This window comes from Paenibacillus sp. JCM 10914 (assembly GCF_001315105.1).
In the GTDB taxonomy this organism is placed as follows: Bacteria; Bacillota; Bacilli; order Paenibacillales; family Paenibacillaceae; genus Paenibacillus_AQ.
Genome location: NZ_BAZR01000007.1, coordinates 1 through 57,671, shown reverse-complemented (window position 1 = coordinate 57,671; position 57,671 = coordinate 1). Strand labels below are relative to the sequence as shown.

Here is a 57,671-nt window from a genome sequence, read left to right as displayed (position 1 = left end):
TAACAATCTCAGACGGGTAGAACCGATACTCTACAACACCATCCTCGACATGATCTGTAGCCTGCTTCAGTAGTTGTTTCATCTTAGCGGATGCCATTTCCTGCGATATCTCCAGTGCTTCCATTAATATCGAAGTCGAGCTACGAAAGCCGTCGCTTTCATATAATGCTCTCAAAGCGGTTTGGTCTGCAGCTTCCATATGCTTTATCCCATCCATTGAAATCACGGGCAGAATGGCCCCGATGATATCGGTTTTATCCATATCCGCAAAACAGGTTACCTTGGTGTAAGGAAGCTTGAAGTTCGCTGACAATGCTTTAGCGAGTTGTGTCTTTCCGGAGCCTGCATCCCCTTCCAGCAAAACGTTGGCAATTTTCAATTCCCCGCGGTCCCAATTTCGCTTGATTTCTTGACTGATTCTCGTTTCTGCTTCGCTTGATGCGTGTGTTACAGGTTTTTTCCAGATAAGGTCGATCTCATCGTCCGTCAACGCTCTGGCAGGAGAAAGCACATATTGTTCATGGTCGTTCTGGTGTTTCACGACCTCTCACCTCCAAATTTTCTATAACTTCCAAGGTAGTCGGCTTCGTTTAATACCCCATTTCCGTTAACATCCTGGTTAAGGTACGCAGACGTTCGCCAATCACCTCACCGTCATCATTCAAGGCTGCGTTGAAATGCTTAATATCCTCATTAATCTCGTCATGATCCGTACACACGGCCACCGTCATCGCACTCCCTTGCAGTCCAATCCGGTCGATCACCGGATTCTGCGGGTCATATAAATGATCGAATCTATAGGCTTCACTAAAATGAGTCAGCGCACTGCATATGAGAATGGACAAATCCAGAATGCGATGGAGAGGCATCTCTGCCTCCCCGGAACAAGATCCCTCTTCCCCACTCCATATTTTGGCGGAGACACGGGCCTTCTCTTCAACGTTGCCGCGTGTCAGCCCCAATGACAGTGCTGTTGTATCTGCGTTGCCGGCGAATCGTCCGTCTACTTCCTCATAGTTGTTCGAGACAATAACGGGTTTATGATGGGTGGAAGCAGGTGTTTTCATTGCTAATCCTCTTTTCGTTTGTGATTTATTCAAAAACAATTTATTATAGATAAATATAAATTTAATCTATTTATATAATAGACAACATCAATATTGTTGTAAAGTGTCGCGTGTGCGTGATGTTTGCAGACCGAAAACGATGATGATTGCCTTAAACCTAATCATGCCTAATTATGCTTGGGAATAGGCGGGTATACGAGTACTCTGAGCTTCATCTGCATATATTGGAAAAACTTGAGTTTTGGGGTGATGTTGTGTCCAAACCCAGAAAAAATGTCTCATTGCTAGAGGATTTATCTTCACTGGAATTAGCTAAAATCGGTCTGACATTTGCCGTCATCGGAGACATCATCGGCTATATTGCCATTTTAAAAGCAGAAGAGGAAGAAAGACTCCGCGCACCCGAGAATCAAACCCTATAGAACCGACTGATAACAAACACTAGAAGTCACAAATGTCGCAAGCTTCGAGGATTCTATACATGATCCAAAAATGGGACGATAGCGCTTAAAGTAGCCGCCATCGTCCCACTCTTTTATTTACCAGCCAAAAACTCGTCTAGCTGACGCTGAATCTCGGTTACATATTCATCAATACCTGCTGCCTTTAGTTTCTGAATAGCCTTCGGATATTCGGTTTCAAAATCGACAAAACCGGAACGGATCGCCGCCAAATCCTTGCCAGCGATCTCTTTCAGTGCCGTTTCAATTAATTTGACGTTCTCATTGTTGAATCGAAACCCGAGTGAAGCCGATCGGATAGCCTGGTCATCCCAGCTTTGATACATATCGATAGATTCTTGGGCTACGCTTGGACCGAACAATTGATAATTTTGGTTTCTAAACATCCATTCATAGAAAAATTCATTTGCGGTCAGCTTGTTGATTCTTCCATCTACGATCTCGTAATCCTTGCCTTCGACGCCATAAAGGGCAAATAAATAATTTTCTTGGGATTTGAATATCCAGTTTATAAACTTCATTGCACCTTCAGGATTTGGAGCATTAACCGGTATGCCTAGAACTTCACCGCCTGCTGCGGTAATGTAACGTGGTTTATCCTCTGCTAACAGATATGTTTTCACCTCAGCGTCAGGTGCATTGGCACGAATTGCATCAATAATCTCCATTTCCTTGCCCAGTGATCCTTCAACCCATAAATACAAACCGGTCTGCATACGGGAGTCTCTTTCATTATATTTAATGGTCAGATCCTCCGTGTACAACCCTGCGTCGTACATTCCACGGTTAAATTTCGCTACTTCCTGGAAAGCGTCCGTTTCAAAGTAGCTATATGCTTTTTTACTATCTTCTCCGAATACGACCAAATCTTCTACAGCGATCCAGTTATATTGCTCATCCGTGTAATATCGGGTTAACGGTTTAAATATGATATCCGCAGGTCCTTTCATTTCAGGGAACTTCTCTTTCGCCTTTGTTGCAAACTCTTTTAAATCCTCTGCTGTCTTCACTTCCGTCATCCCTACCGCTTCGAGTATATCTTGACGAACAGCGACTAACTGATACATCGCGGAGGATGGTGCATATGCTGAGGGAATGCCGTGAATCTTTCCGTCGATCGTTGCCCCTTGAAGCTGTTCCATCGGCAAGACTTTCAGCATGTCCTGACCATATTCCTGAATCAAGTCATCCAAGACCATGGCTTGTTTCTTGTTCACGATCGTTGAGAGGTCCGGGAGACCGTCCCAATATAAATCGATTGGTTCGTTGGCAGCCAGCATGATGTCTTTTTGTTCCCAATACTGGGCCCACGGCACAAATACGACCTCCACCTTCAAGCCAAGTTCGTCAGCCATCTTCTCGGCGAACTCGTTGTCAAGAAATTCGCTCATTCGATCACTTCGATCCCCCGGGTACAGAATCGTAACCTTTTCCAGCGCGGCTTTCCCCCCTTCTTGTTTGTCGCTGCAGCCTGCCATAACGACAACGGCGGCGATCAGTAAAACCAATAAGATCAGCATTTTCTTTGCTTTCATGAAAGACCCTCCCTAATCAAATGGTTAATCTATGTTAAAAGCCTGTATAGGCCAGTAACCACCCAGGTGTCTATTCTTTAACGGCACCGGCCATTATTCCATGCACGAAGTATTTTTGAATGTAAGGGTACAGGAATATGATCGGACCGATCGTAATGACCGTAATGGCCATCTTCACAGTCTCCGCAGGCAAAGTGATGTTGCCTGATGCGCCTGATGGAATGCGACCGGAGCTTATCGCATTAACGTTGGACAGAATGTTGTATAGGTAATATTGCAGTGGAAACAAATCACGTTCATTGATAAAGATCAGGCATGCCACCAGTCATTCCAATATTGAAGCGCATACATTAAACCAACCGTCAACAGCGCGGTCTTGCTTAACGGGAGGGCTATTCTCACGTAGATCGTAAAATAATTGGCCCCATCCATCTCGGCGGCTTCGTATAAGGATGAAGAAATGCTTGCGAAATACGTGCGCATGAGAAACATGTTCCACACGCTGAAAATGGAGGGCAGGATCAAGGCCAGAATGCTGTTCTTCAAGCCATAATAGTTGACGCTGACCATGTACCACGGAATTAAGCCGGCTGAGAAGATAATTGTAAAATTGCTGATAAAGGCGAGGACGTTGCGATACTTCAGCTTTTTTAAGGATAGAGAAAAGGCAATCATGCTGGTAATCAGCAAGGCACCTACCGTACCCACGGTGGTAACAAAAATGGTCACGCCGTAGGATGTGAGTATTTTCGTTCCACTATTAACAAAAATATATTTGTATGTATCCAAGCTGGGACTCAAGGGGAGAATCGAATATCCGTTTCTCGCGACGGCCTGCTCGGAAGAAAAGGACACGCTCAAGGTTAAAACCAGTGGATACAGGCAGACGAGTGCGAATAAGCCAATGAAAACATACGCAATGCCGATCACCAATTTATCGCCTAGCAATCTATTCTTTTGCTTCATTAAAATAGACCCTCTCCGTCATTTATTTTCTTAGCGGATTTGTTAGCAGCCGTGATCAGGATCAATCCCATCACCGATTGGAATAGACCAATGGCCGTTGCATATGAGAAGCCAAGCGTGCGCATTGATTGATACACATAGGTATCGATGACCGTTACTTCTTCAGCCAAGACCGGATTATTGCCCACGATACCGTAAATCATCCCAAAATCCCCATAGAAGATCCGTCCTACGCTGAGCAAGCTTAAGACGATAATCGTCGGTTTCAGCATGGGCACGGTTAGGAACAGAATGCGCTGAAATTTATTCGCGCCATCGACCTTGGCTGCTTCATACAAGCTCCCATCGAAATTGGCCATCGCCGCCATATAGATGATGGAACTGTACCCGCTCCATTTCCAGACGCTCGACAGAATAATGATCCATTTCCAATACTTCGGCTCCGAGTACCATCGAATCGGTTCTGCGCCAAAGAACTCCAATATGTTATTGGCAACGCCACATCCGTGGAGAAAATTCCGTACAGAATCGCCCCAACGACGACCCAGGATATGAAATAAGGAAAAAACATCATGCTTTGCGCTATTTTTTTGTAGCTTTATGCCGGATTTCGTTGATCATAATGGCAATACTGACAGGAATAATAATGCCTAAAATCAGACCAAAAAAGTTGATGTACAGTGTATTATAAGTAACCTTCCACCCCATACTGTTTTCCGAGAAAAAGTATTTAAAATTGTCCAGGCCTACAAACTTGCTGCCAAAAATGCCATCAACTACATTAAAATCGGTAAACGCCATCCATACTCCCGCAAACGGGATATAAGAGAACATGATCAGCACGATCAGGGCAGGCACACACATGAGATACAGTATTCTGTTCTTCTTTATTTCATATAGGAAGCCCTTGACGACTGAGCTCATTTACATCACTACCTTTGCATTGTGATTAAACGACTATGCTGTAATGCTATGTAACAGCTTCTCTTTCAGTTGATCCAGGTCAATGACGGTTCCAGTGAGTCTGGCCTCTTCTGCTGCATAAGCCATCATGTGACTTTCGACGGACATGTCAATGGAGGACCGGCTGCTAAAATCAGCGTCACCTAAGTTACCCAGGAAGTCGATCATCAGTCCAGTATCACCGCCATTGTGTCCGCCGCTCATCGTTGCCGGCCGAATGACAGTTTGCTGAATGGGTTCTGCCATGTTGGAATTAAAGCGGGTGACTTCAATAATATTTAGATGATCGTCTCCACGAATTTCTCCATGCTCGCACATGATTTTGATCGTGCGGTACATCTTGTTGGTAAACGCACTTAGATTAAATGTGGCCGTAACTCCATTCTTAAACTCGATAACGGTAACTTGATGATCACACACATCATTGTCCATCCGATAAACGCAGCGTCCATACGGACTTGTCTGCAGAGCCTGCAAAAGCCCCTCTGCTGACTGATCCACGGAAATGACTGAAGCCGGCCACTGCCCTCTCACGGGTAGATAGGTTTTTCTTGCATCAAACCGGCAATCCGCAGCTGCCTTACAGTCCAGACAACGTTCCGAACTATCAGCTGGTGCATTCTCTTCTTTGAAATAAGTCAAGTTGCCATAAGATGAGATGCGTTTCGCCCCGCTGTCCACGAGCCAGGACAGAATATCCATGTCATGGCAGGACTTCTGCATGATGATCGGACTCGCCAGATCGCTTCTTCTCCAATTGCCTCTGACAAAGGAATGCGCCATATGGAAATTACCGACGTTTTCGTTATGCTGAATGGTGATAATCTTGCCCAGCTCTTGGCTATCAATGATTTTTTTGAGCTCCGCAAAGAAATTCGTATACCTGAGCACATGGCATACAATCACTTTGCGCCCTTTCTCATTAGCTTTTCGTTGAATTTTCAAACATTCCTCTGGACTTGGGGAAATCGGTTTTTCAAGCAAAATGTCATAACCGAGATCAAGCGCCTGCATCGTTTGCTTGTAATGGTCTCTATCCATCGAAGAGATAATGAGCGCATCACAAATTTTCCCGAGCCGGTAAAATGCATCCACGGATTTGAATTGTCTCTCTGCAGGGATCTGAAACTCATCCGCTGCCACCTTCCTTCTGTCATCGTTCGGTTCCACCACCGCAACTATCTCTTCGCTTTGATTCGCATGCTTTGAGTAGATCATGCCTCTTTGTCCTGCGCCGATTAATGCTAACTTCAAATCTATGACCTCCAGCGTTCTCGTATTTGTGCCAAACTATCTATTCCTGTTCCGGAACGGCAGGGTCTTCCAAGGGATAATATCCTTCCGGGTAATACGTATCCCATACATTCATAAATGGATCTTCATCGGTTATTTCGACGTGTATCGTACCAGCCTCATAATATCCGTCCTGTTGTTGATTTTGTATATTTAGACGGGCATAAGAGCGGTCTTCGAAATAGAGGCTACACTCAGCGTATAGGTTCCCGGCGACATATCCGGCAAGGCTATAATCTCGTTATGGACAAGGTCCCCGGTTAACCATGAATCGGTTGCCGCGCGTAGCGGAAGTTCATAGGAAACATCCGCTTGCTTGAGCTGCACCCATAACTGCCATTCCCGATAAATTCTCGAACTGCCCGTATTCACAAACCAGAAACGCAGCGGCAAGCTCCCATGGCTGGACACCGTTTCAGGATAAGTCAGCCTGCGCAAAGCAAGGTCATATCCGAGGCCTGCATCCACATTCGAGAGGCTCGCATGCCAGCGGTATGCTTCCCGTCTAATATGGGGACCACTCGCTTGATCAGTCACATGAAGGACAACCGGGTAGTTCTTCCATACATGCTGCAACTGTTGAACGGCAAACGCCTCACAGCATTCGATCCAATTCGCTTCGCTGCACATCACCAGCAGACCAAATCCACGACTGCGTTCCTTTAAATATTGGATTAAGCGATCATCCTGCAGCTCAGCCAGCACTGTCTGTGATTCAAACGAATCTATATAGGCACTCCATTCCTCCTTGCTGTCAGACAAGGTCGATATCAGAACGGCTGTCAGGCGTCTGTCCGAGCCGATATTACTCCCGACTTTTCGAATCAAAGCCGCAAAGCAATCGTCGGCATAATCCTTAACCCACAGCGGCAAATCCGGCGTCAGAACTAAAATCGGATTGTGGGCGGTGCGCAGTTCTTCCTCTATCTGCTCGAGCCTGAATTCCCCTCTTGCTGGCTCCAGTTCCTTCCATGAGAATCGGACATATTCGAATTGTCCATGGTTTGAAGCATGATCCTTTTTCGCTGAAGGCTTCGGTCGCACTTTAATGGTTTTATATTGTTCGTATCTTTCAAGCGAATATCGGCTCATCCGATTAACTCCCCTTCAAATGGCTGTCAACGGTTCTGCGGAATGCTTCAATGTCGGAATCGGTTATGTAGGGCATCATCCCAATCTTTTGGATTTCTTCTCTTAGAACAATCATGCTTAATGTATTAAATCGAGCCCCTGTCTTCATGTACGCCGCGGCTGCTTTTTGCAGCGATGTCGTCCATTCGCCGGAGCTAAGAGCCGGATCGGCCTTCCAATCCCCGAAGGCTTCATAACGCAGCATACCGTCTCCTTCCATGGTCGGATAATTATAGAATTGCCGCTGAACGTGCACAATGTTGCTTTTTTCGTTATCCAAAACAAGCGATAACCGGGTATCATACAGCCAACTTGCACTCCAGAAGCCTCGGATAGATAATTCCGGGAAATATTGGTCATAGAACTTAATCGCCATCGCCATTGAATTCTTCACCCTGTCGGGCGTGTATCCGGGTCCGGATGGGATGTGAAATCCTAAGAGCGTATCTCCTTGTTGCAGAACAGGCGTCCATTCCGCCTTTAAGATTGGCGTCGCTTCTTTTTCCACGAATCCCATGGGATTGATCCGGTTGGCAATCACGAAAATATCATTTTCCTGCCATTCCGAAGTGAAGCTGCCTTGAGCGTCGTAAACATCATTGATTCCATTCCTTTGTCCATCACTGCGGAACTCTTCCCCGGCGTGCCGAAGGGCAATCACCTCATGCGTGTTCGCATGACGAAACATCGTGAAGGAATCTTCAAATCGATATGGAATAAAGTAAAACCGGTCGAACAGAAAGATCGAACAAGTATAGAAATTCATCACCCACGGGAAATCATGCACCTTAGAATCGCCGTGCAACACCATTTTTTCCAACTGAACCTTCAACGGTTGATGAGGAATCGGCACGTAGTACGCTTTAGGTACGGAGCGCTCCTGCAGCATTTCCAAGGAAGGGGATACGCAAGCCAGCAGCAGGAGAAACGAATATAAGTCCCCATATTCCTTCATGCATCCGGGAGTCATATTCGTATAATAGGTTTCATCACAACGATTCCGCACCGTGCACATGTCATGCACTAGAAATTGGGTGAAGTGAAGCAACACGGCATCTGCCTCTATCGCTTCTATCCCATGAAGAATCCACTGCTGTGTATGCTCAGGAAGTTGATATGGCTCAAAGAGTTCTCCCAGAAACTCACGTGGAATGAGATGCGGCTGATTATCCGGTTCATAGCGGTTATACTTTGCTTCCAATCCATCCGGCAGATAATCAAAATTGCAGATGGCCGTACATTCGTTAAAATTCAACTGATTCACCATTTCGTTCCCTTCCCCCGTTCAACAAACAGCTTACCCATCGGATAGTAGCCGTCCCGAATTCCATCAATCGCAAGCTGGATATTCCCGATTTCTGTCACGCCGGTTTCTATGCCAACCTCAAGCCCGTACTCTCCTTCCGGCATATCGGCCGGTAATGAGAAGCTTTCTTCCCACGCAATGTCCACCTGGGGCAGCCATTCCCGAATGTCTTCTTTACTATGGAGCGTGTAAGTCTGATCATGGCCGATTAGCCTCACTACAAGTAGATAACGGTTATAGATCGGAGCGACTCCTACATTAGCCCACAGAGCAGTAATACCCAGCTCACCGCCCGCTTTCACTCCCGAATCGTACGTGAATTTCCTCAATTCAAAGCGGTATCCCATCTGGTTCAGCCACGCCTTGACATTCTCTTTCCATGGCTCCGGGACCACCGTTGCTTTATTGTTAAATGAAGAGATGTGCCACTTCAGCGTTTCTTGGATGATATAATCGATATCCCATCCCTGGACATACCAGTCATTCATGTGCCAACAGGCTTCAAATAAAATCGGAGCTTTCTCCCAGGCATCGGCCATATGAAAATTCTGAATATTCTGAGGATAGAAATCCGTCATATGCGACCACTGGTCGCCATGAAACCCGCCCATATCACCCAGGCAATCGACACGAAATCCGACTTTGGCTTTACGGTCTTTTATAATCCCGATCGACAACGGGTCATGCAGGAGAGCCTGGAGAGGCGTTATTTTAAATCCATCCAGATAAGCGTCGGTAATGGGCCGAATGGCCTCCGGCTTTAAAAACTCCGTTCCTCCGCCTTCTCCCCAAGCCCCGACAATCGTCATATCCACCGAACTGATGACCGGGTGTCCGTCAAACCGTGCGGCAAATGCTTTGATAAACTCAGTCCAATACGCCACGTATGGGGTTGTTTGTGGATCCACTCTCCAAAATGGAAATTCGGGCTCCTCTGGACATTCCGCCCGGAACCATGCAGGAATATCATCCTCTTCATTTAACGCATACGGCGAGCAACGAACGACGGCCGTGCAGCCTAACGATTTTGCGTAGTCCAGCTTTTCCTCCAGCACTTCCCACTTGAAAACCCCTTTGCTTACTTCCAGGTCCCGCCAGCGAGCGCTGCAGAAATACACTTTGCTGTCAGGATGATTGAACGTCTTGCTGCTGTCCGTGAACTTGTATTTGTTCTGTTCTTTTCCTCGATTGTCGTAAATATGGTCTGGTTCTCCCATTAACCCAGGCGCTGCAGTAAAACCGATGCCTGGATTGCTCAGGATGTCATCTGATATCGTTGGGTAGACCGTCACGGCCTTGTTCATAATCCCATCAACCCCTCGTCATGTGCTCCACACACCTTGCTTTTTGTTACGTTATTTGTTACGTTAATTCGATCATTTATGTCATTTTGTTTAGTAACCTCATGTTATATCACCTGCGCCTATTCATGCAATATAAATTTGCAGAAATTTAAAATTTCATGTAACATAGCGCGACATAAATATGTTATGATAGACTTTAAATAATCAATTTCTATAAAATTCGTTCAACGCAACAAACAACGCAACAAATTCAATGAATTGAGTAATCATTGTCGAGCATGTAACATTACTATAAACTCTAAATGGTGATGATTAGTAAACTTAAAAGGAGAAATGTTTATATATGAGTACGATTCGGGATGTTGCTAAATTAGCCAATGTATCCACCGCAACCGTATCCAGAGTTTTGAACAATGATACGAAATATAAAATCACGGATGAAACCCGCGAGAGGGTATGGCAAGCCGTAACCCAGCTTAACTATAAAATCAGTTCAAGTCCCAAGCGGAAAATTGCAATCAAGGATCATGTCGAGAGCAAGTCCCATATCAAAATCGGATGTGTACTAAGCGTTACAAAGGATAAATATAACGATCCTTATTTCATGTCAATCTTATCCGGTGTGGAAGAGCGCTTGCTCAGTGCAGGCTATAACATCGCTTTTATCCGGACTGGAATTGAACTGAATGACAACAAGATTCTATTCAACACCTTCAGTGAACCGATTACCGGTCTAATCCTGATGGAGTCTTTGAATAGCGAGACCTATGAGTATATACGTAAGCAGGTCCCTTATATCGTGGGCATTGATACGGAACGAGGGGATATCGACAACGTCGGCTATGACCATTACAATGTTGCATCCATGGCCGTTAACCATCTCATTGATAAAGGCCATACCCATATCGGATATATCGGGGGTAGCGGATTAACAAGCAACTTGAAGGACAGCCGCCGCTATCGCGGCTACTATTCCACCATGCATGCTGCCGGATTGTCCGTGAACCCCGATTGGGTGATTGATTGCATGTGGGATGAGGCAGTCTGTATCGAGAAAGTCAATCAATTATGTAAAACCAAGAATTACCCGACCGCCTTCTTTGCCGCAAGCGATCTGATGGCCATGGCCGCCCTCAATGGCTTATATAACAACGGCATCTCTGTTCCACAAGAGGTGGCTGTCATTGGTTTATCCAATATCGAGGTTTCCAAGTACTCCAATCCTCCGCTATCCACGATTGATATACCTACCAAAGAGATCGGCATGGTCGCTGTCGATAATTTAATAGACCGCATTAACGGAAACGTTCTGCTGCCCAAGAAAGTGATATTGCCCAACCGCTTAGTTGTACGCAGCTCAACTTAGTAGGCATAGCCAAGGCAAACAGAATAGCTTTATCTACCCACAACAAATCAAGCACCCTGACAAGGTGCTCTTTTTTCTTAGCAAATGAATAATAACAAGAGTCTGGTTCTCGGAATGATAATGACGTGTTCGACGATCAGCCGAGCTTCGATTCAATAATGAGAGTGCTGTGTAATGAAAAAAACAGCAGGCCTGCCACGTTACGGCAGATCTGCTGCTCTCGAATCTATTCTATTTCCGCCAAAACGTTGAACAATCTGCTTTATCTGCGATATTGAATTCGATCATGCTCTCAAGCAAGGAATAATTCACAGGAACATTCCAACCGATACGGACCAGTTCCTTCGTGTGATCATAACCAGCCTGCGCTATATCATCCGCGAAACGAGCAATCCCAGCCTTCTCTGGGGCAAACGCCATATGATGCTTGGATACGCTGAAGCCAATGATAAATGTATCATGATCGGTGAACATCGGTTGATTCCACGCGAATTTTGGCTTTAAATTTGGAAACTTCTCAGTAATCCAAGCGAAGACCTCTTCCATTCGAGCCCGATGGTCCGGGTTATCAATGCCTTTCAAAAAATCTGCAAAAAGCTCCATGTGGGGTTCCCTCCTCCAATATAACGATGACTTCTCCAATTTCATCCATTATACTATAATCCTCTCTCCTGCTAATTCAAAGACCGAAGCCCTTATATTAGGTTGAGCACGAGGTCATAATATATGGAAAGACTTAAACTGTACAATACAAAAAAAGGCATTACAATAAGTCTATTAGATCGTTGATCCCGAATTTGAAAATGAGGTGCGCTTGATGACCAACACTAACCCTAAAGTTGATGAATATCTACGTAAGACTAAAAAGTGGAAAACAGAATCCGAAAAGCTGAGAGAGATTATTCTTGACTGTGAACTGATCGAAGACTTTAAATGGATGCATCCTTGTTATACATTTCAGAATAAGAACGTTGTATTAATCCACGGCTTTAAAGACTATTGTGCGGTTTTGTTTATCAAAGGATCTTTATTAAAGGATACGCACGGCATACTGATTCAACAAACGGAAAATGTTCAGGCAGGACGCCAAATCCGGTTTACTCATGTTGAACAAATCACAGAAATGGAAAACATCTTGAAAGCCTACATCCATGAAGCCATCGAAATTGAAAAAGCCGGTCTGCAAGTGGATTTCAAAGGGAATGAAGAGCTCGCCATCCCTGACGAACTTCAACATAAGTTCAAAGAGATTTCTGGATTGCAGACGGCTTTTGAAGCTTTAACTCCAGGTCGTCAGCGAGCATACATTCATTACGTTAATCAGGCTAAACAGTCCAAGACCCGGACGTCGAGGGTCGAAAAATATGTGCAGCAGATTCTTGATGGGAAGGGATTAAACGATTAGGTGTTTTATACTAACACCTTACATATTTGCGTTTAAAACCGAGCTTCCCTCTATCCACTTCTTTTTGAATATTTTCGGAAGCGAGCAAAATGCTGTTTTTCTTCTTGTCCCGCTTGATTTCGACAGGTCCTATAGCCTTTGCAGTCTCAACCGCCATATCATGGAGCGGCAAATAAGAGATCGCCGTCGTGTAAACAAAATTATTCATCGCAGATTTCGTTCGATCTGGGGAACCGTGAATCGTATTCTTCACTTGATCCAGCATACTAGCCATCTTATTGCTGTCAAATTCAGCATCCGGACGGTTGCCCAACAGCCAGCAGTAACAGCTCCAGCCTGCTGACATTCTAAGCTCTTCACCGCTTGCGATCCACTGATCGGCAACGATTTGCGCGATTTCGGTCTCTGCCAGGGTCACGGCAACCACATAATCGGACAACATATAGAAATACGCACCATCTATCCAACGTTCGAAATCTGCCTCCGTCATGATCATAGGGTCCGCAATGACACCGGCAAAATACATGGCGTCGTAATTTCCAGTGGCATAAAGCTGCTCCGCTAACGGTTGATTATGCTTGATTTGCTTGGCGAGTGGCTTCATCGCACCCGTAGCCACCCCAAACAGTGGCTCGTGTGCCCCATTACCTGTGTACATTTTTTTCATTCGTTCTTTACCTAATGATTCCAGTTCCTGCATCACTGTCTGGAAATCCATCGTACTTCACTTCCCTCTATTAGCTTCTCTCTATCTGATATAGAACATATTAATAATCTAGAAGGCGTCCATTATCATGCCATTGACCGTACATTTTATTAACTTTTGTGTTTGATATAAATTTGTCTAATCGGCTATTGAATAATTCCGGTTGATTTTTGATACTTTGTATCGTGTCGATCCGTACCCTTTTATAAAGAGATGGAAATGCTAGAAAATTCTCAAATACTTGCCTTTCCTCTTTTAGCCTTTCCTCTATAATCCCATCTATTCTAAAAGAATCATGGTTCATATCAGGAAGTACCTTTCTTCCTTCATCACTCATTAACCCCAACTTTTCGAGACGGCGGACACGTTCTTTATTCAATTCAGTCCAAGAACTTCTCTTGCTTCTAGGCGACAGTCTCTGCGCCACCCCCACATCAGATATTTTCTTCTTGACTCCATCGATCCATCCAAAACATAAGGATTCTTCGACCGCGTCCAAATATAGTAACGTTCCGGGAGTTGGTGTCATACTTACAATGACCCAACAAAACTTCTCAGTCTTACCATTCTTCTGTAGCCATACCCTCAAATCTTCTCTCGATTTTACTGTGATTAGATTTTCAATTTCCATAGTTAAACTATACCTCCATCATAGCAAATGCAATTTGTTTTTAGTATACAATAGCGCCAAAGACTGAGATGGAAATGAATTCCCACTCGTCATGATTTTTTAGTTCTCAGTTATTATCATAAAAGAATAAGTATGACAATGGTCTGTCATACTTATTCAAAAAAATTCGAGTGTACTTTGAAGCCATATGTTATAGGCGTTTTCTTTAGCTACTATATGTTATCGTTCGGTGTAACGATAATCTCTGTAGTCCTGAGGCGTACAACCAACGATTTTTTTAAATAGGTACGTAAAATAAGCGGAAGTTTGAATACCAACCCGGTCTGCAACCTCATATATTCTAATATTGGGATCCTGCAACAGCTCTCTCGCCAGAGAGATACGAGTTTCCTGAACAAACTCCGAAATAGTGACCCCCATCTCCTTTTTAAACAACACGCTAAGATAGCTGGCATTCAGATTGAACTGTTCCGCCAGTTGTTTCACGGTCCAGTTCTCCTGCATGTGCTCTTTGATAAAGTCGGCGATTTTACGGATCAAATTGCGCTGTTGCCGATTCTGCTCCTTCTTCTCAAAAAGCATATAGTGATCGATGAATTCAATCAGGATTCCGATAATTTGTCTTGTATTACTGCAATCCAGGAGACGACGCCACATCAGGAGGTTCACGTCCATGTCAGGGCCGCCGTTCCACTTGAGGGCTCTGATCATCTCACTGAGAAAACTAATCCCGAAGGCCTGGACGTAAGAAAAGGAAAAGGATTCATTGGTCACAAAAAGATCAAAGATTCGGTTCATCTTTACTTTAGCCATGTCCCCATCACCGGATTCCAGCAGCTTCATAATGCCTGGGACCAGTTCTTCCTTCAGACGGAATTCCTTGAACTCTTGCGAGTCAAACTGATCGGTTCGAGCGATTTGCCCATCTGCCATAAGACGGGACTGCGCCATCATAAATTTTACTTCATGATAAAGAAGCGGTGTGGCTTCCCAATTCCCATCCATCCTGCTGCATCCAATGGTCACCTCAGCGTCGTGCTGCTCCCGCATCATATCCTGAATAAATGCTAACTGCTTCTCGATCCTGGCTCTTTCCACGGGTGATGGGTTTAGATGCAAAGCAACGATTTCATCAGGTGCTATCTGAGAGAGAAACAGCTTGAAATCCATCTGAGCCAGGCCGATTTCAACTGTATTCTTAAAGCCGCTTCCTAGCAGTACCCTCTCGATAGCTTCCTTACCGGAGGATAAATAATGATCGATGCCGAACACCAGTATTTGGTACCCCTCTTCGATAGATGGCAGATCCATTAATCGGTTCCAGGAGGATAACATCTCGTCCGATTGAGCAATACCCTCAATTAAATCGCTTACAAAACGCTCTTCCGTCAACTTCCGAGATTCAAATACGGTTTGTTCCAGTTCACGCATTTGATCTTCAAGCATTCTCCTCTTTTCAATTGTCGTTCTCAGCGCTGATAGCCGGTTGGCGACTTCATCCAATTTTAGCGGCTTCAGTACATAAGCCTGTGCTCCCACATCGATAGCATCCCGGACGAATTCGAATTCATCGTATCCGCTGATCATCAAAACCTGAAGATGTGGATAAATCTCCTTTGCCTTGGCAACCAGTTCGATCCCGTTCATACCAGGCATGGCCACATCTGAAATCAGAATATCGAAGTTGGATTGAGCTAACGTCTCCAGCGCCTCTTCTCCGGATCCCTCCGTAACTGGCGCGTCAAATCCCAGCTCGCTCCATTCAATATAACGAACCAGTCCCTGAATGTTTGATGGCTCATCGTCTACAATCATTACGTTAAGCAAGCCTGCCGTCCCCCCTATTCACATATTCTGAGCAAGCCGGGAAAACAACGGTAACCCGTGTCCATTTGGCATGCTCACTTTCGATAATGAACCGTGCCTCCAGTCCAAAATACAGACGTAGGCGTTCCTTGATATTGACCGTCCCGAATCCGTTACCGCTTCCGCTATACGACCCTTCCTCAATTTCAAGAAGGGTCGTATCGGATATCCCTCGGCCATTATCAAACACGGACATTTCGATCATTTTCCCGCGTTTCGTCACCGAAATCCGGATCACAGCGTCTTTCTTTCTCGTAATGGCACCATGCAAGTAACAGTTTTCCACGATCGGCTGCAGTATGGTTTTTACCGTATACAGAGGAAGCACGTCATCCCCAATCTCCCATTCGATAAGGACCCGGCCCGGATACCGCAGTTGTTGGATTTCCAGATAAGCTCTGACATGTTCCAACTCATCTCGTAGCGGAATCACGCTGATCTGACTATTCAATGTCAGCCGATAAAAGGTCGTCAGGGCATCGATGATCCGGATCTGCTCATCATCCTTCGCATCAAGTGCTCTCCAGCGGATCAGCCCGAGGGAATTATAGATGAAATGGGGATTGATTTGTGCCTGTAACGCTTTAAATGTCTGCTTCTTTTCCATCTGACCGGCCTTGGTAATATCTTCAACCAATTTTCCGAGCCTGGTAGACATGGAGTTAAACATGCTTTCGACTTCCCCCAGCTCGTCCTGTCCATAATGACGTACAGTCGCCTCAAATTCTCCCCGGGAAAGATCATTCATACGGTTCCCCAATCGCCGAATACGCCAGACAATGTTCTTGACAATCGTCAGCATGAGGAAAACTGATAATAATAGGAAGAAAGCTGTGATACAGGAGATCAGCATAAGCACGCTCCAACTCTGCTGATCCATTGATCTCATTTGGAAGACAGCAACCACGTTCCACCCTGATGACAGCGGCTTGACGATTATGTGTCCTCGGGGCTTGGATTCATCGGCTTTCAGGTTGCCACCAATTTGCCATTGCTTTGTTGCGGCGATGATTTGCCGTGACTGATCCAGGATATAGAGATTCCCTCGATCATGAAAGGGATGCCCCAGTAGTTCGCCGAATACAGCATCATAACTTAAAAGAATATAAACGACGCCAAGCACATCCCCGGTAGGACCGATAATTTTCCGGGTGATCATCACCTGGCTAGGATCATCTGGAACGATACTCCAGTGGAGCGCGTCAGGCGATTGAATGATCGCGTTGTACCAGGTTCGTTCATCGATTCCTGATATGTTTCGCGCCTCGGGTCTCCATAGCAGCTGACCGTCCTGCACCAAAGTCTCGTTGGTATGATAGATTCGGAGATCGACGATGCCTGGCAAATATTTGCTTGTAATTAAAAAAGTCCGGTCCACATAATTCACCGTGTCCACTACCTCAGGAGTATCTGCATAATCACGGCCAAGGCGGGCGATCAGCTCTCCGTCAGTTGCTGTCCTGACAGCAAGAAGATCATAGCTTCGCTTCCCGAAATCCACATTTCGTGCCGTTTGCCGCACTGATTCATCCACCGTCACCAAATAGTTTTGATGCAAGCTCCGGATGACCAAATAAATCGACCCGCTGCCAAGAATCAAGGTGGGCACAAGTAAAATCAGTACGTACATAATGAAGATTTTGCCGCGCAGATTCATTTTGCGTGTGAAGTTAATTACCTTTCTTTCCAGCCAGAGTCGCAAAGTAAGCCCTCCTTTACAAGAAACCGGTACATTTGTTAAGGCAAGATGAAGCAGGAATAAACGGGAACTGCCACTTTCGACAGTTCCCGTCTCCTCTTTACTGCATTTTAACGTTGCTAGGCATGTTATGAAGACTCTTACTCACTTTGAAGCTCCTCATGCCACTCCTGCTTGAGCTCACTCCAATGAGCCCGTTTTTCCAGAGCAGCCTGGAAATCCTCCCACGCCTGATCAAATTGTGAATCATCTTTAGCCATAATTAGTTTTGCCTTATACTCTTTACGTACATTATCAAGTTCAGGCAAATACTTCTCCCATAAGCCACCCGGCTTGGCCTTCACCATATCGTGCTTTTGAGCAACCCTGGTTCCTCCCATTTTGCCAATATTCTCGGTGAATTCGATCGTTTTGAATCTTCCCTTCGGTTCAGTTACTCCATAATTCCACCATGGGTACCAGTCATTACTGTAGGAGGAAGCGGCGTAAAGCTCAGGCGTGGTGCTTGCCTTCTTCGCTTGGTCGCCAGAGTCATGCAGGGTCTTATAATTCTCATCCGTATACACCCATGTTCCGAGGGGCTCATTCACCCAATCCCAGAACACCCCCGGCGGACCTTCATTAACCACTTGCTGCTGCTCGGGCTTGGGCTGCAGGGTGTAATCGAAGAAAGCAAGAATGGATTCCAGGTTTTTTGTGTTTTTATTGATAAATACGTCGTTGGCAGGATAAGGATTGATGATCTGATTCGCCCCGATGCTGCTTACGCCATCCACTTGCGGAAAGGGCATTACATCATAATACCATGCCGGTTCGGTCGGACCGTCCAGAATCTCCCACAACTGTGCGTCTAGATTAAAGAATCCGCCTACATTCATAGCAGTTCGACCGGATTTGTTTTTTTCTTTGTAGCGCTCTTTCTTGTCCGTGATTGCTTCGTGGTCAAGAAGGCCCTCCCGGAACATTCTGTTCATCCATTGGTATGCCGCTTTATATTGCGGATCGTCATAGATAAACTGATAGTCATTTCCTTGCTCCTCCACCGCAATGACACCACCAGCCGTGCTGACTGTGACACCAAATGTGCTAAGGATGACATTCTCATCGTTTGCGTCGGATAAAAAGCTGAGCGGAATCAAAGTTTGTCCGTTTTCATCTTTCTGTTTAGCCGCCAGTCTCAAGTACTTCTCGACACCGTCCAACGTGTTCAGATCGTCTATCGTCATACCGACTTTCTCCAGCACATCCGTACGGACAAACCAGCCATAGGAGGCCCAACCGGGCCAGGGATCATCCGGATTTTGATCAAACCACGTCGGAATGGAATAAATATGCCCGTCCGGTGCTTTCATTTGATCGAGATAAATTTTCGGAATAGAAGCAAGCCCGGGATATTTATCCGGCATATCAAAGTATTGTTCCAGAGGAAGAACACTGCCCGAACGCGTCATCGCTGTGGTCACGACATCGCTGCGTGAGAACAAGGCAGCATCCTCAAAGCCTCCCGTGTTTAATTTCAGATTCAATTCTGTCATCACGTCGCCCTGCGTAGCCTCGAGTTGCACGTCAATGCCTGGTTCCTCTTCTTTCCAATACGTTTGGAGCAGGCTTTTGTTGTTGATCGTTGCGTTCCATCCAAGCCACAGCTTAAAGCTATTTACTGGACTCCCATCTCCCTCTGTGCTACCGCCGCTCTGACACGCCGTTACCCCAAACATCAACAGAACCAGAGATAATAATGCGAGCCTCTTTACCTTCCTTTGACGTAAACTCATCACATGCATTCCTCCCTCATATTATTACAAGTTGGTCTATGATAGATCATCCTTATACCACGCAGCTCACAGTTATCCTTTTACAGAGCCGATAAGCACGCCTTTTACAAAATACTTCTGCAAGAACGGATACACACAAAGTATCGGAATAGCGCTTACCATAACGGTTGCCATTTTGATCGACATGAGCGTGACGTTGGATAGCATGGTACCTCGGGCCAAGGCTTCCTGGTTATTGTTGGATCCGAGGATGCCGGACATATCCTGGGCGGAAAGCAGCTGCTGCAGAAACGTTTGAACCGGGATCAGGCTCTGATCCGAGACATAAAATGCGCCAGAAAACCAATCATTCCAATGCCCCACAGCGGTGAACAGTCCAATGGCTGCAAGCATCGGTTTGGAAAGCGGCATAATGATGGTGAACAGAATCCGCACCGGGTTAGCCCCATCGATTTCAGCTGATTCGATCAATGCTTCTGGAATGCCCTGAATGAATTTCATCATCACAAACATATTCCATGCCGAGAAAGCTGACGGAATGATATACACCCAGAACGTGTTTAATAAGGACAATTGATATAACTGAATGTAAAGTGGAATTAATCCGCCATTAAACAGCATCGTGAGCAACACGTAGCCCAGAATGGACCTCCTGAAAGGGAGATACCGGTAGGATAATCCGTAGGCGACAAGCAGCGTGACCATCAGGCCCACCAGGTCCCCACTATAGTGCGGGCTATCGTAATCAAATAAGCATGCTGGATAACCGCATTTCCTAGTACAACCTCATAGTTGTACAATGTGAACTGCCGTGGCCACAGATAGACCCCACCTTTTGCCGCATCGCTACCAACGTTTAGGGAGACCGCGAGCATGTACATGAACGGGTATATCACCGAAATGCATAGCAGTGCCAACAGAAACACAATAACGACTTGACCCACCCGTTCTCTTACTGAAGTCCTCATATTACCAAAGCCCCTCTCCATTGATCTTTCGCGCCATCTGATTGGTACACAGCACCAACACCAGGCTGATCATCGAAGAAAGGAGACCGACCGCAGTGGCCATTCCGAAATAGCCCTGCTGCAAGCCGCTACGTAAAATGTACGTATCCAATACATCCGCGACCGGCTGATTGGCCGGGTTCATCAACGGATAAATCTGATCCATACCTACCGCAATAAGCCCCGGCATACTGAGAATCAATACGATGGTGACGGTCGGCATAATCCCCGGCAGGGTAATGTTGCGGATTTGAGCCAGCCTTCCTGCTCCCTCCACCCTTGCTGCTTCATAGAGCTGGGGGTCAATGGTTGTTATTGCAGCTAGATACAAAATCGTATTCCAGCCAACCTCCTTCCATAGCCCGCTCACTATGATCATGGGCCGGAACCACTCCGTAGATCCTAGGAAGAATATAGGGTCACCCCCCAGATTCACAATCAACTGATTGACCAATCCCCCGTCAAGCGTCAGTAGGGACTGAAGAATATATGCCACTACAATCCATGAAAAAAAATGCGGAAGATAGCTCACGGATTGGACAAACCGCTTATATCCTTTACTTTTCACCTCATTGATGAGCAAGGCCAACATAATGGGGGCTGGAAAGCCAAATGCAAATTTAAGAACCGCGATATAAATCGTATTTTTCACCACGATCCAGAACTGGTCGTCCTGTAAAAATGAAAAGTTCTCAAAACCTACCCAAGCACTGCTCCACATCGTGCTGCCAATGTGAAAATCCTTAAATGCCACTTGAATACCTACCATCGGAATGTAGCTGAATAGAAACAGCAGGATCACGCCCGGTAAAATCATCACATACTGCCAGCGGTATTTTGTCAGTCGTTCAAGCATTTCATCACCTCTGTATATCATTATAAAGAGGGTTTGTAAGCGGTAACATATAACAACGATTGGATTTATATCGATATGATTGGCAATATCAGAGGCACACGTTATGATGAATGAAAACGAATCGGCACATAAAAAAGAATTCCTGCTATTGCATCAATCTAGACCCGTCTTATCCAACAATGATCAAGTATGGGCTTCATAATGCTGTAGATTCGCAGGAATCCTCTAATAACACGAATCTAATACGATGATGCAGCTTTGCAGAAATTACATAGGAGTTCGTTCCTCTTACAAATCGAACACACTGCGTACAACTAGTTCAGCTTCCAGTTCTTCAAGGGACGCCGGTCTGCTGAGATCATCCTTCTTCAGGACAAGGGTCTTCGTCACGCCTGCTGACAAATCGAAATAATTGTTACTGAAAATACCGTCTAATTCACTGAAGTCCAGCTCCACAAATCGCGCAAAGGCTTTCGAACGAACCGTAAAGACAAATTGTCCTTCTTCTTCCCTCACCGTGGTCTCAACCTCAGGATCAACAAAGCCAAAATGTTTCGGCTTCACGAATAATACCGTACCTTCGCTGACGACTTCTCCATCCACAACAAATGAAAACTGTAAATACGTCTCTCGTCTCTTAGACGTTGTATCGAGCATCTCAGCGAAATCAAGCTGTTCGAATTGGGCTGTCGATAACGCAGCGACCTCAACCGATTTCGAAGAAGCTGCGATTTCATTGGAGCGAGAGTCCATGAGGCTCCACTTCAATTCCCCTTGTACAGCATTCATGCTCTCATTGGATACGTGCAGTTCTACCTTCGTACCATCCTCGCGAGCCGATACGAGTACAGGTGCGAAGAAACGTTTGGCTGCGTAATGCATCGCTTTCCAGCGACCGAAGTAATCGATACTCGACCAAGAAGCAACCGGCCAGCAATCGTTCAGTTGCCAGTACAAAGCACCCATGCAGCGTCCACGATGTCTACGCCAGTGCTCCACACCACACGAGATTCCTTCGGCCTGTATGAGTTGCGAAGCGTATAACAGGGAATTGAAATCCTTCGGCAAGCGATACGTCTCCCCGATGTAATACAGTATTTTCTCATTGCCCGTACCGTTCTTCTGATGAGATTCCATGACCGGTGAGAAGATATTACGGTCTTCTGGCAACGTGAACGTCTCAATGGTCTTGTGGCTTGGGAAGGATTGCAAACCGAACTCGGACATATAACGCGGGTACAATGTGCGATATTCGGTAAAAGGCTTCTTACCATGCCACACATCCCAGTAATGCATATCCCCGTAGTTCTCATCGTTTGGATTATCAAAGCTGCCTTTGGACGACGGTGAAGCAACCCAATAGAACGTGTTCGGATCATATTCCCTCGCGATAGCAGGAAGCAATACTTCGTATTGCTTAATGTAATCCGCTTGTAACTGCAAGGATGTCTTCTTCGCCCAGTCCCACTCAACCCAAGCCATCTCCTGCTCATTGTTCCCACACCAGATTCCTAAGGATGCATGATGGCGCAAGCGTTTCATGTTATCTATGGTTTCTTTTGTAATCGATTCCTTGAATTCCTCTGTCAATTCATACACGCCACAAGCGTACATTAAGTCCTGCCACACAATTAAGCCGTATTCATCACATAGATCGTAGAAATAATTCTCAGGGTAGTGGCCGCCGCCCCAGACACGAATCGTGTTGAAATTAGCTTGCGCACAGCTCTTGATCAATCGTTCTGTCCGCTTGGGATTACAACGAGGCAAGATGTTATCTTCCGGAATATAGTCGGCACCCATCGAGAAGAAGGATACACCGTTCACTTCAAATTCGAAGGATTCACCCCACTGATCTTTCTCTTGTTTCACGGTTAATGATCGTAGTCCGATTCGCTTATCATCACGATCCAGCTCCACGCTCTGTTCCATAAGTGCAACAGTAAGCTGATACAGCGGTTGCTTACCCAGACCATTCGGCCACCAAAGCTCAGGATTATCCACTTCAATCAGAATATGATGATCATCATCATTCACTACCTGTGTCCACCCCTCAAGCGACCCACCAGATGGTGTGCCTAATGTGACCACGATCCTCCGGTCCTCCTCCATCCAACTGGATGTTCTCACACGAACATCTAAGGTCACTTTGTCTTCGTGGTGTAATTGTGTGATGTAGATATCATCCAAACGAGCATGATTGAAGCCTTGAACGGAAATATTTCGCCAGATCCCTAAATCAGGCAATTGCGGTCCCCAATCCCAACCAAACATGGAGTGTGCTTTACGCAAATGGGATATTCCTTCCACTGCATCACTACAGTTAATCAACGGACGTTCTGCTTGTTTACGCAGTACAAATTCCACAGGAGAACGAAGAATAATGTGTATGGTATTTTCACCTAAGGTGATGACGGAAGTTATATCGATTTCATAGATGCTGTGCATATTGCTCACATTCGCAATGTTGGTCCCATTCAGATATATTTCACAAAGTGTATCCAATCCTTCACATAACAGGATGATCTGATCATGCGCGATATCGACTTGGTTCACTTCGAATGAGGATTTATATTCATAATCATAATTACACAGTTCAAGTGCAGCACCCTCTTGCTCGCGATAATAAGGATCTTCCATTCGTCCAGCCTGCAGCAAATCATGAAAGACCGAACCGGGAACGGTTGCCGGTAGCCATTCGGCATGATCCACTCTCTTCATTTGCCATGCTCCATTTAGATCAATAAGCAACATAATCTATACCTCCTGATGTCCTTGTTTGTGTCTATTCTATCAATACACATCGTTGCTTTCTTGTGTTGTGTTCGCGAGATTCGTGTGCTATTTTAACATTATTAAATATAGGTGAGGTTCAGATTCATGATTAAATACACTGCGTCCACTCATATCCATCCTGATCTATTCGTAGATCCATTCTGGGTCGATTCCTTATCGAAAGTGTCACCAGAGCATACCCATGACTTCTACGAGTTCTTTATCTTAAGTGAAGGGAAATGCCAACATATCGTCAATGGAACTACCCAGCATCTAAAGCCGGGTTGTCTTGTCTTTGTTCGCCCCCACGATATTCACCGCTATGAACCGGAAGGTGTGGGGGACTGCCGCTTTCTGAATAGCCCTTGTCGATCCACTGTCATTGAAGAAGCGTTCGCTTATTTAAACGAACTGAAATATATGCAGGATTTAATACATGCCCCACTCCCTCAGATTGCCATGTTGTCTCAGTTAGAAATGACGAGCTTGATTCAAAGCTTTGAACGGATCATGATGCTCTCTACCGTTGATAAAAAGAAAGCCCGTGTGTATGCAAAAGGCTTAATTATTCAGATATTGACGCAGTACTTTTTTTCGCTCGAAACTATGGAGCAACCCGATCTTCCGCTGTGGCTCGAGCATGCGATCTCCAAAATGCACCTGAAAGAGAACATGAACCAAGGGCTGCATGCTCTCTATGAACTGTCGGGCCGAAGTGTGGGTCATGTGAACCGTGCTTTCCGACAGTATCTTAATCAGACACCAACCGAATATATCAACCATCTTCGATTAAACGTGGCCAAGAACTTGCTACGCACCACCGAGTTGCGCGTGGTTGAAATTGCGCTGGAAGCGGGATACGAGAACGTCAGTCACTTCTACCACCAATTCAAAAAGTTCTATCATCAAGCTCCGCTAGATTTCCGCAAGAACGCTACAATAAACCGCTCACTGCGTTAGATAAATAACTTGAATTAGGATTGAACCTGGAGATTTCAAAACAAGAAAAGCCGCAGTTTATGCGGCTTTCAAGGTCTCTAGTTATTGTCCCCTGACATTTCCCTATATGTAACGAAATTAAATTATTTTTTCACCTTGCGGTAAAATTCCATTAGATATCCACGCTTCGATCATATGATTAAATACATCAGGCTGTGCCATAGAAATTCCGTGCCCGATTCCAGACAAGATGACACCTGTACAATTCGGATTGCTTGCCACGATATCTGCTGCCGATTTTCTCATAACGGCCTTCTCTCGTTCGCCAACAGTAACCAGTATCTTAACTTTCGCTTGTTTGAAATCCTGAGGTATTTCAAACGACATGTTTTCCTCTAAAATTCGAATGAGTGTGTTCGCGCTCATTTGACTGCTCTCTTGATAATATTGTTCGAAATATTCCTTACTCACATATAGTGTTGAGGCTTGCAGTTTGGCAAACATCCGATTTCGCATGAGCGGAGATGTTAATTGAATAGAAGGTTTAATCCATTTCTTGATATATGTAATAGGTCTCACCAGAGCACTATTTATAATGGCAAAGTCGATCAAATCTGGTTTCATACTCACTAGTTGAATGGTTACCTGAGCACCTAGAGAAAATCCAATAATGATTACATTCTTATGGTTTGCTTTTTCTTGAATCAATTCAATTAGTTCATCGGCACTATGTTTAATTGAAAAATGGACCCCATCATGACTCTGACCCTGCTCTGGTAAATCCGGAACAACACAATGATAGTTAGTGAAGTATTGAATCTGTCTATCCCACATCCAACCGCTCACCCCGCCGCCATGTAAAAATAACATTAGGTCACCATTTGGATCGCCATATTCTCGGTAATGCAAAGTCAATTTCAAACCGCCCCTTTCTTATGTCGATTTTCAAACGTTCTCTTTGGCAACGAGGTGTAATTTTTCGAGGATCAACGTTAATTGTTTCAATTCTTCCAGTGACAACCTCCCATACACCTCTCGATTAATTTCATCCTTCATGGAGTCCAAATCCTCAAAATACTGAGCGCCTTTCTCTGCAAGATTCAAAACAATCTCCCGGCGATTCTTTGGATTAATATGTCGATTCACATAACCTTTGTCCTCTAATTTGTTGAGCAGTTGACTTACAGCACTGGTGGATACAAGCAACTTCTCTGCTAGATCTTTTGTGGAGTTAACACCCGCTTTCATTAGTTCAAGTAACAAAACTTGCTTCGTCGTAAGCTCATTATCCAGTTTGGCCTCAAATTTTTTGGCTATGAGAATATTGATCTCGTTACGCAGAACGTTTATCTGTTGAATATAATGTTCCTTCATTTCAAGTTAACCCCCACTTAATTATTAAGTCAACTTAACTATAAAGGTTGTTTCTACAAAAGTAAATATTGAATTAAAACGTAAAGACCGTTTCCCGGTTTGTTCAAGGGGAACGGTCTTTTTTAGATTCCATATGCTATTAAACTAATATAGGTTCGAATAGAAAACCTAAACGCATCACGATCGTGACTGCCTCGGCTCTAAAAAAGAAGCGCCGCAGAATTCATGGCTTTGCTGAAAAATCAATGTTAGAGAGTTGTGAGATATGCTCTGCAGCTTGAATAAGCTCCTTTCTGAACGCATTGGAGTTATCGTAGTTCTCTGGTGCTTGATCCAAAAACAAACGAACCTGCTGTTTGATCATTCGTAAGGCTTGTTCGTTAAATCCCGGACGATTCTCAATTCGGTCACTCACTAGAATAGCAAAGTTGTATTTTAACAGAAAAAAGTCATTTTTCAGCACAGCCAAATCTTTTTCCATACGAGGAAAATCATCTACTAGATATTGCAAACGATCATTCACGAAAAGCAGATACTTATACGCTTCGAACATCGCGATTGCCTCTGGATTTTGATCATCCGTCTGAGATAGTAATTGATCCCAGCTTTGTACGATGGAAATGAAGCTTGTATAAAATGCAGTCGTTCTGTCTTCCCTTTCTTGTGCTTTGGTGCTGAATGTGTGATATAGCGCAGGTGAGAACAGGAGCAGTAAAGTGACTATAACTAATATCATGTTTTGTTTTTGTTGTTTATTCATAGCATTAATAGATTATCACATTCATTTCATTCTATCCATGAAATCAACTTTAATTTACATAATATGATATGCCTTACTCTTCCTCCCTACATTTATGACATGTGTCATACGGTTCTCTTTACAGGTGTGAATGTTACGTCTACTAGATCGCAGCTACAATGAAATAGCTAAATCTACTAAGGAAAGAGTGAGACGTTAATGGAACAACACCACGGCAGGATTCGCCTGCTCGACATTTTGCGTGGATTTGCAATTCTGGGAACGCTCGGGACCAACATCTGGCTGTTCGCCCACGCAGGTAATCTCAATTATATTACGACCTTTGATCAATCCGGATGGTGGGAAGGTAACGACCTGCTGCGAATGTTCGTCTTATTCCTGATCAATGGGAAGCTGCTCGGACTTCTGACGATTATGTTCGGCGTCGGATTGGAAATGAAGTATCGACAGGCCAAACGCAAGGGAGCACCATGGCCAGGCGTGTACTTATGGGCTGTGCTGTTCTTAGTACTCGAAGGCCTGCTGCATTTCATCTTCGTGCTGGAATATGACATCTTGATGAGTTATGGGCTGACGGCCATCATCGTGGCATTCATTATCAAGGGCGGCGAGCGGCTGATCGCTCGTATGATGATCGTAATTGGCAGCGCCATTGCCTTCTTGATGCTGTCGCTGGCGGGGCTCCTGCTGTCAAGCGGCAGCCATGTATCGCTTGGCAGTTTTAGCGACATCGCAGCCTTATATCAAGACGGGACTTGGGTGGAACAAGTGAAGTACCGGCTGGCGAACATTGTACCCTTGCGATTGGAGGCCATCCTCGTCATTCCGAGCAATGTGTTTCTGTTCCTGCTAGGTGTTAGATTCATACGCGCAGGCGTATTTTCGCCGGACGAGAACGGCCGACAACTAAGAAAACGGCTGTTTAAGCTCGGGGTCTACGTTGGCGCACCACTCAACTTGCTTATTTTTGTTCCGGGCGGCGCTTTCGATCTGCCGGTACGCTATTTATTCGCCCCATTAATGTCTTTGGGGTATATAGCAATCATCGCGAGAATGATACAATGTACCAGGTGGGAATGGCTGTGGCGTGGACTGGAGAATGTCGGGAAGATGTCCCTAAGCTGCTATGTGCTGCAAAACGTTATCGCGTCCATCATCTTCTACGGTTGGGGCCTTGGTCTTGCCGGTCAGTTGAATTCGGCAGCGATCATCGCCGTCTGGCTCATGATATCTATCATTCAGATAGGTACCGCATCGCTGTGGCTTGATCGCTTTAAACTGGGGCCAATGGAGACCGTCCGCAAAACGTCGATCGGTTTTTTTGAATCAAGATAGTCGGATCGGGGGCCGCATATGTTCTATAAGTTATACCCGAGAGATCAGATCAAAAGTTATTTGCTTGTTGATGTCGTGCTGATCGTCTTCCTATGCTACAGGGTGTTTCGTGTAAACACACCGCTAGGTATATGGGGCAGCATCGCACTGCTCCTCCTTCTGTTTGCTTCGTTGTACGTTGCGTTATGGCGCCGACAAGGCGAGCTATTGATCGCCGTGCTATGCGGATTAATGACGATTGCCGTGCTTAGTGTGTTTACGGGACCTAGCACCTTGCTGTTCGGCATCATGTTTGCCGATCTGCTGGGCCGTTCCTATTCCATGAAGCACATTGTCATTGGCAGTTCGGCAATCCCCCTCTCCTACCTGGCTGTGTTCTACATTCGGCAGGAACCCTTTCTCGAAACGTTGAATGCCATCTATCTGCCGGTCATGGTCATTCAGATGGTATTTCCATTCGTCATCCACATCAGGGAGAAAGCCAAAAACTTGCAAGGTGAATTAGACGAAGCCAACGAGCAAATCGCTATGTATATCCAACAAGAAGAGCGGCGGCGGATCGCAAGGGATCTTCATGATACCTTGGGTCAGACCCTGATGATGATCAAAATGAAGAGCGAGCTGGCGACGCGCTGGGTGGATCGAAATCCTGCCCAAGCCAAACGGGAAATCGGTGAAATCCTGGACTCCTCCCGGATCGCTCTGAAGCAAGTAAGAGAATTGGTGTCGGAGATGAAGTTCATCTCTCTTACCGCTGAGCTTGCGCATGTGGAAAAGCTGCTGCATACGGCCGAGATTGAACTGACTGTTCAGGCACCGGACAAACTCCCGCTGTTATCCAGCGTGGAAGAAACGATGCTGGCACTCTGCGTAAGGGAAGCGACCACGAATATTATCAAACACAGCCGCGCCAGGCACGCCATCATCAGTTTGAATATCCAAGGGGATACGTTCGCAATACATATCGTGGATGACGGTGTAGGGTTTCATGTTGGCGCTAAGACAGAAGACGGTGGTAACGGAATTCCGTCGATCATAGAACGAATGAAGTCCCTGGACGGTTCTTGTGCCATCTGCCCATCCCGAGAAGGCGGCACGAAGGTTTCTCTAAGACTGCCCCTTCACTCACTTGAAAAGGAGGACGCTACATGATTCGCGTCGTCATCGCAGAAGACCAGAAAATGCTCAGAGGCGCATTCGCCTCACTGCTTGCATTCGAAGAGGACATTGAAGTTGTGGCGGAAGTCCCGGACGGGGAACAGGCATGGAATGCCATCCAATTGCATCTCCCGGATGTCTGTCTGCTGGATATCGAGATGCCCCATATCAATGGCCTCGAATTGGCCGAGAACATTCGCCATGCCGGCTTACCCTGCAAAATCATGATCGTGACCACCTTCGCGCGCCCCGGCTATTTGCAAAAAGCGATGGCTGCGCAAGTGGAGGGTTATCTGCTAAAGGACGAGCCCATTGATTACTTGATTGAGGCGATCCGGCGCGTCATGAGGGGTGAGCGGGTCATCAGCACGGACTTGGCTGCTGCGCTGTTCATGAAGGAAGACAATCCGCTCAGCGAGCGGGAAACCGAAATGCTCCGCTTGACCAAGAAAGGCATGACCACAGACGACATCAGCAATTCCTTGTTCTTAACACGAGGAACCGTGCGCAATTACCTATCTACAGCTATGCAAAAACTGGAGGTGGATTCCCGCCAGCAAGCCGTCGCGATCGCGGACGAAAAGGGATGGCTGTAGTCATCGATGTAACCCGACCATCAGTAGGGTTCTCCAGGCCAGGCTCCTCCCTTCATAGAAAAAGCTCGCGACCGCCCCTGAACGGGACGGATCGCAAGCTAGAGTCTTGCTTGCTATTAATGGTTCGTGTCCGGCAGCGATAGATCACGACGCAATTGCCTGGCTACTCGAAGGTATATCTCGCCTGCCATTGCACTAAGAACGGGTATAATAATGGATCAGTGCCTGAGTGCCTTTATCCTCATAGCCCTTCTCCGCAAGCTGTCGATAGAGCTGTCGCGCCAACGCAAGGCCCGGTGTGTCCAGGTTCATCTCCTTGGCCGATTCCAGTGCGATTCCCATATCCTTGATGAAATGTTTGATATAGAATCCGGGCTCCAGATTACCGGCAATGATGCGCGGACCGAGGTTGCTGAGCGACCAGCTGCCTGCCGCGCCACTTTCAATGCTCTTGAGCACGCTCTCGGGATTCAAGCCCGCCTTCTCTGCGTAAGCCAATGCTTCACACACGCCCATCATGTTGGAGGCGATGGCAATCTGATTGCACATCTTCGTGTGTTGACCAGCCCCTGCCTGACCTTGATGCACAATATTGCTGCCCATCAACGACAGTAACGAATGTACGGCTTGGACGTCTGCGCTTTCTCCGCCGATCATGATGGACAGACGAGCTTCGCGTGCGCCTACGTCGCCACCGGAAACCGGCGCGTCTATGGCGTGGAGTCCCTTCGCCGCAGCCGCGTCGAATATGCGTTGGGCCAGCAGCGGGCTTGACGTCGTCATATCAATCAAGTGTGCGCCCTCCTTTGCATGAGCAATCAAGCCGTCCTGCCCAAGATAGATCTCTTCGACATCCTTGGGATAACCCACCATCGTAATGATCACTTCGCAGGCTTTCGCCATCGAAGCGACGGCATCATGCCAGATTGCCCCGTCCGCCACCAACGACGCTGCTTTGGAAGCGGTTCTGGTATATACGTGAAGTATATCCGGCTTTCAGAATATGCCTCGCCATGCTTGCGCCCATTACGCCCAGGCCTATAAACCCTACGTTTCTTATATCCGATGCAGTTGTCATTGTATGATACGCTCCTTATTTAAAGAATATAGCTTAAACTCGAAATAGCCTACCTCACCGATAATCGGTACTCCCTCGGAGACATCTCCATGAAACGCTGGAATGCCCGATTCAGATTTCGTTCCGAGTAGCCCACGATTTCCGCGATTTCCGTTACCGTATAATCCGTGTCCTTGAGCAGTTGTTTCGCTTTCTGAACTTTAAAGTTCATCATATATTCTACGAACGATACGCCCATCTCCTTCTTGAACAACCTGCTGAGATAGGAAGGGCTTACCTCAACGAGCTCGGCGCATTCTGCCAGTGAATGCGCGCCTTCGGGGGCGTTATTGATGTAGTTGCATACCCGCTGGATGATTAGGCGGGTGGAGCGGGTACGCAGATCGTGGCTGATCTCTTGAAACAGCGGAAACAGTACGTTAATGAACCATTCATGCATCTCTCGTGAAGTCTGGTTTTCCTTCAACTGGTCAAACAGATTGCCTCCCAGCATCTCCAGCACGCCGGGGCCTCTCTCCTCCATGGATTGAATCATGGCTGATAGAAGCACGTAATAACTCTGGAAGGTCACATTGTACGACTCCGAAATCCGGATCCTCTTGGAAAATTCGTGCAGCGCCGCTTCCGCGTGGGGCAGATCCCCGCCCCACAAATATCCAATCATCTCCGCTTCGATTTCCTTCGGATACATAAACACCGGATTGCGCTCAATGCGGATCATATCTTCATAGAATAACACGGAAGTTGCATCATGGAAGAGTCGATATTGCAGAGCAAGCTGTGCCTCCTTATAAGATTCGGCCACCTGGCTCAATCTTCCGGAACTGCCAATGCCAATGGAGGACGAGAAAGACAGATAGCCCGCCAGCGATTGGCTGACGGAATCCGCGTAACGCGCCAGGAGATTACCGAACTCTTGGGCGGAAGCCGCTGGATCGACCGGCCGCAGAACCGCTACCGCCTCGCGGTCTTCCCGGTCGACCACGTCCCCTTCCAGCTTCCGATTATCCGCGAGCAGCTCCGACATGACATTTTTGACGGCAAACACGATGATCGGTCCTTCGTTAGGCAAAAAACGCTTCTTCACGGGGTTCTCCACCTTCACGATCATAGTTGCGTAAGGCCCGATCATTGAAATCTTATGCTTGGCGCTGCCTTCCTCCAGCTTCTCCTGCGTCCAAGAGCTTCCTGACAGCAATAATCGCTGCAAGAACCGCTCACGCAGATCCGGCTGAATTTTTCGAATATAGCTATTCAAGGATTCTGCCTGCTCGTTCAAATAACTGAGAGAAGACCGGATATATTCGATTTCATTCTCTTTGACAGCCCCCTCCGTACTCCCCCTTCCGTTTCTCCGCAAATGTTCCCCGTAACGGAGGAGCTGCTGAATGGGGTTATACGCGATCCTGGAAGAGAACCAAGTCAGCAATACGGCGATCAACATAAATACCGAAACCGATATGACGATCAGAACCCGAATCCAGCCCAACTGCTCGATCATCTCCCGTTCCGGCATCCGCGACACATACAACCGGCCCATGGACGTCTTGTAAAAGGCCACCAGTTCATTGCCATGATCCCCTGCGAGTACGTCATGGCTGGACGTCTCCTCGCTCTCTACGAGTGACTTCAGAATGGGATCGTTTTCAGCGGCATAGCCGATCGCTCCTCGACCTTCCGTTTGAAGCAATATGCGGTGATCTGAATCGAGTATAGCAATGGCTTGTTCTTCCAAGGATAGCGAATAATTGTTCAGCAGGAGCCGGAGCGATTCCTCCTTCACCTGAATCAGAATGGTGCCTCTCGGCTTGCCCTGCACCATCACCGGAAGGTGGCGGACGAAGGATATGTATCCTTTCTCGGCCGATTGCGGGAGATGCATCCACCTTGCCCCTCCCTCCCTGGAGATGGCTTGTTCAATATCCTTTCTGCCATTGTATTGATCCAATCGAACCAAGCCGTAGGAATTCGACAGCAGCAGCGAATGCCGAACGTCATAGAACCAGATGTCCTCAATGAGATTATTGGTGTTTTTGTGCAACTGGAACAGCTTGAGAATGTCCAATTGCTGCATGTAGTCCGTCCCGTAATCATCATTCTCCAGCGCGCTGCGAATCAGCGGACCGCTGGCAAACTGAAGCGATTCGTGCTCGATGCTCGCCATCACGTTTTCGACGCGGTCTTTCAGTTGCAGCAATGAAGCCATATTATTTTCCTGAAATTGAACCGTCAGTTTCTTCATGGAGAAATGATAATACGCGCTTCCGGCAAGGATAACCGGAATGACTGCCGACAAGCACCCCAGCCAAATCAGGCGCTTCAGATAGCGGTTTGTCAAAAACCAGCCGAGGATCGATGCCTGAATACGTTTCCAAAGATGCTTCACGAATTTCACCTCCGGTTCCTGAGGCAGATCTGTCCGACGAATCGGTTGGCCATTCGGATAGATTGGATAACCTTACTAATGTCTTATTTCGCCTTCCCGGTGACCTAATCCTCCCCGTGACATGAATGAAGAACGCGGACGGGGATTCGAATGCACTCCCAGACCTCCAGACGCGGCACAGTGAAAGTCAGTGCGCCATCCGCGGCGCATCCGTCTATGCTATCTCCGCTCAGCAGGGCCCCAAGCTTATGAACCGTCTCCTCCGCCTGGCTTGTTCCCGTTCTCAGACGAACCTTAATATCGTGCAGTGGGAGCGTGCCTGCAAGCGGCCTCCGACCGGCACCGTTCACAAGGTGAAGCAGCAATTCGTTCTCTGTTCGAAATAGCGTCACTTGCAGTCCTGGATATGAGGTAACGGACAGTAAAGGGTTCCCTTCATACAGATAGTTGATAGCGTTCGCCAGCAGCATCTCGTGCTCAGCCAGCTTAAATTCACGAAGAAGAGCGCCTAGCGAAAATGCACAATACATCACGCGACCAGCTCCGTACGAGTGCTCCAGCACCAGGGGCAGATCGGTGCGGGATACCGGAAGCGATGCCCGCTCCGGCGGCGCTCCCACGCTTTCCAGCGGGGAAAACGGCGGCACAAGCGTTGCCAACACCCGAACCGCTTCATTCTGCGGTTGAACGTAAGTCACATGTCCGCGATGAGCGATAATGTTTGTCTGTTGCATCCCTAGCTGTAGGGGGTTCTTCTCCCCCGGGAGCTCCTCAAAGCGAAGATAGGAAGCCAGAAGCTCTTCGCCGACGAAGGCCTCCGAAATTCCAAGCAGTTCGTATAGTGGCATTACGTCGTCATCGAACGCAGCGGATGGAAGGCTTCCTTCCGTTAGTACCCTTCCCCCGTTATAGACGAATTTACGCAATGCTTCGATGATGACAGGGCTTAACTTCGTACCTTCAGGAAGCAGGACAATCCGATAATCGGAGAGCTTCCATTCTGCTTGATTCTCCGGAAGCAGCACGTCAAAGAGGATTTGGCGGTTGATGAGCGTTTCGGCCCAACTTCTCGCTTCCCCGTTCTCACTCCAGACCAAGGCGGTTTCAGCGGCTGATACCGATCCGTTCATATAGTTATCCAGCTTGGCGGCATGATGATTCAGTTCCGCCACGGTCTGCAATATCCGTTTGTCTTCGATCGTATCGGGAATGCCAGTAATGGAATGCCAGATCTGACCGCCATTTGCCGGAATTTGGGATAGCCAGAATCGATACTCCGCCACGGGAAGCCCCGTATGCCGCCAGTCCATGCCTGGACAGGAGTGAACGATGCCGAGCGGTGCCGGTCTGCCAGGAACGGAGCGACCGACCTTGATGCTGAGGGCCGGCTTCCAAAATTCAGGAATATGGGTGTGCCCCAACGACAGTATATCTTGCGGTTCGGTACACAGCAGGTCGGTCATTACAACGCGCTTCGATAAGTCGTCACGATGAAGATTATAGTATAGAATCATCGGCACTTCGGGTCGTATCTGTTTGATCAAGGCGTACATCGCACCAAGATTGTCATCAAAGCATCTTGCCGCGAAGTCCGGCTCCAGCAATCGCGAAGAATCCGGAAGTTCCTTGCCATACAAATCCACATGCTTGCGGCGGCACCGCTCGCACCGGCAGAACACGTAACCGGGTGCATTGAAGAAGATGCCGTCGATCTCATAACGCGACAGCACCTCGCGCAGTACCGGCACCGCGACCTCTTCGTTGCGATATCCGCCGTTGATGCATGTCGACATCAGGAGCGGCCATGAGCCAGGGCGCTCGGCTCCGATGATTTCCGGGCGGGCCCCCTCCTTGCGGACGAACCATTCAGGCCGCCTTAAATACACATGGTCTTCCGCCTTGCTAAAATCGAACCGGGCGATAAAGCGAAGATCCTGCTGGTGACAAGCCGTGATCAACTCCGCCAGCAGATCACGGCCCTGCGGAAGATATCCGTTCACGTTATGAAACGGAACTTGCGTGTCATACCAAGCATAGATGCCGCCTGTGTTGAATACCATCGCATTCGCCCCCATCTCCTTCAACTGGGCGGCAAGACGGGACGGGTCCATCCGGGGCGTATCCAGAACCTGCATATTGGGCTGAATGATGCGCAACGGCTTGTGCCACCAGGAACGTTCTTCTTTTTGCACCATATTCATAGTGGAACCTTCCTCTCTGTCCATCAGGCACCGAAAAGGCGATCCGCGGGAACGAGGTTAAGCATGCAACGCTGGCTTCATGATAAATGCAACACGATACCTCATGTTTGTTCACGGCGAGACGGATCGCCTCCTCTGCCTAAGCTCTATTCTTCGTTAAACTGCTTGTATGCCTCGGCCATCTGCCTGTAAGCTTCCTGAATGTCAGGCTGGCTGTTCAACCGTTCAACGTATGCCTTGAAATCTTCCATCGGAATTTGACCGACGATCGCCTTCGTCATCATGGATGCGTATTCTTCGCTGTATTTAGGCCATGTACTGCGCCATCCTTCAGATGTAATAACACGATAGTGATCGATCTTGCCGATTTCGTCGTAATTTTCCACTTCCTTGATTTTGGCGTCGTTGAAGGCTTTGTCTCCGGAAGCGCTGATTACCTTCCCCCACTTGGCATAGGCTAGCACGCCGGCCCCCTTGCTCGTGGTATTGACTTCCTTGACCCCTTGCTCCGTCAGTACCTTCTGGCCTTCTTGCTCGGTGTAATGAATGTCCTTGATGCCATAGTAGGCAAAATCGGTCATTTCCTCCGAAGCCGTTTGATCGAAATATTGCAATAGCTGCTTCACCTTCTCTTCGGGCACCTTCTTCGAAATGTAGAACCCTCCGGCCACACCGGTCTCCAGACCGACCGCGTCATCCCCGTGTGGTCCCTTCAGGGTCAGGTTCAATATTTTGGCATCGGGCTGTCCGGACTTCTTCATGGCCTGCTCCCATTCATGGTCCCACCAGATAGGGCGGCCATATGAAGCGGCACGATTCGTCTTAAAAAGCTCTTCCGCTTGGCTCTCCTTCATTACCGCGTATTCCTTGGACATCAGCCCGTCCGCGTACAGACCACGAAGCCATTCCACCAGTTCTACGTACTGCGGCGTGAGGGATGGGCTCATCAGCCCGCCGTCCTCGGTATACGTCGGATTGTACACTCCGAAGCCGGCTTGGAACGCCGCAGGAGGATTATTGATATAAAGGAGACCGACCGTATCCTTCTTTCCGTTCCCGTCCAAATCGGCATCGACGATCTTCTTCAGGGCTTCCTTGTACTCATCGAAATCGGTCGGAATCGCAATGTCGAGCTGCTTCAACCAGTCTTCTCTTATTTTCAGCCCCGCGTCGATCCGGGAACGCGACCGTGGCACCGCATAGACACTCCCTTCCACCGACAAATATCTCAGAGCATCCGGGGCCAGGTTGTTTTTCAAATTGGGATATTCGCTAAAATCTCCGAGAAACGGAGTCAGATCCCAAAACGCACCGTTCTGGATTGCAGAGATCAACGTCGGACGGATCGGGTTCTGGTAAGCCACAACCTCAGGCAGATCCCCGGAGGCCAGTAGCAGGTCCAGCTTCGTGTCCAGATCTCCCGAAGGCACCCATTCCACATCCAGCTTGACATTGGTGAGTCGTTCCCATTCCTTCCAGTAGTCATTGTTCATATCGGGAATTTCATTATAGAGTCCGGCGAACATTTTTATCGCCATCGGCTTGACTTCGCTCCCATCCGTCCCCGAATCCGTGGTCTGGTTGCTGCAACCCGCCAACATGGCGACGGCCATGAGGACCACGATCCAATAATGCCAACCTTTTTTAGATCTCCCCGAGCTTGTTGTGTTTATCAATTGAAACCCTCCTTATGGATGCTCTTCATCCATTTATTGTTCACACTCCATCGCATACGGACAAGCGATGCTTTTCTTGTAAATGTTCAGCCTTTTACCGATCCCAGCATGACCCCTTTGGCAAAGTGCTTCTGTAAAAAAGGATACACGAGGAGAATCGGAAGCATTGCCAGTACAATCGAGGCCATTCGAATGGTTTCCTGCGGCACCACATTTTCGTCGCTTGCTCCGGCTTGGGCCACCGCCACCGAATTGGAATCAATCACGAGCGTTTTGATAAGCAGTTGAAGCGTCCACTTGCTCGAGTCCGACAAGTAAATCAAGGCGTTGAAATAGGTGTTCCAATGACCGACCGCAAAGAAAAGGGTAAACGTGGCGATCGCTGGCATGGATAACGGGATAATCATCCGCATAAACACCCCAAGATCCGAGCAGCCGTCCATTCTCGCGGAATCCTCCAGTTCCGAAGGAAGCGAATCCAGGAAGCTTTTAATTACGATCAGGCTCCATGCATTTGTCAGGCTTGGCCATATCATAGACCAATAGGAATTGAGCAGTCCCAACTCCTTAACCAGCAGATAGTTGGGCACGATCCCCGGACTGAACACCAGCGTGAAAATGACCAGTCCCATTAGCCAGCGGTAACCGGGAAGGGAGCGCTTGGTGAGCGCGTAGGCCATGGTGAAAGACACGGCAATATTAAGCGCGGTGCCTACGACCGTAATGAATATCGTGCTTTTGAATGCATTCAAAAAACTGTTAGTCGATAGAATGTATCGGTAGGACTCCAGCGACCAGCGTTCAGGAAACAAATAAAATTTCAGAGGCTCATACACCTCGGGATCCGTGAAGGAAACGCTGAACACATACAGAAACGGAAACAGACAAGCGACCGAGAACAAGGTGATTAGGCTGTAATTGACCCAATCGAACAAGCCCAGCCCTTTTTTATGGACAACAAAGCTCAACCGGCTTCCTCCTTTCTTGACGCGGTGCCATGCTGCCAGCCTTACGCACCACAACATTTTTCCGCTTAATAGATGCCTTCATGGCCCAGTCTCTTCACGATTTTGTTGGCGGCCACGATCAGAATAAGACCGACCACCCCTTTAAACATGCCAACCGTCACGCCGATGCTGATCTTTCCTTGCAGAATGCCGTGAGTGTAAGAATACGTATCGAACACCTCCGCTACCGAGCGAACCAACGGATTCATCATTAGCAAAATCTGCTCAAAACCGGTGTCTGCCATGTTTCCCAACCGAAGTATGAGCAAAATAATGATCGTGGGGCGGATGGCAGGAAGCGTAATATGCCAAATCTGCCGAAATCGTCCGGCCCCGTCCACGACAGCAGCCTCGTAACGCTGAGGGTCTACGCCAGCCATGGCCGCCAGGAATATGATCGTGCCCCATCCGGCCTCCTTCCACATGCTTTGCGCTGTCAGCAGGCCCCAAAAATAATTCGGATTAGACAGAAAGGATACGGTATCCTTGCCGCTTTCGGCGATGAGCTTGTTGACGATGCCACATCTGTTGAGAGCAAGAAGAAAGTCATGCTGGCCACGACAACCCAGGACAAGAAGTGCGGCAGATATACGATCGACTGGTTTAGGCGCTTAAAGCTTTCATGCCGAATTTCGTTCAGCATCAGAGCGAGCAGAATGGGCAGTGGAAAATGAAATATCAGTGCGATCAGATTAATAGCAAATGTATTTCGCAGCATGATATAAAAGTTCGAGCTGGAAAACAAATCAGCGAAGTGTTTGAAACCAGCCCATTCACTCCCGACAAATCCCAAAAAGGATTGTAGTCCTTAAATGCCAGCAGCAGCCCCCACATTGGCGCGATCTTGAATAGCAAAAAAAAGAGCAGGCCCGGCAAAAGCAGCAGGTAAATCGTTCGATGCTTTACCATCTGAGAGATCAGTGAACCAGGGCGCAGCGTGATGACCGATTGAGGTACTGCATGTAACCGGCGATCCGGTTCTCGAGCTTCTTTGGCAAGCTTAGGCCTTGGCTTCATGGGAGTGCAGCTCCTTTCGTTCGCCAGCAGGCTCGGCTTGCAGCCATATCGCTTCGTACAGGTCAAGTCTTGGCAGTGTTACAATCACGCGGTCTTGAAGGGTTACCACGTCGGCATTCGATTCAGCTCTCAGCAGCTTGCCCCGAACTACAGCTTGTGCTGGTAGATGCCAATGCTGCGAACACGAACCCTCAGCTGCTTCTGAAGCGGTTATATCGCGCCGATCAATGGCCAGATCTACCGAATATCATATAACGGGGTTGGCTTCAAGTAAGTCGTTCCGTTGAATCCGGTAAGATTCAACAGTTGAATCAGGCAGCCACCTTCCTTCAAGCGGTGAACGAACAACTCCAGACTGGATGGCCCGTTCGTGACGACTGCCCGATTCGGCTTGATATCCCGCAGCACGTCCGCCATCACCAGCTTGTAATCTTCATAACCGTAGCGATGATAAAGCTCCCCAGGGTTCCAGGGAATGTAGACACCGCTGCGGGACCTGCCATCATTGTCGACCCGCTTGTTCACTGCCATCCCGTAATCCTCCCCGATACGATGACCATATGCTCGCTCCGGAGGTCCGAACGTGGACGGTTCTACATACGGCATTCGTTGCTCGGCCGTCTCCGGGTCAAAGATCGCGCGGGTAAAATTCATGCCGGCAACGATCCAGCTCCGGCCATTAGCAAAGCTGGGAAAATGCACTGGATTAGAAACATCCAAATAGGCGGCCGGTTCCGCTTGTTTCCTGCCATCCAACGAAACCCCGAACCATTCGGCCAGCAGCTCCGTTTCCTGCTCCAGCGCGGTTCCCGTTGCAATTAAAGCCGTGCCGACATCTGCTGCCCGCTTCAACGCCCCGGCTGCGTCTACCGACAATCGTTGTATTCCGGGAAGCAGAATCGCATGCACGCATGTCAATTTGGACACCATGGCTGATAACTGCTCTTCCATCACCACGTCGAAAAGAATGTGCTCCTCCTTTAGCATTTTGAACATACCGTAATATTCCGCTGCCGCTTCCGGCGCCGCTGGCTTGATGAGCACCACTTCGGCCATGGAACCGAGCTGTCCGTACAGCTCTTCATGCTCGGCATGGAATCGGAAGATCTCCTTCACCTTATCGAAATTTGACTGGTCCGGATATCCTGCGAAAGCTCCGATAATACAGAAATCCAGCCCTGATCCGCTACCCATGCTCTGATATAATCGGATTGCATTTTCTTCTTCGGAAACCCCCGTGAACCGATACGTGAGGTCAATGGCATTGATGCTGCAATTGCTGATCAACTTGTCATTCCAGCTGTCCTGAATGGAAGAAACATTCTCCGAGGCTGAATAGAGCCAGAGCGGCCCGCTCCTTGTTAATGAAGTATTCGATTCCTTACGGACAATATCGACGCAGTGATGGTGATAGGTACATATGGCGATCTCGGGACGACCTGGTTTCACCAGCTCGTGAATTCGCTCCAGTATGTCCCTTGACGTGTGCTCTTGAAAGGCTCGGTATGCCTCGTGCAAGGGATGTTCGGGTCCGGTATACGCCAGCAAATGTTCACCGGTGATATCATGGAACCGAGCTTGGCAGTTGCTACAATAGCATGGTCCGTAGAAGTTTCCGCTGTAATCCCAGTGCTGATAACCAAACATATTGAAGAAAATGCCGTCGACTGGATAACGCGTCAGTACCTCTTCAATACTCTCCAAGGACTTTTCTTGTTGGTACGCTCCGTTCAAACAAGTATGAACGATGCCGTAATAATTGACTTCACGGCCCTGACGATTCCGGTAAAACCATTCCGGATGCTGCTGCCAGATCGATTCATGCGCTTTGCTGAAATCAAATCTGGCTATGAACTTCATTCCGTTGTCATGGATTTTGGCTACGGCTTCCCCCAGAAGATCCTTCGTTAAGTGTGGCGTGATGTATTGATGAGTCAGATTGGATGGATAGAAAGCAAATATGCCACCGGCATTCATCATGAGCGCATTCGCCTGAAAGGACTTAAGCTCCCGGATCAGTAGATCCACATCCATGTCGGCATCGGTCTCTCTCAGATTATTTTGAATCAACCGGAGACGGTTCGTTGACCACCAGTTCATCCTCATTCCCTCCTTTGCTTGTGGTGTACGCTTACCATAAGGGATCGAGATGCAGCAGAACAGGGACATTTTTTGCAGAAGTTCGCTAGGAAAAATATGTCCGATTCTAAAATTGAAGCTCTACCGGGGGCCAAGGGGCTTTATGTAAGAACAAGAGACGATCCGCGAGATGGCTGGACCTATCTTGCAATCCAAGCAAATTCGAAAAAAATGTCTCTTTGTGCTTAACGTTGCCGTGAACGGCTTCACCTTGAATTCGTGTATTTTAATCAACCCTAATAAATTGCATGGATCATTTACCCAATAAAAAAAACGCGATAATGACAAGCATTATCGCGTTTTTATGAAAAATATCATAAACAGGACTTAGTTCTCAATGTCCATCAATACAAGTAAGCCACCCTGGATTAGATGGATGTTTCCACACGCTCCTGATACCAGAAAAGCGAATAATCGTTCATGGTTGACGCGTGGCCTAACTGACGCAGCATGGTTGATATATTGCCTCGGTGATAAGTCCCGTGATTGACAACTTGCAGCACGATCTCAGACAAGCGTGTGTCGCGAATCGCAGCGAACGGATTGTTAAGCCGTATCGTCTGTTCCAGATCAACTTGGTCTTTGAACCATTCATTGTATTGATTGGATAACTCTCGGAAGGCCTCGATGTATTCATCTACGGAGTGAAGCATTCTCTCAGCCAGCGGCATACAAGCCTGAAATGCCTCCGGCATTTCAACGCCGGTCAATACCAGATACCACGTCTTTTCTACCATATAGATATGATTAAGCGCATGGGCAATGGTGGGAAACGAAGTATTCACTTCTTCACGCAGCACCGTGGATGGGAGTTCCTTGATTCTGCTCAGGATCGTTTGGTTAGCCCAGGTGTGGTAGGTGTACATTTCTACGCAATGATTCATTTTAATCGTCTCCTTGTTCGTTCGTAATGGATATTGAATTTGTAACTGTTGTCATTATAAAAAAAGAAATATGACAACAGACCGTCATATTTCTTTTTCTTCCCCGTATCCAATTCAATTACCTCACTTTAATGACAACCTTACCCTTGGCGCCCCCTTCTTCAAGGTAACGAAGGGCTTGATCGGCATCACGCAGCGTAAACACTTTATCAATAACTGGTTTAATATGCCCTGCTTCAATATAATCCTTAATTATTGTCAACTGTGCTCCACTCGGTTTCATGAATAGGTATCGATATCTCACTTGGTTTTCTTTCTCAAGTGCTGTAATCTTGCGGCTAATGATGGATAAAAGAGCTGTCTTCCACCAATTCAATTGCGCTTCCTTTCCGAAAGCGGCATTGGGTACGCCGGAGATGGATACAATTCGTCCGCCTGGCTTCAGTATCCGGAAAGATTGCACCAGAGCAGTGCCTCCTAACGTATCATAGACAGCGTCATATTCTGAAAGGATTTCTGCGAAATTTTCTTTTTTATAATTAATAATCTGATCTGCACCGAGCCCTTTAACTAGTTCATAACCTTTTTCGCTGGCTGTTGTGGCCACATATGCCCCCATCCATTTAGCCAGTTGGATGGCGAAAGTGCCTACACCTCCTGCGCCTGCGTGAATCAAAATTTTGTGGCCTTGTTGAAGATCTAAAATCTCGGTAAAGGCTTGGTAAGTCGTTAGTCCAACCAGTGGGATCGAGGCAGCTTCTGCAAAATTCAGATTATGCGGTTTCAGCGAAATATCTTCTTCATGTACTGCAATATATTCGGCTAATGTGCCGATACGGCTTTTGCGGGGTCTTCCATATACTTCATCCCCGGGCTTAAATGCTTGCACCAGCTTGCCGACTTGAACGACAACCCCGGAAAAATCGTTGCCCAAGATCAAGGGGAACTTGTATTTCAACAGGAGCTTTACTTTTCCTTCCTTGATTTTGAAGTCGATGGGGTTCAAGCTGGCAGCATGGATTTCCACCAACACGTCATGGTCGCCGATTCCTGGCAGTGGTCGTTCCGACATAAGTAATGGTACGTTTTTTCCATACTTCTCAATGGACATGGCTTTCATATTTAATCGCTCCTCGATGATCATTGGTTTAAACACATAAACATTACGTGCATATAAAGCTTTTTCTCCTTACACGATATTCTAATGCCTTCTATTCGTTAATTGTTCCGATTGCACTCAGTTTCAACGGCTGCAATCAATGATTTGAGTTGTTCAAGTGGCTCGCGGACCGTTAGCTATAATGATTCTCCACACTTTTCTTCTCGGAGGTAACGAAGCCGGACTGTCTCAACACCTTCAAATGGTGGGAGATGGCTGGCCTGGACAAATGAATATGTTCCGCAATCGTATTCACGTTAAGCCCTGGTTTATGTTGTGCCAGCAACAGAATGATCGCTTGGCGGTTCTCATCCGTCAATACTTCCAGGAGCGGGATACACGCTTTGAACTGCTGCAGTACTTGTTCTGTATGTTGACTCATGGTTGATAACCTCCAATGTGTTCATTCGTTTAATCTTTTAAACCTAATTGTAGTTATCCCTATAGGAAAGTCAAGCATCACCCTTTTAATGCTGACATAAAGTGGCCCTATAAAAAAAAGAAAAATGACTACAAAGCGTCATTTTTCTTCATATAGCTGCAGTGTTTTTTGCAGCTTTTCTTTTAAGATTCCTCGCAGCGGCACAGGCTCTATAACTTCGACTCCACTGCCGAAACTCAGCAGGATCGCCCACAGCCATCGGGATTGCAGCGGTCTATAGACAGGGATTCGCAGCGTCATCGAGCCATCGGCATGGAACTGCTTCTCCATCTGGTGAAACTGATCCATCACCTCGGCCAAGGCCTCCGTACTTGCCCGGATCACGACATCCTCCACCTGATCTTGCCATTCTGCATTTAAACTAGAGACACCATGCTGTTTCGAAACAATATGGCGTTCTAAAAATATATTCTCCGTGAGAGACAAATTAATGATTCGGGATAACCGAAACTCTCGATAATCCTCCCGTGTTCGGCAATATCCATAGACATACCAATTACCATATTTAAAATGAAGCTGAACGGGCTCGATATCACGAGTCGTACGTTCATTCTGGGTATTGATATACTCGAAACGGACGATTTTGCGTTCTAATATGGCTGTGCGTAAATCATGAAGTGCTTCAGGGTCCGTACGCCGCGTATCCAAGTCGATTTCCAGACCATGGGTATGAGGATCCTCCCCAATTGTCTGAAGCCGTTCGATAGTTCCCTGAGCACGTTCATCTTCAAAAACGGTTGATAGGCTTCTCAGCACTGTAATCAAGGAATTGACATCATATGAACCAAGCAAGGATTTATCCATTTTGTATCCATCCATCATGCTATATCCGCCCTTGACGCCTTGATAAGCTATAACCGGAAAGCCCGCAGCACAGATGACATCGATATCCCGATAGATCGTTCTTTGCGAAACTTGAAACTCATCGGCCAGCATCCCTGCAGATAATACTTCGTGATTCAGTAGCTTATAGATGATGGAGATCAGTCGTTCCAGCTTCATGAGTATTCCCCGTCCATTCCTTCAACTCGATATGAATGGTATCCATTATATCACAAGTTGTTCGTAAGACTATGGCGGATGAGTTTCGTTACAAGTCGATCTGGAGAATGCTCTCCACGTCCAGTTCAGACCTCATAAACTCAACCTCGGTATACATATCTTGTTGAATCGAAATGATCGATTGAAGCCGGTTTATTCGATCGATTCGTTGTTGATTGGTTGGATCTTTCTCCAACTGAGCCAACAAAGAAACATACTGCGGAACTTCCCATACAGCTCTTAAAGCCATGCTCAAGCAAAAACCATAGCGCACGAGGCACTCTTCCCCCTGCCAACCTACGGCGCGTAGTCCTTCCAAGTATGAATCGTATAGGGTTGTTTGGAACTCATCATACTGCTCTTGCTGAATGATTCCCAGACTCATATTCACCCCGAACAGTTTCCCCAGATCTTCTCCAACGCCTGAGATGCTCATGAACTGCCAGTCGATCAGCGCAAGTTGAGAATTGGCATTCACGCCCTCAACAATAAACATGTTCATCTGGCTCAAATCTTGATGGGCTAATACACGAGGCAACTGCTCGAGTGAATGCAGCATCTCATCAAGTTTATGAATGAGATTTTGATACCAAATCCACATCGCTCTTACTTGATCATTAGATGTACCATTTATATAGGTTTCAACATCAGGCGCATATTTAAGACTCGCTGTCGTCCATGACTTAAGCCATGCTTGGCATAGCCAATCATATTGCGGCAACGCGGTGTATCCTGTCATATAAGCACCATTCCATTGCCCTAATTGACGTGCGATAAAGAAGAACTGGTCCATATTAGTCGCATATGTACCTTCAATTTGCTCCATCCAGATCCAGATCGTATCGTCGCATTGCTCTTCAACCAAGTAGCATCTGGGAACCTTAATAACCTTAATACAATTCGGTAACTCTTCTAAAATATCCGAAGCAAATATGAGTGCTTCACGCCGCCAGTAATTATGATGCTGGGTAACATTCTTCTCGTCACTCTCCGGCTTGATTACCTTAACGATGATGCTCCATGCTTGAAGACCACCATTATGTACACTTACGGTTCCGTGCAGTCGATAGATCCCCGAGGTCGTGAAATTAGGTGTCTTGTAGCCAACATCATCGCAGATTACATGGAGTGTCCCTATTTCTTTGGACGCATGGATTTCTCTCACAATGGTATAGATCTGCTCCCGTTTACGATCAAAATGAACATCCGTATGATTGTGAATGATTACATTATTCACTGGCTATTCCTCACCTTCTATCTTTCATTGTATGATTATACATCGTTCTTAATAATGATTGAACGTCCGATTTCCATATAACCCCTTAATTTTTCATTGACAAGCGTTGTAACGCAATATATGATAATGATTATCATTTTCATGTTAATTCATTATAAGACAAAGGAAGGGTATGAAGAAATGAATACAAAGAGAAAAATAGCTTTCAGAACGTTACTGATTTCGGCAATGATCATGATCTTGTTAGTTGGTTGCTCGAGTCAGCAATCAAGTTCGACTCCCGATCCAGCTCTAACCGAGAATGCTCAAACTGCTACCGAAACACCTAAAGCAGAAACACCTGCTTCCGCCGATGAAAATACGGAATATCCGATCACGATTCAGCATGCCTTCGGTGAAACCGTCATTGATAGCAAACCTGAAAGAGTCGCTACCATTCAATGGGCGAACCATGACGTTGCTCTCGCTTTGGGTGTAGTTCCTGTTGGATTCTCTGCGGCGAATTACGGTGTTCAAGATGACAGCGGACTGCTGCCTTGGACGGCAGCGAAGCTGGAAGAATTGGGCGTAGCGGATCCTAACATCTACCAAGATACAGATGGCTTGGACTTCGAAGCGATATCTGATTCCGATCCCGATGTCATCCTCGCTGCCTACTCTGGCATTACCCAGGAGGACTACGATATTCTGACGAAAATCGCTCCAGTCGTGCCTTACCAAACGACACCATGGCTTACTACTTGGCGCGAGCAAGTTCTGTATAATGCTACAGGCATGGGCATGAAAGCGGAAGGCGAGCAGCTCATCAAAGACACAGAAAACCTGATTGCAGAAAAAGCTGGCCAGCATCCTAACTTGCAAGGCAAGAAAGTCGTTTGGGTCAATTTCTCAGCCAAAGACATGTCCAAGTTACATATTTATACGCCTGCCGATCCGCGCGGCGAATTCCTGACCGAACTTGGCTTCGAATACCCAGAGAGCGTGACGAGCCAAATTACGGATACAACAAGCTATTCCATGAATTTGAGCGCTGAGAATGCCGATGTCTTGTCCGATGCCGATATCCTTGTCGGCTATGGCGACGAGAGCTTGTATGAAGCGGTTAAAGCGGATTCCCTGCTTGGCAAGATTCCAGCTATCCAAAGAGGTTCCGTAGTATTCATCGGTAACGGTACACCGCTTGCAGCTTCTGGCAATCCTAACCCGTTGTCCATTTCGTATACCATCGACGAGTACCTTGAACTGCTCGACGAAGCCGTCAGCAAAGTAAATGAATAGTTCATCCTTACCAGACAAACCAGGGCTTAACTCCCGTGTTCCGAAACATTTCACAACGGTTCTGATCCTCAGCATTGTGTTGATCGCAATCAGCATTATCGCGTCTCTAACCTTGGGCTCCAGGCCGATACGACTCCCTGAGTTGATTGATGGCCTGTTCCGTCCGGAAGTGGATTCCTATGAAGCCGGCGTGGTTCAAAAAAGAATTCCGCGAACGATATTTAGTCTGCTGTGCGGTGCAGCACTTGGCGTATCCGGTGCTTTGATGCAAGCGGTGACGCGCAATCCGATTGCCGATCCCAGCATTCTCGGTGTCAATACAGGCGCCGCCTTGTTCGTAGTTTGCGGGATCGCGTTCTTGAACATCAGCACGGCAGGTCAATATATTTGGCTGGCACTAGCCGGTGCGATCATTACTGCAGTATTTGTGTTCGGAGTTGGATCTATGGGGCGTGGTGGTGCTACGCCCCTTAAACTTGTCCTTGCGGGAGCTGCCACCAGTGCCGCCCTTTCTTCCTTGGTGAGCGCGATTATGATTCCGCGCTCCTATGTCATGGATCAATTCCGTTTCTGGCAGGTAGGCAGCGTCGGCTCCGCTAATTGGGGCGACATGGCTACCTTTGCTCCCTTCCTCCTCGTCGGCATGCTGCTTGGCATCATATCCGCTTCAGCGCTGAACGCATTGGCGCTTGGGGACGAGGTTGCGAAGGGGCTCGGTGTTCGCACAGGCGTATTACGACTGGTTGCGGCATTTGCCGGGGTGGTTTTGTGCGGAGCTACGACAGCGCTTGCGGGTCCCATTGGTTTCATCGGCCTATTATCGACGCATGTCATTCGCCTGCTGCTCGGTCCTGACCTGCGTTACATTATTCCTATGTCAGCCATTTCTGGCGCGGTCATCTTAACGCTCTCCGATGTCATGGGCAGGTTGATCGGCAGCCCCGGCGAGCTTGAAGTCGGTGTCGTCACTGCCTTTATCGGCGCTCCGATCCTGATCATATTAGCAATGAAAACGAAAGTGCGTTCCTTATGAATAATAACTCTGTAGCGTTTATTGTTGCAGGTCGCGTCACAGACGCCGCCGTTGGATCCTTGTCACCAGCTTGCTTACGGTATTGGCTTGTGCGCTTTGCTGCGCCATGCTCCTACTCGGTAGCACCATTTATCCCGTGAAGGACGTGATCCGGACGCTGGCCGGAGAACAAATCAAAGGTGTGTCCTTTGCAGTGAACACCATCCGCTTACCGAGAATGCTCGCAGGGCTGTTTGCCGGGTTTGCCTTCGGCATCGCGGGCAATACGTTTCAGACGATGCTGCGCAATCCGCTCGCGAATCCCAATGTCATCGGTATTACCGCCGGCTCAAGTGCGGCTGCTGTATTCTGTATCATCGTCTTGCATACCAGCAATGCTGTTGTTTCCATTGCTTCGGTTATCGCGGGCCTTGTGACCGTTACCGTCATCTATCTATTGTCCAGAGCGAAGCCGTTCTCCGTCGGTCGATTAATCTTAGTGGGTATCGGTATGCAAGCGATGCTCAATGCAGCGATCTCCTATCTGCTGCTCGTCGGCGCGCAGCAAGATATTCCGGCAGCCTTCAGATGGCTTAGCGGCAGCCTGAACGGTGCACAGATGAATCAACTGCCGCCTCTAATCATTTCAGTCTTAATCTGTACGCCCATCATTGTTCTGCTTGGCAAGCATTTAAGCATTCTGGAGCTCGGGGAACAATCAGCATCTTCGCTTGGCGTCAACACAGATCAGACCCGCTTGCTGCTCATCCTAAGCGCAGTATGCATGATTGCAATTGCTACTGCAGCGACGGGACCTATCGCCTTTGTCGCTTTCCTGTCAGGCCCAATCGCCAAGAGATTGGTCGGTACCGGATTCTCCAATGCCCTTCCCGCAGGCTTGTAGGTGCCAATCTGGTATTAGCGGCAGACCTCGTCGGGCAATTCGCTTTTGAAGTCCGGTTTCCGGTGGGTATTATTACGGGAATCCTCGGAGCGCCTTATCTGATCTTCTTACTGATCCGAATGAATCGAAAGGGACAATTATGATGAAATCAACGCATATTTTCAAAGCCGAACATGTCGTTGCGGGATACGAAAACAAGACGGTCATTCAAGACGTCAGCCTCGAGATTCCCAGCCATAAGATCAGTGTCATCATCGGAGCCAACGGCTGCGGAAAGTCAACCCTGCTCAAGACGATGGCCCGGTTGATCAAGCCTGACTCCGGACAAGTTACGTTGGACGGAAAACCAATCGGCAAACTGCCGCCTAAGCCGCTAGCCCGGGTGCTGGGTCTGCTGCCGCAGTCACCTATCGTTCCTGAAGGCATCTCCGTTGCCGATCTCGTCGGCCGTGGCAGATTCCCGCATCAATCCTGGATGAGCAGCTGGAGCAAAAAGGACGAAGAGGCGGTAGCCGAAGCGATGGACATCATGAACATCACGGAGTTCGCCAACCATAACATTGACGAGCTTTCCGGTGGTCAACGACAGCGCGTGTGGATTGCCATGGCGCTAGCGCAGCAAACCGACATCTTGCTGCTTGATGAACCGACCACCTTTTTGGATATTACGTATCAGATCGAAATTCTGGATCTGCTCACGGATCTGAACCGCAAACACGGTACGACCATCGTGATGGTTCTGCATGACATTAACCTGTCTGCGCGATATGCGGATCATATCATAGCCTTGTATGAAGGCAAGCTTGTCGCTGAAGGCGCACCGTCGTCGGTCATTACGAGCAGTTTGATCCAAGACATCTTCGGACTTCATTGCGCCGTGATCGAAGATCCGGTGTCTGGTTGCCCCCATGTCATTCCTAAAGGACGCTATCATGTCCTTACGGTTTGACGACATTCGAACAATCCCCGCCGGCTCCATAGTCGGCGGGGATTGTTCGTTATCATCATGTCGCTTCAGTTACACCTGCTATTTTTCCTACCATATCCTCTACAGCCTTCCGTACCGACGGCGCTCCCGTCACGGCGGAGATAACCGCTACGCCGTCAGCACCCGCTTCCATCACTTCTTGAACCCGCTCTACCGTTATTCCCCCGATGGCTACGATCGGCAATGGAATGCCGGCTGCCCGCATTTCATGGAGAACCACCGTGCCTCGCGCTGCCTTGGCATCTGACTTCGAGCTCGTCGGATAGATCGGACCGATGCCAAGATAATCAGCGCCAGCGAGAATCGCACGTCTTGCTTGCTCTACGGTATGTACAGAGACACCAAGTATTCGATTACCCATCCGCTCGCGGACTGAAGCTGCGCTTTCATCGTCCTGGCCAATATGGATGCCGTCGGCATCCAGCTTCAGTGCCAGCTCGACATCATCATTGACGATGAAAGGCACACCTGCCTGGCGACACTGAGCTTGCATTTGTTGTGCAAATTGAAGCATTGCTTCTCCGCTAAGCGCACTCTCTCCTTTCTCTCGGAACTGGATCATGGTCGTTCCTCCGGCCAATGCTTCCTGCACGACCCAGCTTGGCTTAGTCGTACAGTTGACACTGCCAATCACGAGGTACATTCGTAAATGCTGTCTCATTCTTCCAGGTTCCACTCTCCCTGTCATCGCTCTCCCCCCTGAAGGCGGCGTTGGTACGCCCAGTGGTTCGTCGGGCCCTGTCCATTTCCCACATGCAAACCATCCTCAATGGCAGCCTGAATGAATAAACGCCCGTTATGAATAGCGTGAAGTACGCTCTGGCCTTGAGCCAATCCTGCGGTGATCGCAGCAGAGAACGTACATCCGGTACCGTGTGTGTGAACGGTATCAATTCTCTCGCCATCTAATTTCGTGAAAGTTGTACCATCATATACGAGGTCAATGATTGTGTTATTATCCTCTGTAAGCAATCCCACCCCTTGATCGTGACCGCCTTTGATCACTACGTATTCAGCGCCAAGCGCATGAATACGCTTCGCGGCTTCCTGTCGATCCTCCATCGTGCGGATTCTCATGCCTGCCAGTACTTCAGCTTCCGGAATATTGGGAGTAACGACCCGTGATAGCGGGAGCAAATCCTCGATTAATGCCTGCACCGCCTCGTTCTGAAGCAGTTGCGCCCCACCTTTGGCAATCATCACAGGATCAACAACGACATTATTCCAACCGAATAATCGAATTTGTTGTGCAACCAGGCGAGTGATTTCTGCATTGAACAGCATTCCCGTCTTTAATGCGTCTACACCCAGATCTGAGCCTACCGCCTCGATCTGTTCCGCGACAGCCTTGGGTGGAAGCGGGTACACCCCGTGAACGCCCAACGTATTTTGGATCGTAATTGCGGTAATGGCCGACATGCCGTAAACATCAAGTTCCTGAAAGGTCTTCAGATCCGCTTGTATACCGGCTCCACCACCACTATCAGATCCAGCAATCGTCAGCGCGCGCGGGATGTGAGCCTTCATTGCGAACCCCCCGCAGACGTCGCGTTCCCGTCTCGAACAGCGGCATATCCCGCTAAAGAATCTGGATTCAGATTCGCCAACTCATCCAAGAAAATGATCTGAAAGCTACCCGGTCCAAGATTTGTTGAGCGCTCTGCCGCTCTGGCAGCTGCCGCCCCATAGAAAGCTAAGCCGGCAGTGCCGGCCAGAAGCAAGTTCGATTCCACCGCAGCAAAGGCACCTAATACCGAGGTCAGCAGGCATCCGGCGCCAGTTACTTTGGTTAGCAGCGCATCCCCTCCGCTAACAATTCTCACGTTGTTTCCGTCCGTAATAGCATCCTCTTTCCCGGTAATGGCAACCATCGTATTTAATTGCTGCGCCGCTCTGATTGCCAGTTCGGCATGATGGCTGCCTGCACTATCGCCGGCATCTACGCCTTTGATCTCCCGCGCTTCGCCGATCAAGTGGGCCATCTCAGCGGCATTCCCGCGTATGAGAGAAACCTTCACCTCGCGCAGAATCCGCAGGGCCGATTGGGTTCGGAAAGCTGTCGCTCCGGCACCTACCGGGTCCAACAGCACCGGGACACCGTGCGCATTCGCCGATTGTCCTGCGATAATCATGGCATCGATCTGTTCCCCGTTCAATGTGCCAATATTTAATACGAGCGCCCCCGCAATGGCAGCCATATCCGCCACTTCCTCCTGGGCGTATGCCATGACCGGCAACGCCCCAAGCGCGTACAAGCCGTTAGCCGTAAAATTCGTCACTACCACGTTCGTCATATTGTGAACGAGGGGGCTCGTCTGCTGTACCTTTGTCATCAGCGTCGCTATCTCATTTTCCCAAGCATGCATGTTCATCAACCTCTCTCAGTCATGTTGATATTTTCGTATCTATCCGTAACGGATGCGATTATTTATCCGAAGTTTGCAGTCGTACCGGCCATTCCTCTTGTTTATAAGCCATGTCCCAGAACATGTATTCCAGCTGGCAGCTCAGCATGAAATGCTCCTTCATCCGATCCCGCTCAGCTATCGTTGCCTGTTCAGCCCATTCATCCACGCGTTTGCGGAACGTGGTTGTTGCGTCTTCCCCGCGGTTGCCATAGAAATAGATCCAATCATAGAAAGGATGGGATTCATCCGGCTTCACGGTCCCCAGCAGTCTGGATCCAATCTCGAAGTAAGTCCAAGGGCAAGGCAGCAGCACGGACATGATCTCGCCCAGAGTACCTTCGTGCGCGACCGTCAACATATGGCGAATATAATGATGCGCGGACGGAGCAAGCGGATAACCTTGAAGTTCTTCATACTTCACCCCTGCAGCCGAGCAGAAATTCTGGTGCGGATGGACTTCGCTGTGCATGATAAATGAAATCTGTTCGTTAAAAGCGGCAATCTCTTCCCTGCTAGTCGATTTGGCAATCGCGATGCCGTAGATCCGCATATAGGCGTTCAAATACTCGAAGTCCTGCTTCACGTAATGAATTAACTGTCCCCGATCCAGTGAACCATCGGCGATGCCCCTCACGAAGGGGTGTTCGAAAATAGCCTCAAATATACCGTCCGCTTGTTGACGAAGCTCTTGCGTGAACCTCATGTTATTTCCTCCTCCACCATGATGAAGAACAGAAAGCCCACTGAGGTCACGACACATTAAAAAAAGCCGCCCCGAAAACTGGAGCGGCTTCATCAATAAAACCCGATACGCCATAAACGCACCGAGATTTCATATCTAAAGGCTCCACTTTCCTACGCTAGTACGAACTAGATCAGGTTCAAAGGGTCCAAGATATGCTCTTGTCTCAGCCGCCTACGGCTCCCCTAGTGGACTTTCAATTCTATTGTCTACTAATGTACAAGGGTTTTCAGATGCTGTCAAACATGAATTATTGCTGATCGCTAACCAGAGCGAACGACTCGAAAGCCTTGGTCTGGTCCATATCCATTCGGATCGAACTTGCCGCGAAAAGCGATTTCGTTATTGCTGACATCCCCGATCCATCCGCCGCCTTTTACGACTCGGTAGGTATTCTTCGGAAGCTCAGGATGCTCATACCAATCCCAACACCATTCCCTTACGTTACCGGACATATCATAAATGCCGAGCTCATTGGGCTTCTGCATACCGATCGATTTGGATTGATTCCGATTATTCTCTATAATAGGCCAGTTCCAGTCCCCAGATAAGTACTTGTCTCCGGCGTTTTTCCAATACCATGCGACATCGTCGGCATTATTGCTCCCGCTATAGGTGTAATTCTGACTTGACTGACCACCACTTGCGGCATATTCCCACTCGATTTCCGTAGGCAAGCGGTAACCGTTCGCGTCCTTGTTGACGGTGACGGTCCATTTTACATTATCGTTAGCGTTCTTGTTGTTTGGATCTTTCTTGTTCTTGTCGATGTTGTAATAAGGGGTAAATCCTTCTTTCACGCTTCTTTGATTGCAGTATGCTAAAGCATCGTACCAACTTACCATTTCGACAGGCAGATCATCGCCTTTAAATCCCGAGGGATTGCTCCCCATCACTTCTGCCCATTCTTTTTGCGTGACCTCGTATTTACCGATATAAAAGCTTGATAATGTCACTTCGGCCCCAACGTAATTCGTATTTCGATTCTTGAATGTCCCCCCTTCCACGAATACGAGATGATCATCTTCCCTATCCTTCGTTTCCGGTTGATCTTGCGAACAAGCGCTCATAACTACCATTGCTGCTATCATCAAGAGCATACATAACTTTCTCATGGATATATCTCCTTTAGGCTGACCAAAAAATGATAGGCATGACAAGCTTGCAATTTCATGTCCGGCACGTCACAGGCCGCAACTCTTGTCGAGAACGGCCTTGTAACGTATCCGGGTAATCGTTAACTCGGCTGTATTAAGCGCTCACAAGACGATCGATTTCATTCATGGATGTCAGAATAGCAGGATTACCACACGGTTACATTGGAGCTTCCGCTGCTCTGATATCCCTCGGTCGCTAACACCTGGTAGGACCAGCTGCTGCCCAAGTTCATTCCTTTGCTTGACCATGCGTTTACGTGATTGCTGAAAGTAATCGCGGAATTGACTCCGGTCTGTCTCTTCGACTGGCGAACGCTCCAGTACTGAGCAAAAGTCTGTGTGCCATCAATGGATGGTGCGTTATACCGCATGGTAGTGTAGATATCATAAGTGCCACCATCACTCGTTACCGTCCCTTTATGTGTGCCGGTAGGTCGATACGTGCCCCAGCTGTCCACGACATAATATTCGATAAGAGAATTTCTCGTCCAGCCGTAGAGCGTTAGATAGCCATTGCCCGATGGTGCCCAGACGCCCGCATTGTAGTTAACCGTACGATTAGGTGATCCCGTATTCCAGCCCTTACCGACAACGAAATTTCCGGTGTTCTGCCAATTCACGCTGTAGTTACCACCGGAGCCATTAACGGCATTGACAGTTCCGCCACCATCGGTCCAATTCTGCCAGTAATCTGTCGCAGCACTCGAAGTGGTTGCAAAGAATCCAAAACTCATGGTAGCTGCAAGAGCTAACGTCATCAATTTCTTCCCGAACTTTAACATAATCTACCTCCTCAAATTTTGGGGTTACATGTAGTGCGTAATCGCTTAGGTAAACGGATCTCGCTGCGATTCGATTCGCTGCCGACTTCACACATTGCCCGTTTTTACTTTTACCTCCTTTCTATGCAAATTATAGAATGACAACGGTTACATAACACTTAACAAATTAAATCATTAACATCAATTATCTTGCTTCTTCTTGACCAACCAGACAGAAAACCCCCAGGTCTCTACCTCGGCAAGGTGAGAAAATCTGGGGGTTATTCCTATTGTACTATCCCTTTAAATGATCCGTGCTTCACGCTCGAAGTTCGCAGTGAGCCACTCGCCCTCGCTAATAAATAGCTTAAAGACTTGTTCACGATTTGTGGGCGGCTGCTCCACCCATTTCTGTAAAGTGCGGATAACCGGTTCTTTATCCTGGAAATATTGAACGAATACATCACTCTGTTCATGAAGACGAGTCGTCCAAATTTGTGATCGTGCCATGACCATGGAATAGGATGTCCGAATTAGCTTCCGGGCAAAATTCTTTGTTACCGTCTTAAACTCCTCGTTTGTGGCTGATTCTAACCTGCTGATGGCTCTTGCTAAAACCCCGGCAATATCTCCGTTAAAACTGATAGCGATCTCTGGCGTTAGCTTGTAAGGTCCGAAATGCTCTCGAATATCCGGGCCGTGGACAGATACGCATAACTCGCGAATAAAAGCCTGTTCATCGTAGTTGGCCGGGTCTAAGACATGATCGGTAGTGGTAACCGCGATCCCAACATCACGAATCAAGGTGATGTATTTTTCCGACAGTGCATTCGCGAGTGCTTTTAACTCCGCGGTCTCCGTAGAACTCAGCGCATGGTGAAACACCACGAGAAGATCCAGATCGGACTTGCCGACAACGGCTTCACCTCTTGCGACACTGCCATAGGCGTATAGGCTATGCAATGTATTTGGAAACAGCTTGAGTAGCTGCTCCACTGATTCTTGTATGCACTCGTCGTAAGCGCTGGAAATCTTATCTATGGAAACGTCGCTCACTATGTAGCCGTTGGAATCCAGGCCATAACCTGCTTGCAAATTATTATGCATGAATAGTTCCCCCTCCTTCAATCATGATGTTTGAGTGCTTGTGCACTTAAAGCTCTATGACAGCAACGTACTCGTCATGAATAACTTCCCCATTGTCACGGAAGCCGAAGCTTTCATACAGTTTCTTTGCATTTACGTTATCCTGTTTGTAAGTAAGCCAGCAGAAGCGGGCAGGACCTGCCGGAAAGGTGCGGATAAACTCCATGATTTGATGCATCGCTTCCCGCCCATAACCTTGATTCTGGTATCGATGATCGATCATGAGTCGCAAAATGCAATAACCGTCTTCACTGAAAGAAGGCAAATCGTAACTGGTAATTTGATAGGTAATCAAAACAAAACCGACCGGATCTTCGTGCGCATAAATGGCAAAAGGATAAGGGTGCCCCCCATTGGTCGCCAACACATAACTGGAAGCCACGCTGGATAGGTTGGAGGCCACAAAGCGGCGTTGTTCTTCCGTGACGCTCAGGTTAAAAATATCACGCCGATTATCCAGCGTAATTTTTCGAAGTGTGATCATGCAGAGATACTCCCTTCATTAAACCATATTTTAGCGCCGCGGTCGCTTTCATAGCATATGATCTCCAAGAAAAAAATGGTAGACTTATATTCAATTTTTTATTATTATAGGATGTATCCATGGCAATTTTAGGCGTACGATTCCCACACTCTTTTATATAGAAAAAGCCGCTGTTATGAACTGCACCCCAATTGTTAGACACAGTCTAACAGTTGGAGGTGCAGTTTTTTATGACTAAATTTACTAAGGT

General features: G+C 47.6%; 53 protein-coding genes, 3 pseudogenes and 1 riboswitch (1 of these 57 running past the window's edge). Of the genes and pseudogenes, 11 read left to right on the top strand and 45 right to left on the bottom strand.

Annotated elements, in window-relative coordinates; all coding sequences use genetic code 11:
• Positions 1-541, bottom strand: partial view of an AAA family ATPase gene (locus JCM10914_RS11065; protein WP_023960759.1) — the 5' portion only. Its footprint begins 575 nt before the window's first position; the window shows 541 of its 1,116 coding nt (coding positions 1-541); the start codon lies at positions 539-541; the stop codon falls past the left edge of the window.
• Positions 542-590: 49 nt separating this feature from the next.
• Complete coding sequence (locus tag JCM10914_RS11060) at positions 591-1,067, bottom strand: DUF6530 family protein (protein WP_023960757.1); 477 nt, start codon at positions 1,065-1,067, stop codon at positions 591-593.
• Positions 1,068-1,321: 254 nt separating this feature from the next.
• On the opposite strand from JCM10914_RS11060, the gene JCM10914_RS11055 reads away from it, so the two are divergent.
• A complete protein-coding gene (locus tag JCM10914_RS11055) occupies positions 1,322-1,489 on the top strand; it encodes a hypothetical protein (protein ID WP_156332313.1) in 168 nt (55 codons plus the stop codon).
• Between the two features lie 113 nt (positions 1,490-1,602).
• Here JCM10914_RS11055 and JCM10914_RS11050 read toward each other — a convergent pair whose 3' ends face one another.
• The 9 genes from JCM10914_RS11050 to JCM10914_RS11020 all read right to left on the bottom strand — a co-directional run bounded on the left by JCM10914_RS11050 (position 1,603) and on the right by JCM10914_RS11020 (position 10,026).
• Positions 1,603-3,063 carry an extracellular solute-binding protein gene (locus tag JCM10914_RS11050; RefSeq protein WP_023960755.1) on the bottom strand — a complete coding sequence of 487 codons (1,461 nt, stop codon included), beginning with the start codon at positions 3,061-3,063 and terminating at the stop codon, positions 1,603-1,605.
• Between the two features lie 70 nt (positions 3,064-3,133).
• Positions 3,134-3,385, bottom strand: a complete 252-nt coding sequence (locus JCM10914_RS30100) for a hypothetical protein (protein ID WP_023960753.1) — start codon at positions 3,383-3,385, stop codon at positions 3,134-3,136.
• On the bottom strand, positions 3,373-4,029 hold the full coding sequence (locus JCM10914_RS11045) for a carbohydrate ABC transporter permease (protein ID WP_023960751.1): 657 nt from the start codon (positions 4,027-4,029) through the stop codon (positions 3,373-3,375). The genes JCM10914_RS30100 and JCM10914_RS11045 overlap by 13 nt, the downstream gene beginning before the upstream one ends.
• Positions 4,029-4,511, bottom strand: a complete 483-nt coding sequence (locus JCM10914_RS30095; protein WP_231638612.1) for an ABC transporter permease subunit — start codon at positions 4,509-4,511, stop codon at positions 4,029-4,031. Before JCM10914_RS30095 ends, JCM10914_RS11045 begins: the two co-directional genes overlap by 1 nt.
• A 100-nt stretch (positions 4,512-4,611) precedes the next feature.
• Positions 4,612-4,953 (bottom strand): hypothetical protein, encoded by a 342-nt coding sequence (locus JCM10914_RS30090; protein WP_231638611.1) that lies wholly within the window; start codon positions 4,951-4,953, stop codon positions 4,612-4,614.
• A gap of 33 nt (positions 4,954-4,986) precedes the next feature.
• A complete protein-coding gene (locus tag JCM10914_RS11035) occupies positions 4,987-6,246 on the bottom strand; it encodes a Gfo/Idh/MocA family protein (RefSeq protein WP_023960745.1) in 1,260 nt (419 codons plus the stop codon).
• Positions 6,247-6,438: 192 nt separating this feature from the next.
• Positions 6,439-7,377 (bottom strand): DUF4832 domain-containing protein, encoded by a 939-nt coding sequence (locus JCM10914_RS11030; RefSeq protein ID WP_023960743.1) that lies wholly within the window; start codon positions 7,375-7,377, stop codon positions 6,439-6,441.
• Positions 7,378-7,381: 4 nt separating this feature from the next.
• Entirely contained in the window at positions 7,382-8,683 is a 1,302-nt protein-coding gene (locus JCM10914_RS11025) for an acyltransferase domain-containing protein (protein WP_023960741.1), read from the bottom strand.
• Positions 8,677-10,026, bottom strand: a complete 1,350-nt coding sequence (locus JCM10914_RS11020) for a DUF4832 domain-containing protein (protein ID WP_023960739.1) — start codon at positions 10,024-10,026, stop codon at positions 8,677-8,679. Before JCM10914_RS11020 ends, JCM10914_RS11025 begins: the two co-directional genes overlap by 7 nt.
• A gap of 343 nt (positions 10,027-10,369) precedes the next feature.
• On the opposite strand from JCM10914_RS11020, the gene JCM10914_RS11015 reads away from it, so the two are divergent.
• On the top strand, positions 10,370-11,392 hold the full coding sequence (locus JCM10914_RS11015) for a LacI family DNA-binding transcriptional regulator (RefSeq protein WP_023960736.1): 1,023 nt from the start codon (positions 10,370-10,372) through the stop codon (positions 11,390-11,392).
• A 231-nt stretch (positions 11,393-11,623) separates the two neighbouring features.
• Here the strand turns inward: JCM10914_RS11015 and JCM10914_RS11010 are convergent, their stop codons facing one another.
• On the bottom strand, positions 11,624-11,995 hold the full coding sequence (locus tag JCM10914_RS11010) for an iron chaperone (protein ID WP_023960735.1): 372 nt from the start codon (positions 11,993-11,995) through the stop codon (positions 11,624-11,626).
• Positions 11,996-12,209: 214 nt separating this feature from the next.
• On the opposite strand from JCM10914_RS11010, the gene JCM10914_RS11005 reads away from it, so the two are divergent.
• Complete coding sequence (locus tag JCM10914_RS11005; protein ID WP_023960733.1) at positions 12,210-12,797, top strand: YdeI family protein; 588 nt, start codon at positions 12,210-12,212, stop codon at positions 12,795-12,797.
• Positions 12,798-12,807: 10 nt separating this feature from the next.
• On the opposite strand, the gene JCM10914_RS11000 is transcribed toward JCM10914_RS11005, so the two are convergent.
• The 9 genes from JCM10914_RS11000 to JCM10914_RS10965 form a co-directional block, all read right to left on the bottom strand.
• Positions 12,808-13,515, bottom strand: coding sequence for a DNA alkylation repair protein (locus tag JCM10914_RS11000; protein ID WP_023960731.1), 708 nt, complete (start codon positions 13,513-13,515; stop codon positions 12,808-12,810).
• A 49-nt stretch (positions 13,516-13,564) separates the two neighbouring features.
• Positions 13,565-14,134, bottom strand: a complete 570-nt coding sequence (locus JCM10914_RS10995; protein WP_023960729.1) for a YdeI family protein — start codon at positions 14,132-14,134, stop codon at positions 13,565-13,567.
• A gap of 219 nt (positions 14,135-14,353) precedes the next feature.
• Positions 14,354-15,961, bottom strand: coding sequence for a response regulator (locus tag JCM10914_RS10990; protein ID WP_052019724.1), 1,608 nt, complete (start codon positions 15,959-15,961; stop codon positions 14,354-14,356).
• Positions 15,954-17,702, bottom strand: coding sequence for a sensor histidine kinase (locus tag JCM10914_RS10985; RefSeq protein WP_023960725.1), 1,749 nt, complete (start codon positions 17,700-17,702; stop codon positions 15,954-15,956). The genes JCM10914_RS10990 and JCM10914_RS10985 overlap by 8 nt, the downstream gene beginning before the upstream one ends.
• Before the next feature lie 137 nt (positions 17,703-17,839).
• A complete protein-coding gene (locus tag JCM10914_RS10980) occupies positions 17,840-19,474 on the bottom strand; it encodes an ABC transporter substrate-binding protein (RefSeq protein WP_023960723.1) in 1,635 nt (544 codons plus the stop codon).
• Between the two features lie 72 nt (positions 19,475-19,546).
• Entirely contained in the window at positions 19,547-20,179 is a 633-nt protein-coding gene (locus tag JCM10914_RS10975) for a carbohydrate ABC transporter permease (RefSeq protein WP_023960721.1), read from the bottom strand.
• Positions 20,179-20,442: a hypothetical protein gene (locus JCM10914_RS30085; RefSeq protein WP_231638610.1), complete on the bottom strand. Its 264-nt coding sequence runs from the start codon at positions 20,440-20,442 to the stop codon at positions 20,179-20,181. The genes JCM10914_RS10975 and JCM10914_RS30085 overlap by 1 nt, the downstream gene beginning before the upstream one ends.
• Position 20,443: 1 nt before the next feature.
• Positions 20,444-21,337 carry a sugar ABC transporter permease gene (locus JCM10914_RS10970; protein ID WP_023960719.1) on the bottom strand — a complete coding sequence of 298 codons (894 nt, stop codon included), beginning with the start codon at positions 21,335-21,337 and terminating at the stop codon, positions 20,444-20,446.
• Positions 21,338-21,625: 288 nt separating this feature from the next.
• Positions 21,626-24,091: a glycoside hydrolase family 2 protein gene (locus JCM10914_RS10965; protein ID WP_023960717.1), complete on the bottom strand. Its 2,466-nt coding sequence runs from the start codon at positions 24,089-24,091 to the stop codon at positions 21,626-21,628.
• Between the two features lie 126 nt (positions 24,092-24,217).
• Between JCM10914_RS10965 and JCM10914_RS10960 the strand changes: the two genes are divergently transcribed.
• Positions 24,218-25,072, top strand: coding sequence for a helix-turn-helix domain-containing protein (locus JCM10914_RS10960; protein WP_023960714.1), 855 nt, complete (start codon positions 24,218-24,220; stop codon positions 25,070-25,072).
• A 117-nt stretch (positions 25,073-25,189) separates the two neighbouring features.
• Here JCM10914_RS10960 and JCM10914_RS10955 read toward each other — a convergent pair whose 3' ends face one another.
• The 3 genes from JCM10914_RS10955 to JCM10914_RS10945 form a co-directional block, all read right to left on the bottom strand.
• The gene (locus JCM10914_RS10955; RefSeq protein ID WP_036717772.1) at positions 25,190-25,966 is read right to left on the bottom strand and encodes an alpha/beta fold hydrolase; all 777 of its coding nucleotides are present in this window, start codon (positions 25,964-25,966) and stop codon (positions 25,190-25,192) included.
• Positions 25,967-25,996: 30 nt separating this feature from the next.
• Positions 25,997-26,425 (bottom strand): MarR family winged helix-turn-helix transcriptional regulator, encoded by a 429-nt coding sequence (locus JCM10914_RS10950; protein WP_023960710.1) that lies wholly within the window; start codon positions 26,423-26,425, stop codon positions 25,997-25,999.
• A 223-nt stretch (positions 26,426-26,648) separates the two neighbouring features.
• Positions 26,649-27,185, bottom strand: coding sequence for a hypothetical protein (locus JCM10914_RS10945; RefSeq protein WP_036717771.1), 537 nt, complete (start codon positions 27,183-27,185; stop codon positions 26,649-26,651).
• A 198-nt stretch (positions 27,186-27,383) separates the two neighbouring features.
• Here JCM10914_RS10945 and JCM10914_RS10940 point away from each other — a divergent pair, with 198 nt between their 5' ends.
• Genes JCM10914_RS10940 through JCM10914_RS10930 form a run of 3 tightly spaced genes read left to right on the top strand, consistent with a single transcriptional unit; the run spans position 27,384 to position 30,274 of the window.
• Positions 27,384-28,520, top strand: a complete 1,137-nt coding sequence (locus JCM10914_RS10940) for a DUF418 domain-containing protein (RefSeq protein WP_023960706.1) — start codon at positions 27,384-27,386, stop codon at positions 28,518-28,520.
• Between the two features lie 18 nt (positions 28,521-28,538).
• The gene (locus JCM10914_RS10935) at positions 28,539-29,672 is read left to right on the top strand and encodes a sensor histidine kinase (RefSeq protein WP_023960704.1); all 1,134 of its coding nucleotides are present in this window, start codon (positions 28,539-28,541) and stop codon (positions 29,670-29,672) included.
• On the top strand, positions 29,669-30,274 hold the full coding sequence (locus tag JCM10914_RS10930; protein WP_023960701.1) for a response regulator transcription factor: 606 nt from the start codon (positions 29,669-29,671) through the stop codon (positions 30,272-30,274). The genes JCM10914_RS10935 and JCM10914_RS10930 overlap by 4 nt, the downstream gene beginning before the upstream one ends.
• Positions 30,275-30,469: 195 nt before the next feature.
• Here JCM10914_RS10930 and JCM10914_RS10925 read toward each other — a convergent pair.
• The 13 genes and pseudogenes from JCM10914_RS10925 to JCM10914_RS10870 all read right to left on the bottom strand — a co-directional run bounded on the left by JCM10914_RS10925 (position 30,470) and on the right by JCM10914_RS10870 (position 46,541).
• A pseudogene (locus JCM10914_RS10925) lies at positions 30,470-31,352 on the bottom strand (NAD(P)-dependent oxidoreductase).
• A gap of 49 nt (positions 31,353-31,401) precedes the next feature.
• Positions 31,402-33,738, bottom strand: coding sequence for an AraC family transcriptional regulator (locus JCM10914_RS10920; RefSeq protein WP_023960695.1), 2,337 nt, complete (start codon positions 33,736-33,738; stop codon positions 31,402-31,404).
• Positions 33,739-33,842: 104 nt separating this feature from the next.
• On the bottom strand, positions 33,843-35,939 hold the full coding sequence (locus JCM10914_RS10915; protein WP_023960693.1) for a beta-galactosidase: 2,097 nt from the start codon (positions 35,937-35,939) through the stop codon (positions 33,843-33,845).
• A 146-nt stretch (positions 35,940-36,085) separates the two neighbouring features.
• Positions 36,086-37,615, bottom strand: a complete 1,530-nt coding sequence (locus JCM10914_RS10910; RefSeq protein ID WP_036717770.1) for an extracellular solute-binding protein — start codon at positions 37,613-37,615, stop codon at positions 36,086-36,088.
• Between the two features lie 86 nt (positions 37,616-37,701).
• Positions 37,702-38,583 (bottom strand): carbohydrate ABC transporter permease, encoded by an 882-nt coding sequence (locus tag JCM10914_RS10905; protein ID WP_023960689.1) that lies wholly within the window; start codon positions 38,581-38,583, stop codon positions 37,702-37,704.
• A 65-nt stretch (positions 38,584-38,648) separates the two neighbouring features.
• Positions 38,649-39,531 (bottom strand): annotated as a pseudogene (locus JCM10914_RS10900) (ABC transporter permease).
• A gap of 91 nt (positions 39,532-39,622) precedes the next feature.
• Positions 39,623-39,748: a hypothetical protein gene (locus JCM10914_RS31345; RefSeq protein ID WP_269433875.1), complete on the bottom strand. Its 126-nt coding sequence runs from the start codon at positions 39,746-39,748 to the stop codon at positions 39,623-39,625.
• 128 nt (positions 39,749-39,876) lie between these two features.
• On the bottom strand, positions 39,877-41,739 hold the full coding sequence (locus JCM10914_RS10895) for a family 10 glycosylhydrolase (RefSeq protein WP_023960683.1): 1,863 nt from the start codon (positions 41,737-41,739) through the stop codon (positions 39,877-39,879).
• Positions 41,740-42,146: 407 nt separating this feature from the next.
• The gene (locus JCM10914_RS10890) at positions 42,147-42,662 is read right to left on the bottom strand and encodes a DinB family protein (protein WP_023960681.1); all 516 of its coding nucleotides are present in this window, start codon (positions 42,660-42,662) and stop codon (positions 42,147-42,149) included.
• Between the two features lie 118 nt (positions 42,663-42,780).
• Positions 42,781-43,782: an NADP-dependent oxidoreductase gene (locus tag JCM10914_RS10885; RefSeq protein ID WP_023960679.1), complete on the bottom strand. Its 1,002-nt coding sequence runs from the start codon at positions 43,780-43,782 to the stop codon at positions 42,781-42,783.
• A gap of 172 nt (positions 43,783-43,954) precedes the next feature.
• Entirely contained in the window at positions 43,955-44,203 is a 249-nt protein-coding gene (locus JCM10914_RS10880) for a helix-turn-helix transcriptional regulator (protein WP_023960677.1), read from the bottom strand.
• A 138-nt stretch (positions 44,204-44,341) separates the two neighbouring features.
• The gene (locus tag JCM10914_RS10875) at positions 44,342-45,265 is read right to left on the bottom strand and encodes a YafY family protein (protein ID WP_023960675.1); all 924 of its coding nucleotides are present in this window, start codon (positions 45,263-45,265) and stop codon (positions 44,342-44,344) included.
• 88 nt (positions 45,266-45,353) lie between these two features.
• Positions 45,354-46,541, bottom strand: coding sequence for a phosphotransferase (locus tag JCM10914_RS10870; protein ID WP_036717767.1), 1,188 nt, complete (start codon positions 46,539-46,541; stop codon positions 45,354-45,356).
• 180 nt (positions 46,542-46,721) lie between these two features.
• Here JCM10914_RS10870 and JCM10914_RS10865 point away from each other — a divergent pair, with 180 nt between their 5' ends.
• The 4 genes and pseudogenes from JCM10914_RS10865 (at position 46,722) to JCM10914_RS10850 (ending at position 50,684) form a co-directional block, all read left to right on the top strand.
• A complete protein-coding gene (locus tag JCM10914_RS10865; RefSeq protein WP_036717820.1) occupies positions 46,722-47,819 on the top strand; it encodes an iron-siderophore ABC transporter substrate-binding protein in 1,098 nt (365 codons plus the stop codon).
• Positions 47,812-48,852, top strand: coding sequence for an iron ABC transporter permease (locus tag JCM10914_RS10860; protein WP_036717765.1), 1,041 nt, complete (start codon positions 47,812-47,814; stop codon positions 48,850-48,852). Before JCM10914_RS10865 ends, JCM10914_RS10860 begins: the two co-directional genes overlap by 8 nt.
• Positions 48,849-49,878: pseudogene (locus JCM10914_RS10855) on the top strand (FecCD family ABC transporter permease). The gene JCM10914_RS10860 and the pseudogene JCM10914_RS10855 overlap by 4 nt, the downstream one beginning before the upstream one ends.
• Positions 49,878-50,684 carry an ABC transporter ATP-binding protein gene (locus JCM10914_RS10850; RefSeq protein ID WP_036717763.1) on the top strand — a complete coding sequence of 269 codons (807 nt, stop codon included), beginning with the start codon at positions 49,878-49,880 and terminating at the stop codon, positions 50,682-50,684. The pseudogene JCM10914_RS10855 and the gene JCM10914_RS10850 overlap by 1 nt, the downstream one beginning before the upstream one ends.
• 55 nt (positions 50,685-50,739) lie before the next feature.
• Here JCM10914_RS10850 and thiE read toward each other — a convergent pair whose 3' ends face one another.
• The 8 genes from thiE to JCM10914_RS10810 all read right to left on the bottom strand — a co-directional run bounded on the left by thiE (position 50,740) and on the right by JCM10914_RS10810 (position 57,421).
• Positions 50,740-51,411, bottom strand: coding sequence for a thiamine phosphate synthase (gene thiE, locus JCM10914_RS10845; protein ID WP_023960660.1), 672 nt, complete (start codon positions 51,409-51,411; stop codon positions 50,740-50,742).
• Positions 51,408-52,250 carry a bifunctional hydroxymethylpyrimidine kinase/phosphomethylpyrimidine kinase gene (gene thiD, locus JCM10914_RS10840; RefSeq protein WP_023960658.1) on the bottom strand — a complete coding sequence of 281 codons (843 nt, stop codon included), beginning with the start codon at positions 52,248-52,250 and terminating at the stop codon, positions 51,408-51,410. Before thiD ends, thiE begins: the two co-directional genes overlap by 4 nt.
• The gene (gene thiM / locus JCM10914_RS10835; RefSeq protein WP_023960656.1) at positions 52,247-53,089 is read right to left on the bottom strand and encodes a hydroxyethylthiazole kinase; all 843 of its coding nucleotides are present in this window, start codon (positions 53,087-53,089) and stop codon (positions 52,247-52,249) included. Before thiM ends, thiD begins: the two co-directional genes overlap by 4 nt.
• A gap of 58 nt (positions 53,090-53,147) precedes the next feature.
• On the bottom strand, positions 53,148-53,834 hold the full coding sequence (gene tenA / locus JCM10914_RS10830) for a thiaminase II (protein WP_023960654.1): 687 nt from the start codon (positions 53,832-53,834) through the stop codon (positions 53,148-53,150).
• Positions 53,835-53,966: 132 nt separating this feature from the next.
• A riboswitch (TPP riboswitch) is annotated at positions 53,967-54,070 on the bottom strand.
• A 66-nt stretch (positions 54,071-54,136) separates the two neighbouring features.
• Entirely contained in the window at positions 54,137-54,988 is an 852-nt protein-coding gene (locus tag JCM10914_RS10825; RefSeq protein WP_036717761.1) for an SUMF1/EgtB/PvdO family nonheme iron enzyme, read from the bottom strand.
• A gap of 188 nt (positions 54,989-55,176) precedes the next feature.
• On the bottom strand, positions 55,177-55,812 hold the full coding sequence (locus tag JCM10914_RS10820) for a glycoside hydrolase family 11 protein (protein ID WP_023960650.1): 636 nt from the start codon (positions 55,810-55,812) through the stop codon (positions 55,177-55,179).
• Between the two features lie 282 nt (positions 55,813-56,094).
• Positions 56,095-56,898: a nucleotidyltransferase domain-containing protein gene (locus tag JCM10914_RS10815; RefSeq protein ID WP_023960648.1), complete on the bottom strand. Its 804-nt coding sequence runs from the start codon at positions 56,896-56,898 to the stop codon at positions 56,095-56,097.
• Positions 56,899-56,944: 46 nt separating this feature from the next.
• Positions 56,945-57,421 (bottom strand): GNAT family N-acetyltransferase, encoded by a 477-nt coding sequence (locus JCM10914_RS10810; RefSeq protein WP_023960646.1) that lies wholly within the window; start codon positions 57,419-57,421, stop codon positions 56,945-56,947.
• Between the last annotated feature and the right edge of the window lie 250 nt (positions 57,422-57,671).

Bases quoted from the DNA above. Each gene is read 5' to 3' on its own strand.
- JCM10914_RS11005 (WP_023960733.1), top strand. From the start codon at position 12,210: ATGACCAACACTAACCCTAAAGTTGATGAATATCTACGTAAGACTAAA.
- JCM10914_RS11045 (WP_023960751.1), bottom strand. From the start codon at position 4,029: ATGAAGCAAAAGAATAGATTGCTAGGCGATAAATTGGTGATCGGCATT.
- JCM10914_RS11050 (WP_023960755.1), bottom strand. From the start codon at position 3,063: ATGAAAGCAAAGAAAATGCTGATCTTATTGGTTTTACTGATCGCCGCC.
- JCM10914_RS30085 (WP_231638610.1), bottom strand. From the start codon at position 20,442: ATGAGGACTTCAGTAAGAGAACGGGTGGGTCAAGTCGTTATTGTGTTT.
- thiD (WP_023960658.1), bottom strand. From the start codon at position 52,250: ATGAAGGCTCACATCCCGCGCGCGCTGACGATTGCTGGATCTGATAGT.
- JCM10914_RS10965 (WP_023960717.1), bottom strand. From the start codon at position 24,091: ATGTTGCTTATTGATCTAAATGGAGCATGGCAAATGAAGAGAGTGGAT.
- JCM10914_RS10975 (WP_023960721.1), bottom strand. From the start codon at position 20,179: ATGGTCACGCTGCTTGTCGCCTACGGATTATCCTACCGGTATCTCCCT.
- JCM10914_RS10970 (WP_023960719.1), bottom strand. From the start codon at position 21,337: ATGCTTGAACGACTGACAAAATACCGCTGGCAGTATGTGATGATTTTA.
- JCM10914_RS10820 (WP_023960650.1), bottom strand. From the start codon at position 55,812: ATGTTAAAGTTCGGGAAGAAATTGATGACGTTAGCTCTTGCAGCTACC.
- JCM10914_RS10890 (WP_023960681.1), bottom strand. From the start codon at position 42,662: ATGAATCATTGCGTAGAAATGTACACCTACCACACCTGGGCTAACCAA.
- JCM10914_RS10875 (WP_023960675.1), bottom strand. From the start codon at position 45,265: ATGAAGCTGGAACGACTGATCTCCATCATCTATAAGCTACTGAATCAC.
- thiE (WP_023960660.1), bottom strand. From the start codon at position 51,411: ATGACAGGGAGAGTGGAACCTGGAAGAATGAGACAGCATTTACGAATG.
- JCM10914_RS10850 (WP_036717763.1), top strand. From the start codon at position 49,878: ATGAAATCAACGCATATTTTCAAAGCCGAACATGTCGTTGCGGGATAC.
- JCM10914_RS10945 (WP_036717771.1), bottom strand. From the start codon at position 27,185: ATGAATAAACAACAAAAACAAAACATGATATTAGTTATAGTCACTTTA.
- JCM10914_RS10935 (WP_023960704.1), top strand. From the start codon at position 28,539: ATGTTCTATAAGTTATACCCGAGAGATCAGATCAAAAGTTATTTGCTT.
- JCM10914_RS10940 (WP_023960706.1), top strand. From the start codon at position 27,384: ATGGAACAACACCACGGCAGGATTCGCCTGCTCGACATTTTGCGTGGA.
- JCM10914_RS11020 (WP_023960739.1), bottom strand. From the start codon at position 10,026: ATGAACAAGGCCGTGACGGTCTACCCAACGATATCAGATGACATCCTG.
- JCM10914_RS11000 (WP_023960731.1), bottom strand. From the start codon at position 13,515: ATGGATTTCCAGACAGTGATGCAGGAACTGGAATCATTAGGTAAAGAA.
- JCM10914_RS30090 (WP_231638611.1), bottom strand. From the start codon at position 4,953: ATGAGCTCAGTCGTCAAGGGCTTCCTATATGAAATAAAGAAGAACAGA.
- JCM10914_RS11025 (WP_023960741.1), bottom strand. From the start codon at position 8,683: ATGGTGAATCAGTTGAATTTTAACGAATGTACGGCCATCTGCAATTTT.
- JCM10914_RS10815 (WP_023960648.1), bottom strand. From the start codon at position 56,898: ATGCATAATAATTTGCAAGCAGGTTATGGCCTGGATTCCAACGGCTAC.
- JCM10914_RS10915 (WP_023960693.1), bottom strand. From the start codon at position 35,939: ATGAATATGGTGCAAAAAGAAGAACGTTCCTGGTGGCACAAGCCGTTG.
- JCM10914_RS10930 (WP_023960701.1), top strand. From the start codon at position 29,669: ATGATTCGCGTCGTCATCGCAGAAGACCAGAAAATGCTCAGAGGCGCA.
- JCM10914_RS10825 (WP_036717761.1), bottom strand. From the start codon at position 54,988: ATGAGAAAGTTATGTATGCTCTTGATGATAGCAGCAATGGTAGTTATG.
- JCM10914_RS10960 (WP_023960714.1), top strand. From the start codon at position 24,218: ATGATTAAATACACTGCGTCCACTCATATCCATCCTGATCTATTCGTA.
- JCM10914_RS11010 (WP_023960735.1), bottom strand. From the start codon at position 11,995: ATGGAGCTTTTTGCAGATTTTTTGAAAGGCATTGATAACCCGGACCAT.
- JCM10914_RS10810 (WP_023960646.1), bottom strand. From the start codon at position 57,421: ATGATCACACTTCGAAAAATTACGCTGGATAATCGGCGTGATATTTTT.
- JCM10914_RS10950 (WP_023960710.1), bottom strand. From the start codon at position 26,425: ATGAAGGAACATTATATTCAACAGATAAACGTTCTGCGTAACGAGATC.
- JCM10914_RS11060 (WP_023960757.1), bottom strand. From the start codon at position 1,067: ATGAAAACACCTGCTTCCACCCATCATAAACCCGTTATTGTCTCGAAC.
- JCM10914_RS10880 (WP_023960677.1), bottom strand. From the start codon at position 44,203: ATGAGTCAACATACAGAACAAGTACTGCAGCAGTTCAAAGCGTGTATC.
- JCM10914_RS11030 (WP_023960743.1), bottom strand. From the start codon at position 7,377: ATGAGCCGATATTCGCTTGAAAGATACGAACAATATAAAACCATTAAA.
- tenA (WP_023960654.1), bottom strand. From the start codon at position 53,834: ATGAGGTTCACGCAAGAGCTTCGTCAACAAGCGGACGGTATATTTGAG.
- JCM10914_RS10895 (WP_023960683.1), bottom strand. From the start codon at position 41,739: ATGAACTGGTGGTCAACGAACCGTCTCCGGTTGATTCAAAATAATCTG.
- JCM10914_RS10995 (WP_023960729.1), bottom strand. From the start codon at position 14,134: ATGGAAATTGAAAATCTAATCACAGTAAAATCGAGAGAAGATTTGAGG.
- JCM10914_RS10860 (WP_036717765.1), top strand. From the start codon at position 47,812: ATGAATAGTTCATCCTTACCAGACAAACCAGGGCTTAACTCCCGTGTT.
- thiM (WP_023960656.1), bottom strand. From the start codon at position 53,089: ATGCATGCTTGGGAAAATGAGATAGCGACGCTGATGACAAAGGTACAG.
- JCM10914_RS10980 (WP_023960723.1), bottom strand. From the start codon at position 19,474: ATGAGTTTACGTCAAAGGAAGGTAAAGAGGCTCGCATTATTATCTCTG.
- JCM10914_RS10865 (WP_036717820.1), top strand. From the start codon at position 46,722: ATGAATACAAAGAGAAAAATAGCTTTCAGAACGTTACTGATTTCGGCA.
- JCM10914_RS11015 (WP_023960736.1), top strand. From the start codon at position 10,370: ATGAGTACGATTCGGGATGTTGCTAAATTAGCCAATGTATCCACCGCA.
- JCM10914_RS10885 (WP_023960679.1), bottom strand. From the start codon at position 43,782: ATGAAAGCCATGTCCATTGAGAAGTATGGAAAAAACGTACCATTACTT.